47 protein-coding genes and 1 pseudogene (1 of these 48 only partly in view) are annotated in these 57,671 nt (G+C 72.2%); 19 read left to right on the top strand and 29 right to left on the bottom strand.

Annotated features, from left to right (window positions below):
• A protein-coding gene (locus ISP_RS23875) for a thiamine pyrophosphate-binding protein (RefSeq protein WP_013226410.1) crosses the window boundary here: on the bottom strand, window positions 1–312 show its start. 1,425 nt of this gene lie to the left of the window's left edge; 312 of the gene's 1,737 nt are visible here — the first part of the coding sequence; the start codon lies at window positions 310–312; its stop codon lies off the left edge, out of view.
• Between the two features lie 244 nt (window positions 313–556).
• Between ISP_RS23875 and sucC the strand changes: the two genes are divergently transcribed.
• The 3 genes from sucC to ISP_RS23860 are packed head-to-tail and all read left to right on the top strand — an operon-like array spanning window position 557 to window position 3,453.
• Window positions 557–1,699: an ADP-forming succinate--CoA ligase subunit beta gene (sucC, locus tag ISP_RS23870; protein ID WP_013226409.1), complete on the top strand. Its 1,143-nt coding sequence runs from the start codon at window positions 557–559 to the stop codon at window positions 1,697–1,699.
• A 3-nt stretch (window positions 1,700–1,702) separates the two neighbouring features.
• A complete protein-coding gene (sucD, locus tag ISP_RS23865; RefSeq protein WP_013226408.1) occupies window positions 1,703–2,587 on the top strand; it encodes a succinate--CoA ligase subunit alpha in 885 nt (294 codons plus the stop codon).
• Window positions 2,587–3,453, top strand: coding sequence for a LysR family transcriptional regulator (locus ISP_RS23860; protein ID WP_014467135.1), 867 nt, complete (start codon window positions 2,587–2,589; stop codon window positions 3,451–3,453). Before sucD ends, ISP_RS23860 begins: the two co-directional genes overlap by 1 nt.
• Here the strand turns inward: ISP_RS23860 and fdhD are convergent.
• The 3 genes and pseudogenes from fdhD to ISP_RS23845 form a co-directional block, all read right to left on the bottom strand.
• Window positions 3,441–4,274: pseudogene (fdhD, locus tag ISP_RS23855) on the bottom strand (formate dehydrogenase accessory sulfurtransferase FdhD). The gene ISP_RS23860 and the pseudogene fdhD overlap by 13 nt on opposite strands.
• A gap of 1 nt (window position 4,275) precedes the next feature.
• Entirely contained in the window at window positions 4,276–5,574 is a 1,299-nt protein-coding gene (locus ISP_RS23850) for an OFA family MFS transporter (RefSeq protein WP_013226405.1), read from the bottom strand.
• 590 nt (window positions 5,575–6,164) lie between these two features.
• Window positions 6,165–6,575, bottom strand: coding sequence for a histone-like nucleoid-structuring protein Lsr2 (locus tag ISP_RS23845; RefSeq protein WP_013226404.1), 411 nt, complete (start codon window positions 6,573–6,575; stop codon window positions 6,165–6,167).
• 217 nt (window positions 6,576–6,792) lie between these two features.
• Here ISP_RS23845 and ISP_RS23840 point away from each other — a divergent pair, with 217 nt between their 5' ends.
• Window positions 6,793–7,674: a class I SAM-dependent methyltransferase gene (locus ISP_RS23840; RefSeq protein ID WP_071831472.1), complete on the top strand. Its 882-nt coding sequence runs from the start codon at window positions 6,793–6,795 to the stop codon at window positions 7,672–7,674.
• Window positions 7,675–7,683: 9 nt separating this feature from the next.
• On the opposite strand, the gene dinB is transcribed toward ISP_RS23840, so the two are convergent.
• Window positions 7,684–8,874, bottom strand: a complete 1,191-nt coding sequence (dinB, locus tag ISP_RS23835) for a DNA polymerase IV (RefSeq protein ID WP_013226402.1) — start codon at window positions 8,872–8,874, stop codon at window positions 7,684–7,686.
• Window positions 8,875–9,028: 154 nt separating this feature from the next.
• On the opposite strand from dinB, the gene ISP_RS23830 reads away from it, so the two are divergent.
• Both ISP_RS23830 and ISP_RS23825 read left to right on the top strand, forming a co-directional pair.
• Window positions 9,029–9,448 carry a hypothetical protein gene (locus ISP_RS23830; RefSeq protein ID WP_013226401.1) on the top strand — a complete coding sequence of 140 codons (420 nt, stop codon included), beginning with the start codon at window positions 9,029–9,031 and terminating at the stop codon, window positions 9,446–9,448.
• 16 nt (window positions 9,449–9,464) lie between these two features.
• Window positions 9,465–9,977 (top strand): 2'-5' RNA ligase family protein, encoded by a 513-nt coding sequence (locus ISP_RS23825; RefSeq protein WP_230468921.1) that lies wholly within the window; start codon window positions 9,465–9,467, stop codon window positions 9,975–9,977.
• A gap of 55 nt (window positions 9,978–10,032) precedes the next feature.
• Here ISP_RS23825 and ISP_RS23820 read toward each other — a convergent pair whose 3' ends face one another.
• From ISP_RS23820 to ISP_RS23805, 4 genes are all read right to left on the bottom strand, one after another.
• Window positions 10,033–11,115: a hypothetical protein gene (locus ISP_RS23820; protein WP_013226399.1), complete on the bottom strand. Its 1,083-nt coding sequence runs from the start codon at window positions 11,113–11,115 to the stop codon at window positions 10,033–10,035.
• A gap of 9 nt (window positions 11,116–11,124) precedes the next feature.
• The gene (locus tag ISP_RS23815) at window positions 11,125–11,703 is read right to left on the bottom strand and encodes a hypothetical protein (protein ID WP_230468920.1); all 579 of its coding nucleotides are present in this window, start codon (window positions 11,701–11,703) and stop codon (window positions 11,125–11,127) included.
• A 32-nt stretch (window positions 11,704–11,735) separates the two neighbouring features.
• Complete coding sequence (locus ISP_RS23810; protein WP_013226397.1) at window positions 11,736–12,170, bottom strand: hypothetical protein; 435 nt, start codon at window positions 12,168–12,170, stop codon at window positions 11,736–11,738.
• Window positions 12,171–12,393: 223 nt separating this feature from the next.
• Entirely contained in the window at window positions 12,394–13,218 is an 825-nt protein-coding gene (locus ISP_RS23805) for a helix-turn-helix transcriptional regulator (RefSeq protein WP_013226396.1), read from the bottom strand.
• Between the two features lie 88 nt (window positions 13,219–13,306).
• On the opposite strand from ISP_RS23805, the gene ISP_RS23800 reads away from it, so the two are divergent.
• Complete coding sequence (locus ISP_RS23800) at window positions 13,307–13,657, top strand: VOC family protein (RefSeq protein WP_013226395.1); 351 nt, start codon at window positions 13,307–13,309, stop codon at window positions 13,655–13,657.
• Window positions 13,658–13,663: 6 nt separating this feature from the next.
• Here ISP_RS23800 and ISP_RS23795 read toward each other — a convergent pair whose 3' ends face one another.
• Window positions 13,664–15,388 (bottom strand): discoidin domain-containing protein, encoded by a 1,725-nt coding sequence (locus ISP_RS23795; protein ID WP_013226394.1) that lies wholly within the window; start codon window positions 15,386–15,388, stop codon window positions 13,664–13,666.
• A 215-nt stretch (window positions 15,389–15,603) separates the two neighbouring features.
• On the opposite strand from ISP_RS23795, the gene ISP_RS23790 reads away from it, so the two are divergent.
• Window positions 15,604–16,536, top strand: coding sequence for a DUF1996 domain-containing protein (locus ISP_RS23790; protein WP_013226393.1), 933 nt, complete (start codon window positions 15,604–15,606; stop codon window positions 16,534–16,536).
• Complete coding sequence (locus tag ISP_RS23785) at window positions 16,533–17,069, top strand: DUF305 domain-containing protein (RefSeq protein WP_013226392.1); 537 nt, start codon at window positions 16,533–16,535, stop codon at window positions 17,067–17,069. Before ISP_RS23790 ends, ISP_RS23785 begins: the two co-directional genes overlap by 4 nt.
• Window positions 17,070–17,128: 59 nt before the next feature.
• Here ISP_RS23785 and ISP_RS23780 read toward each other — a convergent pair whose 3' ends face one another.
• Window positions 17,129–20,347, bottom strand: coding sequence for a TIM-barrel domain-containing protein (locus ISP_RS23780; RefSeq protein ID WP_013226391.1), 3,219 nt, complete (start codon window positions 20,345–20,347; stop codon window positions 17,129–17,131).
• Between the two features lie 257 nt (window positions 20,348–20,604).
• Window positions 20,605–21,636, bottom strand: a complete 1,032-nt coding sequence (locus ISP_RS23775; protein WP_013226390.1) for a LacI family DNA-binding transcriptional regulator — start codon at window positions 21,634–21,636, stop codon at window positions 20,605–20,607.
• 115 nt (window positions 21,637–21,751) lie between these two features.
• Between ISP_RS23775 and ISP_RS23770 the strand changes: the two genes are divergently transcribed.
• Genes ISP_RS23770 through ISP_RS23760 form a run of 3 tightly spaced genes read left to right on the top strand, consistent with a single transcriptional unit; the run spans window position 21,752 to window position 23,817 of the window.
• The gene (locus ISP_RS23770; protein WP_013226389.1) at window positions 21,752–22,135 is read left to right on the top strand and encodes a hypothetical protein; all 384 of its coding nucleotides are present in this window, start codon (window positions 21,752–21,754) and stop codon (window positions 22,133–22,135) included.
• Between the two features lie 9 nt (window positions 22,136–22,144).
• The gene (locus ISP_RS23765; RefSeq protein WP_230468919.1) at window positions 22,145–23,212 is read left to right on the top strand and encodes a sensor histidine kinase; all 1,068 of its coding nucleotides are present in this window, start codon (window positions 22,145–22,147) and stop codon (window positions 23,210–23,212) included.
• The gene (locus tag ISP_RS23760) at window positions 23,209–23,817 is read left to right on the top strand and encodes a response regulator transcription factor (protein WP_013226387.1); all 609 of its coding nucleotides are present in this window, start codon (window positions 23,209–23,211) and stop codon (window positions 23,815–23,817) included. Before ISP_RS23765 ends, ISP_RS23760 begins: the two co-directional genes overlap by 4 nt.
• A gap of 33 nt (window positions 23,818–23,850) precedes the next feature.
• Here ISP_RS23760 and ISP_RS23755 read toward each other — a convergent pair whose 3' ends face one another.
• The 9 genes from ISP_RS23755 to ISP_RS23715 all read right to left on the bottom strand — a co-directional run bounded on the left by ISP_RS23755 (window position 23,851) and on the right by ISP_RS23715 (window position 34,984).
• Window positions 23,851–25,251 (bottom strand): rhamnulokinase, encoded by a 1,401-nt coding sequence (locus tag ISP_RS23755; protein ID WP_013226386.1) that lies wholly within the window; start codon window positions 25,249–25,251, stop codon window positions 23,851–23,853.
• Between the two features lie 5 nt (window positions 25,252–25,256).
• A complete protein-coding gene (locus ISP_RS23750; protein ID WP_013226385.1) occupies window positions 25,257–26,678 on the bottom strand; it encodes an L-fucose/L-arabinose isomerase family protein in 1,422 nt (473 codons plus the stop codon).
• A 16-nt stretch (window positions 26,679–26,694) separates the two neighbouring features.
• The gene (locus ISP_RS23745) at window positions 26,695–28,713 is read right to left on the bottom strand and encodes a bifunctional rhamnulose-1-phosphate aldolase/short-chain dehydrogenase (RefSeq protein ID WP_014467133.1); all 2,019 of its coding nucleotides are present in this window, start codon (window positions 28,711–28,713) and stop codon (window positions 26,695–26,697) included.
• A gap of 2 nt (window positions 28,714–28,715) precedes the next feature.
• On the bottom strand, window positions 28,716–29,891 hold the full coding sequence (gene rhaI / locus ISP_RS23740) for an L-rhamnose isomerase (protein ID WP_013226383.1): 1,176 nt from the start codon (window positions 29,889–29,891) through the stop codon (window positions 28,716–28,718).
• The gene (locus ISP_RS23735) at window positions 29,888–30,223 is read right to left on the bottom strand and encodes an L-rhamnose mutarotase (protein WP_013226382.1); all 336 of its coding nucleotides are present in this window, start codon (window positions 30,221–30,223) and stop codon (window positions 29,888–29,890) included. The genes rhaI and ISP_RS23735 overlap by 4 nt, the downstream gene beginning before the upstream one ends.
• A 148-nt stretch (window positions 30,224–30,371) precedes the next feature.
• On the bottom strand, window positions 30,372–31,433 hold the full coding sequence (gene rhaS, locus ISP_RS23730) for a rhamnose ABC transporter substrate-binding protein (RefSeq protein ID WP_013226381.1): 1,062 nt from the start codon (window positions 31,431–31,433) through the stop codon (window positions 30,372–30,374).
• A gap of 5 nt (window positions 31,434–31,438) precedes the next feature.
• Window positions 31,439–32,437 carry an ABC transporter permease gene (locus tag ISP_RS23725; RefSeq protein ID WP_013226380.1) on the bottom strand — a complete coding sequence of 333 codons (999 nt, stop codon included), beginning with the start codon at window positions 32,435–32,437 and terminating at the stop codon, window positions 31,439–31,441.
• Window positions 32,430–33,470, bottom strand: coding sequence for an ABC transporter permease (locus tag ISP_RS23720; RefSeq protein WP_013226379.1), 1,041 nt, complete (start codon window positions 33,468–33,470; stop codon window positions 32,430–32,432). Before ISP_RS23720 ends, ISP_RS23725 begins: the two co-directional genes overlap by 8 nt.
• The gene (locus ISP_RS23715) at window positions 33,467–34,984 is read right to left on the bottom strand and encodes a sugar ABC transporter ATP-binding protein (protein ID WP_013226378.1); all 1,518 of its coding nucleotides are present in this window, start codon (window positions 34,982–34,984) and stop codon (window positions 33,467–33,469) included. The genes ISP_RS23720 and ISP_RS23715 overlap by 4 nt, the downstream gene beginning before the upstream one ends.
• 163 nt (window positions 34,985–35,147) lie before the next feature.
• On the opposite strand from ISP_RS23715, the gene ISP_RS23710 reads away from it, so the two are divergent.
• Both ISP_RS23710 and ISP_RS23705 read left to right on the top strand, forming a co-directional pair.
• Window positions 35,148–36,194 (top strand): LacI family DNA-binding transcriptional regulator, encoded by a 1,047-nt coding sequence (locus ISP_RS23710; protein WP_013226377.1) that lies wholly within the window; start codon window positions 35,148–35,150, stop codon window positions 36,192–36,194.
• A gap of 76 nt (window positions 36,195–36,270) precedes the next feature.
• A complete protein-coding gene (locus ISP_RS23705; RefSeq protein ID WP_013226376.1) occupies window positions 36,271–38,607 on the top strand; it encodes a glycoside hydrolase family 2 protein in 2,337 nt (778 codons plus the stop codon).
• Window positions 38,608–38,616: 9 nt separating this feature from the next.
• On the opposite strand, the gene ISP_RS23700 is transcribed toward ISP_RS23705, so the two are convergent.
• On the bottom strand, window positions 38,617–38,979 hold the full coding sequence (locus tag ISP_RS23700) for a DUF488 domain-containing protein (RefSeq protein WP_013226375.1): 363 nt from the start codon (window positions 38,977–38,979) through the stop codon (window positions 38,617–38,619).
• Between the two features lie 223 nt (window positions 38,980–39,202).
• On the opposite strand from ISP_RS23700, the gene ISP_RS23695 reads away from it, so the two are divergent.
• On the top strand, window positions 39,203–41,275 hold the full coding sequence (locus ISP_RS23695; RefSeq protein WP_013226374.1) for a putative Ig domain-containing protein: 2,073 nt from the start codon (window positions 39,203–39,205) through the stop codon (window positions 41,273–41,275).
• Window positions 41,276–41,355: 80 nt separating this feature from the next.
• On the top strand, window positions 41,356–42,219 hold the full coding sequence (locus tag ISP_RS23690; RefSeq protein WP_013226373.1) for a GNAT family N-acetyltransferase: 864 nt from the start codon (window positions 41,356–41,358) through the stop codon (window positions 42,217–42,219).
• On the opposite strand, the gene ISP_RS23685 is transcribed toward ISP_RS23690, so the two are convergent.
• Window positions 42,144–42,500: an MmcQ/YjbR family DNA-binding protein gene (locus tag ISP_RS23685; RefSeq protein WP_014467130.1), complete on the bottom strand. Its 357-nt coding sequence runs from the start codon at window positions 42,498–42,500 to the stop codon at window positions 42,144–42,146. The two genes, ISP_RS23690 and ISP_RS23685, sit on opposite strands and share 76 nt — an antisense overlap.
• A 56-nt stretch (window positions 42,501–42,556) precedes the next feature.
• Here ISP_RS23685 and ISP_RS23680 point away from each other — a divergent pair, with 56 nt between their 5' ends.
• A complete protein-coding gene (locus ISP_RS23680) occupies window positions 42,557–43,333 on the top strand; it encodes a fructosamine kinase family protein (RefSeq protein WP_013226372.1) in 777 nt (258 codons plus the stop codon).
• On the opposite strand, the gene ISP_RS23675 is transcribed toward ISP_RS23680, so the two are convergent.
• The 3 genes from ISP_RS23675 to ISP_RS23665 form a co-directional block, all read right to left on the bottom strand.
• Entirely contained in the window at window positions 43,330–43,995 is a 666-nt protein-coding gene (locus ISP_RS23675; protein ID WP_013226371.1) for an HNH endonuclease family protein, read from the bottom strand. The two genes, ISP_RS23680 and ISP_RS23675, sit on opposite strands and share 4 nt — an antisense overlap.
• A 94-nt stretch (window positions 43,996–44,089) precedes the next feature.
• Complete coding sequence (locus tag ISP_RS23670) at window positions 44,090–45,226, bottom strand: hypothetical protein (protein WP_230468918.1); 1,137 nt, start codon at window positions 45,224–45,226, stop codon at window positions 44,090–44,092.
• Window positions 45,227–45,343: 117 nt separating this feature from the next.
• Window positions 45,344–47,077 (bottom strand): pyruvate dehydrogenase, encoded by a 1,734-nt coding sequence (locus ISP_RS23665; protein ID WP_013226369.1) that lies wholly within the window; start codon window positions 47,075–47,077, stop codon window positions 45,344–45,346.
• Window positions 47,078–47,147: 70 nt separating this feature from the next.
• Between ISP_RS23665 and ISP_RS23660 the strand changes: the two genes are divergently transcribed.
• Both ISP_RS23660 and ISP_RS23655 read left to right on the top strand, forming a co-directional pair.
• Window positions 47,148–48,050 carry a LysR family transcriptional regulator gene (locus tag ISP_RS23660; RefSeq protein WP_013226368.1) on the top strand — a complete coding sequence of 301 codons (903 nt, stop codon included), beginning with the start codon at window positions 47,148–47,150 and terminating at the stop codon, window positions 48,048–48,050.
• A 51-nt stretch (window positions 48,051–48,101) separates the two neighbouring features.
• Window positions 48,102–49,199, top strand: coding sequence for a calcium:cation antiporter (locus tag ISP_RS23655; protein WP_013226367.1), 1,098 nt, complete (start codon window positions 48,102–48,104; stop codon window positions 49,197–49,199).
• A 66-nt stretch (window positions 49,200–49,265) separates the two neighbouring features.
• Here the strand turns inward: ISP_RS23655 and ISP_RS23650 are convergent, their stop codons facing one another.
• The 3 genes from ISP_RS23650 to ISP_RS23640 all read right to left on the bottom strand — a co-directional run bounded on the left by ISP_RS23650 (window position 49,266) and on the right by ISP_RS23640 (window position 57,509).
• Entirely contained in the window at window positions 49,266–51,668 is a 2,403-nt protein-coding gene (locus ISP_RS23650) for a SpoIIE family protein phosphatase (RefSeq protein ID WP_013226366.1), read from the bottom strand.
• Entirely contained in the window at window positions 51,665–56,215 is a 4,551-nt protein-coding gene (locus tag ISP_RS23645) for a HAMP domain-containing protein (RefSeq protein ID WP_013226365.1), read from the bottom strand. The genes ISP_RS23650 and ISP_RS23645 overlap by 4 nt, the downstream gene beginning before the upstream one ends.
• Before the next feature lie 322 nt (window positions 56,216–56,537).
• Window positions 56,538–57,509 (bottom strand): magnesium transporter CorA family protein, encoded by a 972-nt coding sequence (locus tag ISP_RS23640; protein WP_230468917.1) that lies wholly within the window; start codon window positions 57,507–57,509, stop codon window positions 56,538–56,540.
• Window positions 57,510–57,671 lie beyond the last annotated feature (162 nt).

Here is a 57,671-nt window from a genome sequence, read left to right as displayed (position 1 = left end):
GGCGTCGGTGGTACCCGGCCCGGCGGTGACCACCGCGCAGCCGGGCTTGCCGGTGATCCGCGCGTAGCCGTCGGCCGCGTGCGCCGCGACCTGTTCGTGGCGGACGTCGATGACCTCGATGCCTTCGTCGACGCAGCCGTCGTAGATGTCGATGATGTGGCCGCCGCACAGGGTGAAGATCGTGTCGACCCCCTCGGCCTTCAGCGCCTTGGCCACCAGGTGGCCGCCGGATATGCCGGCGGGCGGGGGCTCGGCGCCGTTCGTCGCTGCGGCACTCTCCCCCGCGGTGGTGCCGGTCGTGGTCAGCGCCATGGCTCAACTCCTCTGCTCCGCCGCCGGATCTCTCTTGTCCGGCGGTGCGTGCCGCCTTCTCCGAGGTCAGCGACCCCTTCGCGGCAGACTGTAGATTGCATACCGTATGGGGTAGGCATATAGTCACTCTTCACGCAGCCTCTGTCCAGGGCCATCCGCAGGGTTTTTCCGGACTCGGAACCGGCCCCCGCGGACCACCGCTCCACGCCCTTCGCCCGGCCCCGTCGCGGAAAGGACGCTCCCCATGGACCTGTTCGAACACGAAGCCCGCGAGCTCTTCGAAAAGCACGGCGTACCGGTCCCCCGCGGCCGGGTCGCCGCCGATCCGGCCGCGGCTCGGGCCGCCGCGGTCGCCCTCGGCGCCCCGGTGGTGATCAAGGCCCAGGTGAAGACGGGCGGGCGCGGCAAGGCGGGCGGCGTCCGCGTGGTGCACACGGCCGACGACGCCGAGCAGGCCGCCGACGACATCCTCGGCATGGACATCAAGGGCCACCGCGTGCACCGCGTCCTGGTCACCGAGGCGAGCGAGATCGCGGACGAGTACTACCTCTCCTTCCTGCTCGACCGGGCCGGGCGCACGTTCCTCGCCATGGCGTCGGCCGAAGGCGGGATGGACATCGAGGAAGTCGCGGCGACCCGGCCCGACGCCTTGGTCCGGGTGCCGGTGGATCCGCTGGCCGGGATCGACGCGACGGCTGTCGCGGCCGCGTTCCCCGCCGATGTCCGCGCCGAAGTCGCGGGGGTCGTCGAGAAGCTGTGGGAGGTGTTCGCCGCCGAGGACTGCACGCTCGTCGAGGTCAACCCGCTGGCGCTCACGGCGACCGGAATCGTCGCGCTGGACGGCAAGATCACCCTGGACGACAATGCCGCGTTCCGCCGTTCTTCGGCCTTTGACGACACTTCGGACGGTGATCCGCTGGAGCGCGAGGCCCGGGCGAAGGGCCTCAACTACGTCAAGCTCGACGGCGACATCGGCGTGATCGGCAACGGCGCCGGGCTGGTGATGTCCACTTTGGACGTGGTGGCGGCCGCGGCCGAAGCGGGCGCGCGGGGGCCGGCGAACTTCCTCGACATCGGCGGCGGGGCGTCGGCGCAGGTGATGGTCGACGGGCTGACCGTGATCCTCGGCGACCCGCAGGTGCGCAGCGTGTTCGTCAACGTCTTCGGCGGCATCACCGCGTGCGACGCCGTGGCGACCGGGATCGTGCGGTCAGTGGAGGTCCTGGGTTCGCGGGCCACCAAGCCGCTGGTGGTCCGGCTCGACGGGAACAACGTCACCGAAGGCAGGCGGATCCTCGCCGAAGCCGCCCATCCCCTGGTCACCGTGGTGGCCACCATGGACGATGCCGCCCGCGAGGCGGCGAAGCTCGCGATCGCGGAGGGCTGAGTCGTGGCCATCTTCCTGGACGAGAACAGCCGGATCGTCGTTTCGGGCATCACCGGCTCCGAAGGGGCGAAGCACACCCGGCGGATGCTGGCCGCCGGGACGAACGTCGTCGGCGGCGTCAACCCCCGCAAGGCCGGGCAGCAGGTGGAGCTTTCCGGTCGTTCGCTGCCGGTGTTCGGCAGCGTCGCGGACTCGACGGCGGCCACCGGCGCGGACGTCTGCGTGCTGTTCGTGCCGCCGCCGTTCGTGGCCGACGCCGTGATCGAAGCGGTGGACGCCGGGATCGGGCTCGCGGTGGTGATCGCCGAAGGCGTCCCGGTGCACGACAGCGCGCGGCTGTGGGCGCACGCCGTCGCGGCCGGCGGGCGGACCCGGATCATCGGCCCGAACTGCCCGGGCATCATCTCCCCCGGCCGCTCGAACGCCGGGATCATCCCGGCCGACATCACCGGGCCGGGCCGGATCGGCCTGGTGTCGAAGTCCGGCACGCTGACCTACCAGCTCATGCACGAGCTGCGCGACATCGGGTTCTCGACCTGCGTGGGCATCGGCGGCGACCCGATCATCGGCACCACGCACATCGACGCGGTCGAGGCGTTCGAAAAGGACCCGGAGACCGACCTGATCGTGCTGATCGGCGAGATCGGCGGCGACGCCGAGGAGCGGGCCGCGGAATTCGTGCGCGCCAACGTGTCGAAGCCGGTCGTCGGGTACGTGGCGGGCTTCACGGCCCCGGAAGGCAAGACGATGGGCCACGCGGGCGCGATCGTGTCGGGATCGGCGGGAACGGCCGCGGCGAAGAAGGAAGCGTTGGAGGCAGCGGGAATCCGGGTCGGGCGCACGCCGAGCGAGACGGCGGCGCTGGCGCGCGAGGTCCTCGCCCGGTGATGGAGCTGCGCCAGCTGGCGGTGGTGGTGGCGGTCGCCGAGGAGGGCGGCTTCACGGCGGCCGCGCAGCGCCTGCGGACGGTTCAGTCGACGGTGTCCACGGTGGTCCGGGCGCTGGAGCGGGACCTGGGCACCCCGCTGTTCCACCGCACGACGCACCGGGTGGTCCTGACCCCGGCGGGCGAGGCGTTCGTCCCGGCCGCACGGGCGGCCCTCGATGCGGCCGAGCGAGCCCGCGCGGCGGTGTCCCCGCTGACCGGCCGGGTCCGGCTCGGGGTGTGCCCGGGCTTGCTGGCGGACCTGCACCGGACACTGTCCCGGCTGCGGCACACGCACCCGGGCCTGACGCTGGAGGTCCGCCAGCTGCCGCCGGAGCAGGTGCGCTGCGAGCTGGCCGAGTCCACTGTGGATGTGGCGTTGACGCTGGCTCCCGGCGGCGGCCGCCCCGAGCCTTCGGCCGACGCTGTCCGGGCACGCCACAACTCCGCGCCACCCGCCGAACCGGTTACCACCCGGCTGGCCGCCGACGAGCTGGTCGTCGTCACCGCGCCCGGCGGCTCGAGCTCGGTCCCCGCCGATGTCTCCGGACTGTCCCTGGTGGACTTCCCGGTGGGCTGGGCGATCCGCGACGCCGTCGACCGTGCCTTTCCCCGGCGGCCGGGCTCGCTGGAAGTCGATGATCTCGCCGTGGCCGCCGGGCTCGTGCGGGCCGGGCTCGCCGCCTGCCTCCTGCCCGCCTCCGCCGCCGCGCGGTTTCCCGACCTCACCGTGCGGCGGTTCGAGCGCCCCGTTCCGTGGCAGCTCGCCGCCGTGCACCGGGCCGAGGCCGGCCCCGCCGTCGCGGCCGTCGTGGCTCAGCTCGGCTGAAGACCCAGGCGGTCCGGTCGCGTGTAGACGTTCATCGACGTCCCGCGCAGGAACCCGACGAGCGTCAGGCCCAGCTCGGCGGCCAGGTCCACCGCCAGCGACGATGGCGCCGACACCGCGGCCAGCAGCGGGATCCCGGCCATCGCCGCCTTCTGCACCAGTTCGAACGACGCCCGCCCGCTCACCATCAGCGCGGTCCCGGACAGCGGGAGCGCGCCCTCCCGGGTCGCCGAGCCGACGACCTTGTCCACCGCGTTGTGCCGGCCGACATCCTCGCGCAGGCACCGCAGCTTCCCGTCGGCGTCGAACAAGCCCGCCGCGTGGAGGCCGCCGGTGCGGTCGAAGACCCGTTGCGCCGCACGGAGTTCGTCCGGCAGCCCGGCCAAGGTCGCCGGGTCGGTCGCGAACGGGTCGCCGGCGACCGGCCAGGTGACCGTCGTGCGCACGGCGTCCAGGCTCGCCTTGCCGCACAGGCCGCACGAGGACGTCGTGTAGAAATTGCGCTCCAGCGAGGCGTCCGGCGGGGCGACGCCGTCGGCGAGCACGACGTCGAGGACGTTATAGGTGTTGCCGCCGTCGACCTGGGCGCCGGCGCAGTAGCGGATCGACCGGATGTCGGCCGCCGCGCGGACCACGCCTTCGCCGACCAGGAAGCCGGCGGCGAGGTCGAAGTCGTCGCCGGGCGTCCGCATCGTGATCGTCAGCGGCTTCCCGGCGACCCGGATCTCCAAGGGTTATTCGACGGTCAGCGTGTCCGGCCGCGTGCTGTGCCCGCCGTCGTGGACGCGCAGGACCCGCCGCCTGCTGGTCATCCGCCCCACGTCAGGCCACCGGCAGCAGCGACTTGGGCCGGCCCGGCTGGGTCAGCCGCCCGGACAGCACCGCCGCGGCCAGGCTCAGCACGCCGGCCGCGACGAACCCCTGCTCGGTCACGACGAGCGTGGCCAGTCCGATCCCCACCACGGCACCGACGGCCTTGGCGCTGTAGAGGATCCCGAAGTTCTGCGCCGCGGACTCCTCGCCGAAGTACTCGCGCACCAGGCCGACGAGCAGCGTGTAGCAGCAGCCGTTGCCGAGGCCGGCGAGCGCGACGCCCAGCAGCAGGCCGACGGCGTGCCGGTGGTCACCGGAGTAGAACAGCACGAACTGGGCGACCCCGCCCGCGAGCAGAGCGAACCGCAGGATCCGGTGCCGGCCGAGCCGGTCGGCGAACCGTCCGATGAGGACACGGCCGCTGCCGGTCGCCGCGGCGAGCAACGCCAGCGCGGCCGCGGCAAGCCCGGGCCCGCTGCGCGCGGCGGTGAACGTCGCCAGGTAGGCCAGGTCGAACAGCAGGACGGCGGCCGCGAGCACGACGACGAGGTACAGCGACAGCGTCGTCCCGCACCGGAACAGTTCCGCCGGCCGGTAGTGCCGGACCGCGGGGCGCCGATTGTGCGCCGGGTCGAGCGCCCACGCGCGGGGTTCGGGCGTGCCGGGCCACCAGTGCCGCGGCGGGTACCGCAGCAGCGCGGCGCACCCGCCGATGACGACGAGCACGACGGCGGCGGTGACGTCCAAGAGCGTCTGCCGAGCGGCCGGCAGGGCGGCGGCGAGCACGACGAAGGGAACGCTGCCGAAGGCGAACGCCCCGCTCACGAGGCCGGCGCGGGGGCCGGTGCCGTCCGGGAACCAGGCAAGCACCGCGCCGACGCACGTGGCGTACACCAGACCGGTGCCGAGGCCGCCGAGCACGGAGTAGCCGAGGAACACGGCGGACAGGCTGGTCGCGTGGCCGAGCGTCACGAGCCCGGCGGCGCACAGGACCGCGCCGGCCGCCATCGCCACGCGGGCCGGGAGCAGGCCGCGGTCGCGGAGCCACGCCACCGGGAACGCGGCCCCGGCCTGGCAGACGGCCCACACCGCGAGGGAGAGCGCGATTCCGCCGAACGTCCAGCCGGGGGTCCGGCTCAGCGACGGCACGATCGCGCCGAAGCCGTACTGCTGCACCCCGGCGGCGAGCATGGCCGCCGCGGCGAGCCCGGTGATCCACGCCCGTGGCCGGCCGAGCAGTTCCCGGTCGGTCTCGCCGACGCGGTACCGCCGTCCGTAGACGTCCCGCAGCTCACGCACCTCGGCCACGTCGACCACCTCCTGCCAGACTGACGATTGTATGCAGTATGCAGTAGTCTGAGTGTGCGCGCTTGAGTGGCGGATGTCTAGCGGAGAGTGCGAGCGGGGCCTGGATGGCCGAGCGGGCGACATACCGCGAAACGAGACGGCTCCGACCCAGGGAGACACGGGGCACCGGCCGGGCGAAGCGACTCTCACGCCGCAGGAAGAGCGGCCAGGCGCCCAGGCGGCGCAACCCCTCAGGCCACAACCAGGAGGCGGACCGACAGCCGGCGACACGCTTTCACGCCGCAAAGAGGAGGCGGCCCGGTGGCCATCGAGGGAGGAGGCGACCACCGGACCGGTGCTCCGCCGCGGTACCGGCCGCGCGGAGCACTGACAGTCTGGCCATCGAAGCCGCTTCTCGACAAGCTTTCGCCGCCCACCGGACGGCGGTATGCCCGTTTGGCGGCGCCGGGAACCGGCGTCGCGGTCCACATCGAACCGGGTGCGTGACAGCGAGGCACGAAGGGAACACCGAACGCCACCTGAGCACGCTCAAGCGGCCGGCCGGCGAAGCTGCGCCTACCGGGGCGGCTTCGCCGGCACGGGCACGGCTTTCAAGACTTCTTGCGGGTCGCTCGCTTGCGCGCCGGCTTCGCTTCGGCGGGCTCGGCCGCCGCGGCCTGGTCGGCCTCGAAGCCGGCGATGATCTCGCTGGACAGGCGGCCGCGCTCGGCGACCTCGTAGCCGTTCGCCTGCGCCCACTCGCGGATCTGCCGGTTGCGCTCGCGGTCGGTGCCCGCGCCGGACGGGCCGGACAGCGACTGGCCGGTCGCGAGGCGGACCTTGCGGCCGCCGATGCGCCGCGCAGCGGCGACGTAGCGACCCAGTTCGTCCCGCAGCGCGGACGCGTTCTCCTCGGACAGGTCGATCTCGTACGTCACCCCGTCGAGGCTGAAGGGGACGGTCTGCGAAGCCTCGCTGCCGTCGAGGTCGTCCACCATCTGGACCTGCACCCGTTGCGCCATGATTCGTCGTTCCTCATCTTCTCCAGAACACGGTCGGACTGACCCTAACCTGTCGAATCATGCCCGGCACGCGCGACACCCTGAAGCGTCCACAATGGCCGCTCGGGCGAGCGGCTCGCCCGCGTCCAGAGTGACCGCAACGGAGCCGAAATGCTCGTCGTCTTGTAGAAGATTCAATTTTGTGATATGCTCGAAATCGAATCGGTACCGTGGCGGCATGAAACCCGCCGGTTTTCCCGCTAATGCTCCTCGCGTCAGCCACACCGCCTTCACGGCCGCCGCCGCGCGAGCGGCACATTTGCTGGTCGACACCGAGCCGCTCATCTTCTCCGATACCCTCGCGGCACGCCTGCTCGGCGACCGCGCCGAGGAACTCCTGGCCTACCACCGGCTCCACGGTACCCATCCGATCCTGGCCGGCGCCCGCGCCGAAGCGGTGTGCCGGAGCCGGTTCGCCGAAGCGCGCCTGATGCGCGGCAATTCCGGTATAGACCAGTATGCGATTCTCGGCGCCGGGCTCGATTCGTTCGCGTACCGGACCACGTCGCGACGATTCCGGGTGTTCGAGGTCGACCACCCGGCGACTCAGTCGGCCAAACGGGAACTGCTGGCCGGCGCCGGCATCGCCGAACCGGCTTCGGTCACCTTCGTCCCGGTCGACTTCGAAGCCGAACCGCTGCGGGAACGGCTCGTCCAGAGTGGACTGGACCCGGTTCGCCCCGTGTTCGTCAGCTGGCTCGGTGTCACCGTCTACCTGACGCGCACGGCGATTGCCGCGACATTGCGGGAGCTCGGCGGATTCGCGCCGGGATCGGAAATCGTGGCCGATCACCTGCTGCCGGCGGAACTGCGCGACGCGGCCGGGAACGGGTACGCCGACGCCGTCGGGCCGGTGGCCGCCGGGCAGGGCGAGCCGTGGCGTACGTTCCTCTCCCCCGCGGCGCTGTCCGAGCTCTTGCGCGAAGCGGGTTTCGACGTCGTCGAACAGGCCGGGCAACGGCAGAGCGTCGCCGCGCGGCTGTGGCGCCGCACCGACGCCCTGCGGCCCGCCGCGCTTTCCGCACTGGCGCACGCGCGCATTCCGCGCCGGCCCGGCTGACCGGGAACCTCAGTCGGGCAGCATCGGCACTTCGAGGTCGTCCGGCCGGCCGAGCAGCACCGCGCGGGTGACCGCGGCCTTGCCGAACCGGTCCCGCACGGCGTCCAGCGCGGTGTCGAGCTCGGTCGCCCGCTGCCGTTCGAACGGCAGGGCCGGCTGGAACGGGTTTTCGTCGGCCAGGTTCGACAGCGCCGCACCCAGCAGGGTGATCCCGCGGTCGGCGATCAGCGGCAGCGCGGCGACGAGCAGCTCCCGCGCCGCTTCCAGCAGCACGCCGGTGCCGGCGGTCGGGTCGGTCAGCGTGTGCGAGCGGGTGGCGCGGGAGAAGTCGGCGAAGCGCAGGCGGATCGTCACCGTCCGGCAGACGCGGCGGGCGGCGCGCAGCCGGCGGGCGATCCGGTCGATCAGCGCGACCAGCACGATGTCGAGCTCGGCCGGGGTCCGCCTGCCGCGCCCGAGGGCCCGCTGGGCGCCGATCGAGCGCCGCCGGGTACCGATCTCGACGCGGCGCGGGTCGTCGTTGTGCGCCAGGTCGTGCAGGTGTGAGCCGGCGGCCCGGCCGAGCAGGCCGACGAGGTCCACGTGCTCGGACGCGGCCAGCTGGCCGACGGTCGTGATGCCGCGCGCCCGCAGCTTCTCGGCGGTGACCTTGCCGACGCCCCAGAGCGCCGACACCGGCAGCGGGTGCAGGAACTCCAGCTCGCCGTCGTGCGGGACGACGAGCAGGCCGTCGGGCTTGGCGACGCGGCTGGCCACCTTGGCGAGGAACTTCGTCCGCGCCACCCCGACGGTGATCGGCAGCCCCGCCCGCTCGGCGACGGCGGTGCGCAGCCGTTCGGCGACGTGGCTCGGCCGCCCGCCGATCCTGGCCAGCCCCCCGACGTCCAGGAACGCTTCGTCGATCGAGATGCCTTCCACCCACGGCGTGGTGTCGTGGAAGACCTCGAAGACCGCCCGGCTGGCGGCGAGGTAGGCCGACATCCGGGGGCGCACGACGACCGCGTGCGGGCACAGCCGGCGAGCCTGCGCGCCCCCCATCGCGGTGCGCACGCCGTAGGCCTTGGCCTCGTAACTCGCGGCGAGCACGACCCCGCCGCCGACGATCACCGGGCGCCCCTTCAGCGCCGGGTCGTCGCGCTGTTCGACCGACGCGTAGAACGAGTCGAGGTCGGCGTGCAGGATGGGCCCCTCGGCGGTCATAGAACATATGTTCGCATACCCGTGCGCCGAAGTCCGCTCATCCGCCTACCGCGGGTGACGTGCCGCCGGTCGAAGTGCGCGTTTTTCCGGTTGTCCGCGCGCTGTTGCCCAGCTCACACTCGAACCGACGAACCACCCGACCACTGGGGGCGACATGACCGAGAAGTGCCGATGCGGCGACCACCACGCGTGGGCCGCGCCGAACCCGCAGGACCGGCCGGCGGCACCGCGGCAGCCACTGCTGGCGGCGACGCTGGCGCACGAAGACCGCGTGGAGGACGCCGGCGGCCTGGATCCGACCGACCGCGTGACGTGCCGGACGCACCACCGCTGGCTGCACGACTGCGTGGCGTCACCGGTGCACACGAACCCGGCCATCGGGTACCGGTGGTGCCGCCGCTGTGACCACCAGGCCCTGGTCGCGGTGGACGAACTGGCGGGCGAGGTCACCATCCGGTGCGGGCTGTGCGGAGCGATCCCGCGCAGCCGGGCCAACCAGGAGCTGGTGGAGCTGTGCCGGCGGAGCCTCGCGCTGGCCCGGTCCGGGCGGTTCCCGGAGATCGCCGTCGCCTGACTGCCATGATGCGGGGGTGCCCGCTCCCGGAACCACCGCGTTGCTGATCCTGCTGCCCGCCGCCGAGCCGGCGCTGGCCGCCGCCCGGCGGGTCGATCCCGCTCTGGTCCGGCCAGGCCTGCCTGCCCACGTGACGGCGCTGTACCCGTTCTTGCCGGACGCGTCGCTCACCGACGAGGTCTTGGCCGACGTCCGCGCCTTGGCGGCCACCGTGTCCCCGCCGGAAGTCCGGTTGACGGAGCTGGTGGTGACGCCGGGGTTCGTGGCTCTCGCGGCTCCTGCTCTCCAGGCGATCACCGATGCCGTTTGTGCCCGGTGGCCGGAGGTTCTGCCGTACGGGGGGCGGTTCGGTCCGCGCCCGGCCGCGCACCTGACGGTCGCGATGGGTGGTCCGGACGACGCTCTCGAGCGCGTGGCCGGGGAAGTGCGGCCACTGCTGCCGCTGGCCGATCGTGCGGAGGCGCTGCAGCTGGTGGCACTCACGGACCGCGGCTGGGAGCCGCGGCTGGAGGCCCCGTTCGGCGAGTGACGCGACGGCAATCGCGTGGTCGATGCCTTGGTGAAGTGACCCGCCCCGCTGCCGGTCACCGGCCGGCGACGTCGGGCGCCGGTGTTCCCTCCAGGTTCCGGTAGGCGCGGGCAATCGCGCGCAGCCGGGCCACGTCCGCGGCGAACGGTTCCGTCGCCGCGGTGGGCGGCGGCTCCGTCTCGGCCGGCTCGTCCGGCAGGTCGCGCACCAGCCTCGCCGCCGTAGCCGGCGGCAGGTCCGGGGTCGCGCCCGCCAGGATCAAGCCGTCGTTGGTCTCGCTCATCGCCGTCAGCAGGCGCTCGCGGCGGGACGACCCCGCCGGATCGAGGCGGGTGATCTCCGGGAATCGCCGCGTCAGGTGGACGCGCAGGGGCCGGAGCAGGCGGAGCGTCCGCGCGTCGCGGCGCGCAGCCGCCAGGCCCGGGACCGCCGGGATCGTCAGGCCCAGGACGATCAGCAGCACCGACACCGCCGGGAACCCGACGTCCAGCGCGCACGGCAGCGTCGAGAACGGCCCGCGGCACAACGCCTTGACCGGGTGCTCGGCTTGCAGGGCGCGGATCGTCGCGACCACCTTGCCCCCCAGGTACGCCACCGCGAAGCCCGACGCCAGCAGCAACAACGCGAGACCCGCACGCAGCGCGCCCCCGCTCGCGCGGATCGTCACCGCCGCCACGAAGCCGATGTCGAGCACCGCGAAGCCCAGGTACACCGTGTAGGTGAAGACGTAGACGACCAGCGTCGGGTGCGTGCGGTACAGCTCGTCGAACAGGCCGATGCCGCGCGGCAGCCCCGAGGTGCTGAAGAACGTCACCACCAGCACGGTCAGCGCCACGCCGAGCGCGACCAGCCGGGTGCGGCGGCCGCGGTCGCGGGTGCCGCTGATCTCCGCGACCGTCAGGCCGATGCCGTACGCCGCGACCATCGTCGCCAGGTTCGACAGCAGCCGGCCAAGGCTCGGGTAGAGCTCACTTTCGAACTGCTGCGCCCGGTTCGACAGGAAGCAGAACGCCGCGCCCAGCGCGATCAGCGAGACGGCCAGGCCCGCGCCCGCGCCGGTGCGCCGCGCGCGGGCCACTCTCCAGATTCCGGCGAACAGGGCGAAGAGCCCCACTCCGACGAACAGTATGTCGATCACGGGACGCGACTATCCCAGGAGGGCCGCCAGCCGCCTAGCCTGGTCCGCCGCTCGGCCGGACGCGCCCGGCTGAACGGCGGGCGGCTCGCTCGTCGCCGCGCTCAGCAGCAGGACGGCGATCAGCTCGGCCTCGTACTCGTCGGTCCCGGTCGTGACGCGGGTGAGCAGGTGCGACAACGCCCGCGGCGCCAGGTCCGGGGCGAGTTCGGCGGCCTCGGCCTCCGACATCAGGCAGGTCCCGGTGTGCACGCACAGCATGTGGGCCAGCTCGTGGGCGATGATGTGGTCCTGGTGCAGCGCCGACGTCCGCTCGGTGTAGGCGATCAGGTCGTAGCCCGGGCGAGCCTGCCACGCACCGGACGGCTGACCGGGCCGGTAGGCGATCGGGACGAGGTCGATCTCGCGCCCCCGCCACGCTTCGAGGCCGTCGACCCAGGCGTTCATCGACCACGGCCGCGGGAGCGGGACAGCGGCGAGCACCGTCCGCACGCGCTCACGTGCCCGGTCGCGGAGGGCCGGCAGGCCGCGCTCGTCGATGGGTCCTCCCTGGTGACCGGGCGCCAGCCGGGTGCACCGGGGCGCGAACACGGACGAGGTCATCGTAGCCGAGCCGCCCGGGCTCACTCCGGCTTCCGCCGCCGCCCGGCGCGGCCCCGGGTGTCGTCGTAGCTGCTCAGCTGATCCAGCAGCGCGGTCACGGTTTCGCGGTCGCGCGGCGAGAGCCGCATGGCTCGCTGCGCCAGGTTCCGCGCTTCGCTGTCCCGCCACGCCACAACGTCTTCGACCTGCTGGTCGACCTGCCCGGCGACCTCGTCGTCGAAGAAGTACGTCACCGGGACGCCGAAGAACTGGGCGAGCGCCTGGATGTGCGAGCGCTTCGGGTCCTTGCGCGCACCGACGGCCAGCTGCTGGACGTGGGTCGCCGACATCGTGACCCCGGTCTGCTCGGCGACGCCGTGCGCGATCTCCCGGTAGGAGTACGGCTTGCGGTCCGGCGGGTGCACGGTCGCGATCAGGTGCGCCAGCCGTTCGGCGAAACTGCGCTCTTCGCTCACCACACACCACCCGCAGCCATGAAACGTGACACCCAACAGCGTAGCTGTTCCGAAAACTTGACACATCCCGTGCCGGAAAGACTACGATACTCACGTCCGGTGTTTCGGAAACGTGACACCGGCCCGGGGTGGCGCAGCGGCCCACGGGTGACTCACGTGGCCACTGGGGGTGACCACGCGCCTAGCCCCGCCGTCTGCGCCGCCCCTCCTCGCACCGCTCACCTCACCGCGCCAGCAGGCGCCGCACTGCTCCCGGTGGGACTCCGGCGTGTTCGCGGACCGTTCGGGTCAGGTGAGCTTGGTCGGCGAAGCCGAGGTCCGCCGCCAGCACGGCCAGCTCCCGCTCCCCCGCCTCCAGCCGCTCGAGGGCTCGGCCGACCCGGACGCGGTTGCGGTAGCGCGTCAGCGAAACGCCCAGCTCGCGCGGAAAAGCGCGGCTCAACCGGTACGGCGACACCCCCAGCGCCTCCGCCAGCGGGAACAGCCCGGCCGCGGCCGGGGCGTCCGCCACGATCGCTTCCCGGGCCCGGGCCACCACCGCGCGATCGTCGCCACGACCCGGCGACGCCGGTGTCGGGGCCCGCGCCGCCTGCGTGATCGCGCCGCCCACCAGCGCCAGCAGCTGTTCCGCCAGCGCGTAGTCCGGGTCGGCCGCCGAGGCGACCACGCGCCGGTGGGCGAGTTCGAGTGCGGCGTCGACGTACACCGTCGACGGCCCCGCCCGGTCGCCCGCGAGGCGGCGCCACAATGGCGCGCCGAACTCCACCGACGTGCAGACGTCTCCGCCCGCCGGGTGCGCGAAGCACTCTTCGTCGCCGGGTCCGGCCAGGTAGGCCGCCGTCGGGTCGGCGTCCGCGATCACGCCGCGGACCCGCCTGCGGAACCGGCCCCGGCGCACCAGCACCACCCGGTGGCCGGCCGGCACCTCCGCCGCCGACCAGCCGGTGTGGTCGTCGGCGCACCGGACCACGCTCACCGAATACCCGGGGCGGGCCACGACTTCGAATGCTTCGAGCACGAGCCGGACGGTACGCCGGGGGTCCGACACTTTCCGGCCCGCAAGGATCTTCAAGACCGCACCCGGGAACGGCGGGCAGGCTCCCACCCGACGAAAGCACGACGAAAAGGAGCCATCCGTGCCCGCAGAACTCACCACCGTCGTCCTCGACTGCGCCGACCCGGCCGCGCTCGCCGCCTTCTACGCCAAGGCACTCGGCTGGGAAGTCACCTCCACCGACGACGACACCGTCCAGCTCGGCGGCGGCCCGGTCGGCCTCGGCTTCCAGCGCGTCGCGGGCTACCGCGGCCCCGCCTGGCCGGACGCCGCCAAGCACGCCCACTTCGACCTGCGGGTCGGCGATCTCGCCGGCGCCGTCGAAGAATTCCTGACGCTGGGCGCCATCAAGCCGGACTTCCAGCCGGGCGGCGGCGACTGGACCGTCCTGCAGGATCCCGAAGGGCACCTCTTCTGCCTCGCCGAGGGCTGACGGCCGTCACCGCGTGGCGGTCACGCGCAGCGAGCGCGTCTCGATGCCGACGTTGCCGTGACCGTCACGGGCGTAGAGGTAGAGCTTCCAGACACCCGGCTGCTGCGGCGCGGTGACGGTGAACGTCCCGTTCCCGGTGAACGGGGCCGGGATCAGGCCCGACGCGTTGTTGAGGTACTTGCTGTTGTACCCCATCGTGTAGGTGATCGGATCACCGTCCGGATCGGACACTCCGGCCGTCACCGTGAAGGTGCCGCCGGCCGGGACGCCGGTGGCGCGGCTGAGGTCCATCGACGCGATCACCGGCGGGGTGTTGCCACCCGTCTGTCCACTGTAGAGCCGCCGGACGGCGTACCAGGAGAGCCGCTTCTCGTTGCCCGTGGTGATGTTGAACCAGACCCCGCCGAAGTCGCCCTCGGTGCCGTAGTGGAAGAGCGTCGCGCCGAGGGCCACTCCGGGGTGGGCCAGCACGCAGTTCCAGGCATTGCCGTAACCGTCGCGCTTCTGCTGGTCGGTCGGTTCGGTGGGCACGCCGTTCACGTCGTTCGGCACCTCCCACTCGCCGGCCGGGCCGGTCTCGGTGATGACGTACGGCTTCGTGTAGCCGCCCGCCAGCCAGTCCTGCTTCACCTGGCAGACGTGGGCGTAGGAGTTGACCGCGTAGAGATCGAGGTTCGGTGCGTACGCCTTGTAGTACGGCCACGCGCCGGTCCAGGCGTCGGTCGAGGTGACCGGGTGGTTCGCGTCGATGGCGTGGATCGCCTGCGCCGCTTGATCGACGAAGCGCGTGTAGGCGATCCGGTTCTGCTCCAGCTGCGTGCCGGAGTAGCAGTTCTGCATCCCGAGGATCGACTCGTTGCCCACGTTCCACAGCAGCACGCCGGGGTGTGTTTTGTATGCGGTAACCCATTTTTGGATCTCGGCGAGCATCGTGTTCTTGTATGCGGTATCCGTTGTGTAGTCGACGCAGCCGCCGCTGCCCGGGCCACCCCCGGGCTGCAACCAGAATCCGCTGCTCACCTTGATGCCGTTGGCCGCGGCGGCGTCCAGCAGGGGCTGGGTGGTGCCGTCGGTCCCCCAGGTGCGGACGGTGTTGACGCCGATCGCGTGCAGTTCGGGCATCCGCGCGGCCGCTTCGCCGACCGGCGGGCCCCAGGTGAGTCCCTTGACGGTCCACGGTATCCCGTCGACCGTGAGCTGCCAGTTCCCCTGCGAGCCGGTCACCCGGGTGACGCCGGCGCCGCCCTGCGTCCCCGGCGTTCCGCTCACCTGGAACTCCCACAGCGAGTAGCCGTAGCCGCCGACGCGATGGGTGCCGTAGAGGCGCACATACCGGCCGTGCCCGGTGACGGCGAGGTTTTGGATCCCGCCGGCCGCGGTGGTCGTGCTGTACACAGTCTGCCAACTCGCGGCGTCGGCCGAGACCTGGATTTCGTAGGCCGTCGCGTAGGCGGCTTCCCAGTTCAGCATGACCTGGCTGATGTCGGCGGGAGCGCCGAGATCGACCTGAAGCCACTGCGGGTCGCTCCAGGCGCTCGCCCAGCGGGTGCCGGGGTCACCGTCGACGGCCGCCGACGCCGGCGTGCCCGCGCCCTCGCTGCTCGACGCGGTCGCGGGTCTGCCCTGGGAAAGCAGCGTGGCGGCGTGCGCCGGGAAGGGGGCAGCGAGCAGGCCCAGCACCAGCAGGGCCACCAGCGCCGGGACGGCGCGGAGGAGCGACGGTCGGTCCACGATGACTCCCGTACGACAGGGGAACGGCACTCGGAGAGCGCTCTCCAGCGCGACCGATGGTTCGGCACGCGCCCCCGCCCTGTCAAGGATCGCCGGTAATCCCGACAATGACTGTCCGAGCGGCGAAGGGGTGACTCCTTGACAGGGTCGCACCCAGCTGCGCATGCTGTGGGAGAGCGCTCTCCCATCCTTGGCACCCTCACCGTGGAGGACCCTTGGCAACGAAAGCCGCGCTCCTCGCCTGCACCGCCGCCACCGTGCTGGCAGGCGCCTTCCTGACCGCGGCCACCTGGTCGCCCGCCGGGGCCGACGATCTGGTGACCCACCACGAGTTCCAGGTCAACTGCTCCCCGAGTCACCACCAGCCGGACGACCCGATCGTCTTCCCCGGGCTGCCCGGCGCCTCGCACGACCACACCTTCCTCGGCAACAAGACCACCAACGCCGCTACCACCCTGCAATCCTTGCAGGGCGCGGGCGTCGGCAACACGACCTGCCTGGCGCCGGACGACCTGTCCGCGTACTGGTTCCCGACGGTGTACAACGGGAACCAGGTGGTGCTGCCGAACTTCGCGCAGGTCGTCTACTACAAGTCCGGCATCCTCGACTACACGAAGGTGGTGCCGTTCCCGCCCGGCCTGCGGTACGTCGCCGGGAGCGTCACGGCGACGCAGGACGACTTCCAGCACGCGCCCGGGGCGATCGAGGGCTGGGAGTGCGGGGACAGCTTCCACAACTGGGACATCCCGGTGCACTGCGTCGACGGCAGCCAGCTCAACATCCGCTACCAGGCGCCGAGCTGCTGGGACGGCGTCCACCTGGACTCGGCCGACCACAAGAGCCACCTGGCGTACCCGGACCGGGCGACGCTGACGTGCCCGGCCGACCACCCGGTGGCCGTGCCGATGCTGGAGTTCAAGATGGCGTTCCCGGTCAGTGGCGACATGTCCGGCGTCCACCTGGCCAGCGGGCGCGGGTACTCGTGGCACTACGACTTCTTCAACGCGTGGGACCCCGAGACGCTCGCGGCGCTGGTGAAGCACTGCATCAACGGCGGCCTGCAGTGCGACCCGCGCGGGTTCGACCTCTACAAGCCCGATCGCGGCGGGGTGCTCGGGCCGAACTACCGGCTGCCCGGCCGTCCGTGAGACGGCTGGTCCTGGGGGCGGCGGTGGTGGCGCTGATCATGGGCGGTTGCGCCACCACCACCGCCCCGGCCCCCACCACCACCCCGCAGGCCTTCAACCCGACCGACGTGGCCTGGCTGCAGCTGGTGGTGCCGATGACGGAGAACGCCCTGACCGCGGCCCGGCTGGCGCCGGAGCACACGGCGAGCGCGGCCGTCCGCTCGGCGGCCGAAGCCTGCTCTGGACCTCAGGACCGGTTGCTGACCCGCCTGCGAGCCGTCCGCGACCGGGCGGGGCTGCCGGCCGGCGATGTCCACAGTGGACATCGGATGCCCGGTATGGTCACCGCGGCCGACCTGGTGGCGCTGCGGACCGAACAGGGCTCCGGGTTCGACCGGCGGCTGGTCGCGCTGCTGCGGGCGCACGCCGCCCAGCTCGTCGTGCTGGCCCGGGGTGAACAGGCATCCGGGGCGGACGCGGAGACTCGCGAGCTGGCCCGGGAGGTCGGCGCCGAGGGGACGCGGGAAAGCGAGGTGCTCCCGAAGACCGCGTGAGACGAGCCGTCGAGGCCACGGGATCCGTGGCCTCGACGGCAGTTCCGGCTCCGGAAGGCTCAGTACGTGACCGTCACCGGGCCCGGGTGGGCCGGCGCGGTCACGGTCAGCGTCTTCGTCGCCGCGTCCCACTTCCACGCCGTCGACGGCGCCCAGCCGGTTCCCACCTTCACCCGGCTCGGGGCCGCGGCCACGCCGAGGAACTTCACCGTCCACTCGCGGGGCGCCGCCCGGAACGAGCCCTGCGCGGGCGACACCGTCACCGTGTGCGCCCCGGAGCACTCGCTGTAGGTGATCTTCGTCGACGACGAACGCGACGACGACACGCCGTTGTCCTCATACAGCGAGAACGTCCCGGATCCGCCCGGCGCCACCGTCACCGTCGCCCGGTCCAGCGGGTTCTGGACGTCGTTGGCGACGTCGGCCGTCCGCGTGGCCGTGATGCCGCCCGCGCGGAGGAACACCGGCATCGTGCCCAGGTCGGACGTCACCTGCTGGGTCGTCCCGCCCGCGTAGGTCTTGCCGGTGAAGTAGTCCGTCCACTGCCCCGGCGGGAACCACACCGACGTCGTCGCCGAAGTGCCCGGGGACGTCACCGGTGCCACCAGCATGTCCGGCCCGTAGAAGTACTCGCTCTGGGCCGCCGCGTACGCGCCCGGCTCGTCCGGGTACTCCAGGTACGTCGGGCGGACCACCGGAACGCCCGTCGTCGCCGCTTGCTGGGCCAGCGTGTAGGTGGTGGGAACCAGGTTCTCCCGCAGGTTCAGGAACTTCGTCGCCGACGCCTTGGCCGCGTCGCCGTACTGCCAGGGCAGCCGGTCGCTGTGGTTGCTGTGCAGGCGGTCGATCGGCTGGAACGTGCCGAGCTGCACCCACCGCGCGTACATGTCGTCCGGCAGCTTGGCCGTCTGGTGCTGCTGCCCGCCGGAAGTGTAGGTCTCGCTGCCGCGCAGGCCCGTCGTGTCGTTGTGGCCGCCGATGTCGTGGCTGATCGCCGACATGCCGGTCGCCGCCGACTCCGCCGGCGTGATGCCGACCTCCATCCGCAGCGTTCCCCACGTCGAGGACGTGTCGCCGGTGAAGTGCAGCGTGCTGCGCTTGTCCGCCCACGGCCCCGTCGCCAGCCCCGTCGGACCGCCGTAGCCGCCCGCCTGCAGCGAGCCGTACGCCCGCGAGATGACGAACCCGCGGCCGGTCGCGGGAGCCGCGAGATCGGCGTACTGCTGGTTGATCCACGCGTCCGGGGTCACGCCGGGCAGGCTCGAGCGCGAGGCGTCACAGCACCAGTCGAGCCACCAGAAGTCGTTGCCCTGCTTCATCATGCCCGCGTGCAGGTCGAGGTAGGCCTTGAGCTGGTCCGGGTCGCCCCAGTCGAAGACGTAGCAGTCGGTGCCGCAGTTCGACTTGGCCAGCTTGCCCTTCGCCGTCGCCTGGGCGCGGGCGAACTGCGGGTCCGACCCCATGATGCTGGGGTGGATGTTCAGGTTGTTGTGCAGGCCCTGGGCCTTCGACCAGGCGAAGAAACCGGCCGGGTCGGGGAACTTCGCGGTGTCGAACTGCCAGCCGTTCCACGTGTCCGGCGCCTTGAAGTCGGTGTCGGTCACCAGGACGTCCAGCGGGACGCCTTCGCTGCGGAACCGCGGCAGGATGCGATCGCGGTAGTCGGCCGCGGTGCGGTCGATGTACTCGGAGTACCAGACGCCGTAGGCCCAGCGCGGCAGCAGCTGCGGCGGCCCGGTCAGGGTCGCGAGATCACGCAGCCCGGCCTTGTAGTCGTGGCCGAACGCGAAGAGGTACCCGTCCTGGTAGGGGTTTCCGCCGTGCGACGGCCGCTGCGTCACGGCGCGGGTCTGCGGGTCGTACAGCGCGGAGATGGTGTCGTCGAGCAGGTACCAGCCGTCCTGGTGCAGGAGGCCTTCGGTGGTCGACGGCGTGCCGTTGTCGCCGTTGACGCCGTCGAGGCCGCGCCGGTAGCCGCCGAGCGCGAGGTGCGGCGGCGGCGCCGTGCCCCCGGCCGGGGTGACGGCGACGGTGTCGACGTTGACGTGGCAGCTGGTGTCCTCGGGACAGCCGAGGACGACGTCGTTCGTGCCCGCCTTCAGGTCCACCGGCACGGACGCGCTCTTCCAGGCGTCCCAGCCGTCGGTGATCGGCAGCGTCAGCGTGCGGGTGACGCCGTTCGCGGTGACAGCCGCGGTGCGCATTTCGTGACGGCCGTCGCCTCCGGTGCCGTTGGCGTAGCGGACGTGCAGCAGGTAGGTGCCGTCGGCCGGGACGTCCGAGACGCGGTGGGTCAGCGTCGAGCCGCGGTTGAGCTCGGCGACGAACCCGCGCCCGGCGTACCCGGTGTGGTCGGTCGCCACGACGGCGGACCCCGAGCGCAGCCCGGCCTCGGCCTCGCAGCTCGTCCCGGCCGGGCAGCCGGTGAACGCGCGCGCCGAGGCCGGCGGGAAGGCGGCACCGGCGGTCAGCACGGCCAGGCCGTCGAGGTTGACGTCGCCGGAATCGGCCGCGGTCCGCTCGAGGCGGACGCTGTGGTGCCCGGCGGCGAGGGTGACCGGCACCGAGGCCAAGGCCCAGGCGTTCCAGTCGGCCGTCACGGGCAGGGTGAGCTTCTGCGCCGCGCCGCCGTCGACCGAAACGCTCAGGGTGCGCGTGACGTACTGGCCGTCGCCGCCCTGGCCGTTGGCGTAGCGCGCGGTCACCGAGTACGTCCCCGCGGTGGGTGCGAGGACGTCCGCCGTCACCGAGTTCCCGGTGCTCTCGAACCCGGCGAGGAAGCCTTCGCCGGTGTAGCCGGAGTGGTCGGTCGCGATGCCGAGCCCGTCGGTGGTGAGGTCTTCGGCCTCGCACCGGGCACCGGCGGCGCAGGTCAGGTGGTGCCAGGGGGCCGCGAGCACCGGGGTCGCGCCCGCGCTCGTGCGGATCTCGAGGTTGCCGCCGTCGAACGGGCCGGAGTTCAGCCGGTAGGTCAGCGTCGCCGCGCTCGTCTTGATCGTGAGGACGCCGCCCGAAACCGTGCTGGTGTACGACGTCGGCGTGAAGGCGCCACGGCCGACGGCGTTGAAGGTGGCGGCGTCGGTGAAGCGGCCGTCGCCCGCGTACTCGGCGCGGATCACGGTCGGGGACAGCACCTGGAAGCGGGCGTTCCCGGCGGCGACGGTCTGGCGCGCAGGCCCGGCCACGGCGGGCGTCGCGACGGTCACCGCCGCGACGGCGCTCCCGGCGGCGACGAGCGCGAAGGCCCGCCGGATGGTTCTCGCTGTTCTGGTCCGCACGGCGGAACTCCGTTCCGGTGAAGGGGACTCGGCGGCGTTACAACGTTGGAAAGCTGAGCACAGCAAATCGCCCGATGTCCAGACCATTGTCCGGAACTTGTCCCGGACAGATCAGCGGCCGGTCACGCCGGTGCCGGCGTCGATGCAGTGAATGACTCATTCCTGGCGTCGGACGCCAGGAATGAGTCATTCACTGCATCGGACCAGCCGCCGTCAGGAGAGCTGTCAACGAACCTCGGACACGCGGACACCAGCGGTCAGGCCGAGTCCCGGACCACCAGTTCCGGGTCGAAGATCACCGACTCCGCGCGCAGGGCCGGGTCGGCCATGCGGTCGAGCACCATCCGGGCCATCGTCGCGCCCATCTCCTCGACCGGCTGGCGGACCGTGGTGAGCCGGGGGCGGCAGCTGAGCGCGACCCGGCTGTCGTCGAAGCCGACCACCGCCACGTCGTCCGGGACTCGCTTGCCGGCCTCGCGCAGCACCGTCAGCGCGCCGTACGCCATCAGGTCGTTGGCCACGAAGAGGCCGTCCAGCTCGGGGTCCTCGGCGAGCAGGCGCTCCATCGCCCGTTCGCCGCCCCGTTCGGTGAAGTCGCCCTCGGCGACCGCGACGTACGCGTGACCGTGGCGGGCCATCGCGTCGCGGAACCCGGCCAGCCTGTCCTGCCCGGCCGGGGTGCCCGCCGGGCCCGCGATCGTGGCGACGCGGCGGCAGCCGCGCGAGACGAGCCGGCCGGCCGCGAGCCGGGCGCCGTCCCGGTGGGCGACGTCGACGTAGCAGACCGGTGCGGGGCGGCCCGGCCGCGCGAACAACGCCGTCGGGACGCCCGCGCCGGTCAGCATGCGCGGGAGCGGGTCTTCCGCCGGGTGCAGCGAGATCAGCAGCACGCCGCTCACCTGCTCCTGACGCAGCTTCGGCACCAGCTTCTCGCGCTCCTCGTCGCTGTCGACGAGCATCAGCAGCGGGTGCAGGCCCCGCGGGCGCAGGTGCGCGAGCACGCCTTCGACGACCCGGCCGAAGAACGGGTCGCCGAACACGCCGCCGGTGAACGCCTCGACGTGCCGCTCCGGTTCGGACACGACCAGCGCGATCCCGCCGGTGCGCCGGGTGACCAGCGAGCGAGCCGCGCGATTCGGGACGTACCCGGTGTCGGCGATGGCGCGCTCGACCGTCTCGCGCAGCTTCGGGTCGACGTTGCGCACGCTGTTCACCACGCGGGACACCGTGGCGCGCGAGACGCCGGCGACCCGCGCGACGTCCTCCAGGGTGGGCGGCTGCGTCGTCACCAGTCCTTTCTAGCACGCTGTGAGAGCGCTCTCCCGGTACCGCTGACAAATGTCACGGGTGGCCGGTGCGGGACGGCACTGCCTTGCCGCTGCCCGCGCGACGAGCATTTCCGCCATGACCAGAACCGAAACCGCCGGCTTCCGGCCGGTGCTGCTGCTGACCGGCGCGTACGTCGCGCTCTCCGTCCTGACGTTCGTCGTGATCGTCCTGTTCCGCGACCACCCCGCGATGGTGACCGACGCGGTCTGGGTGCGCGCCACCATCGTCGTCGCCAGTTCACTGCTGACGTTCGCCTTCGCCCGCAGCGCCGCCCGGGGCTCGCGCAAGGGGCTCCTGCGGCTGCGGATCGTCTCCGCGGTGATGCTGGTGGCGATCGTCGTCATCGTCGTGTTGCCCGGGCTGTTCCCGCTGTGGCTGCGGATCGAGCAGGCCGCCTGCGGGGTGCTCCTGCTCGGGGTCACCCTGCTGGTCAACGGCCGAGCGTTGCGGGCGCGGTAGCGTGCCGTGGTGGACGGGACGAGCGACGTGCAGCGCTGGGTGCGCGGCTGGCGGCTGCGGCTGCTCGACGCCGGCCTGCTCGTCTACCCGGGCGTGACCGTGGCGGGCGTGCTGCAGCATTCCGCGGGCACCGCCGCCTTCGTGGGCTGCCTGGTCGTGGCCGCGTTCGCCGTCGGGTACCTGCTCGCCGCGGCCGCGGCGGCCCGCCGGGCGGCCAGGCCGTTCTGGCTGCTGACCGGTGGGTGCGCCGTGCTGTTCGCCGTCGCGATCCCGTTCGCGCACGCCGACGCCTTCTTCCTCGCCGCCGTCGTCCTTTCGCTGGCCGTACCGCGGCTCCCCCGCCGCGTCGCGTTCGGGCTGGTGGCGGCGGCCGCGCTCGCTGCCGTCCTCGGGCCGTGGCCGGGCGGGCCCGGGTGGACGCAGGCGGTCGCGCTCGTGTTCACCGTGCTCATGGTCTCGGCGTTCGCCGAGGCGATCCGGGCGAACACCGCCCTCGTCGAGGCCCGCGCCGAGGTCGCGCGGCTGGCCTCCGAGGCGGAACGGACCCGGATCGCCCGGGACCTGCACGACCTGCTCGGCCACTCGCTCACCGCGATCACGGTGAAGAGCACCCTGGCCCGCCGGCTGGTCACGGCCGAGGCGGCCCGCGCGGGCGAGGAGATGGCCGCGGTCGAGACGCTGGCGCGGCAGGCGTTGACCGACGTGCGCGCGGCGGTGTCGGGCTACCGGGAGGTCACGTTGGCCGGCGAGCTCGCCCGCGGCCGCGAGCTGCTGCGCGCGTGCGGGGTCGCCGCGGACCTGCCGACGGCCACCGACGTGGTCGGCTCGGCCCACCAGGAACTCTTCGGGTGGGTGGTGCGGGAAGGCCTCACCAACGTGGCCCGGCACGCGCGGGCGACGCGGTGTTCGGTGACGCTCTCGGCGTCCACAGTGGAGGTCGTCGACGACGGCGTGGGCGGGGCCGCGAGCGGGGGTTCCGGGCTCGACGGGCTGCGCGAGCGCGTCCTCGCGGCCGGCGGCGGCTTTTCGGCGGGGCCGCTGCACCCGCGCGGGTGGCGGCTGCGGGTGACGGTATGACCATCCGGTTGCTGCTGGCCGACGACCAGGCGCTGGTCCGGGAGGCGTTGTGCGCCCTGCTCGCCCTCGAGGACGACTTCGAGGTGGTCGCCTCGGTGGGCCGCGGCGACGAGGTCGTCGCGGCGGCGCGCGAGCACCGGCCCGACGTCGCCCTGCTCGACATCGAGATGCCCGGCCTGGACGGGCTGGCGGCCGCGGCGGTGCTGGCGGCGCAGGTGCCGGACTGCCGGATCGTCATGCTGACGACGTTCGGCCGCGCCGGCTACCTCAGGCGCGCGATCGAGGCGGGCGCGGCCGGGTTCGTGGTGAAGGACGCCCCGGCCGACGTGCTCGCCGACGCGATCCGCCGGGTCCGAAGGGGAGAGCGGGTGGTGGACCCGGCCCTGGCGGTGGCCACGCTGGCGGCGGGCGAGTCGCCCCTGACGGCCCGCGAGCGCGATGTCCTCATCACGGCGCGAAGCGGGGCGACGATCGCGGAGATCGCCTCGCGGCTGTACCTGTCCGAGGGAACCGTGCGCAATTACGTGTCGGCGGCGATTGCCAAGACGGGGGCGCGGAACCGGGTGGAAGCCGTGCGAATGGCGGACGAGCGCGGCTGGCTGTAGCAAGCAGGACGCCCGACCGAGCGGCAAGCCGCCTCAGCGGTGCAGCCGAGCCTCCGCCGCCGCCCAGTCCGCGGTGCCCGATGGCTCGTAACGGCGGATCTCCTGCGTCTCGCGCACCAAAGCCCGCATCGCCGCCAGATCCGGCAGGTCCTCTCCCAAGGCTCGGGCCTGGACCAGCACGTTCCCCAGCGCCGCCGCCTCGACCGGGCCCGCCAGCACCGGCACTCCGCACGCGTCCGCCGTCGACTGGCACAGCAGCTCGTTGCGGGCCCCGCCGCCCACCAGGTGGATCACGTCGACCGGACGGCCGGAAACGCGGGCCGCGGCGCGGATCGCCCGGCGGTGGGCCAGGGCCAGGCTGTCCACGATGCAGCGGACCACGGCCGCCCGGCCGGATGGCAGGCGCTGGCCCGTCGTGCGGCAGGCCGCCGAAAGCCGCGATGGCATGTCGCCCGGAGGCAGGAACGCCGGGTCGTCGATGTCCACCACCGCCGCCAACGCGGGTGACGCAGCCGCGGCGGTCAGCAGCGCCGGGAGGTCCTCCGGGCACGACCACGTGCGCAGTGTCTCCGAGAGCACCCACAGGCCCATCACGTTGCGCAGGAACCGGATGGTGCCGTCGACCCCACCCTCGTTCGTGAAGTTCGCCGCCAGCGCCGCGTCGCTCAGCTCCGGCGCCGGCAGCTCCAGCCCGGCCAGCGACCACGTGCCCGACGAGATGTAGGCGAAGTTCGTCCCCGGGGCCGCCGGGACCGCGACCACCGCCGACGCCGTGTCGTGCGAGCCCACCGCCACCACCGGCAGGCCGGACAGCTCGGCCGCCGTGCCCACCACCGTCCCCGGGTCGCGCAACGGGGGCAGCAGCCGCGGCGGGATACCGACGCGCGAGGCCAGCGAAGCCGCCCAGGTTCGCGCGCGGACGTCGTACAGCTGCGTGGTCGACGCGTTCGTGCGCTCGGCGCCGATCGAGCCCGTGAGCCAGTAGTTCAGCAGGTCGGGGATCAGCAGCAGCGTCGACGCCGCCTCGAGCCGGGCGCCTTCGGACACCAGCTGGTACAGCGTGTTGAACGGCAGCTGCTGCAGCCCCGTCACGTCGTAGAGCTCGCGCGCGGCCACCTTCGACGCGACCCGGGAAGGCACGCCCTCGGTGCGCGAGTCGCGGTAGTGGACCGGGTTGCCGAGCAGCGCGCCGCGGTCGTCCAGGAGCCCGTAGTCGACCGCCCAGGAATCGATGCCGACGCCGTCCAGGCGCCCGGCTTCGCGGATCCCGGCCAGGGTCTCGCGGTACAGGCCCAGGATGTCCCAGTACAGCGCCGGCCCGGCGCGGACGCCGCTGTTCGGGAAACGCCGCACCTCCTCGACCGTCAGCTGTGACGGGCCGGCCGTCCCGGCCATCACGCGCCCGCTGGACGCGCCGAGGTCGACGGCCGCCACTCTCTTCACGGGCGGACCACCGTCAGCTCCAGGCCGAGGAGGTCCGCGACGGCCGTCAGCTCGGCGACGCGGTGGCCGGTGCCGAGCGCCCAGTGGTGCGCGATGCCGCCGGCGGACCAGGCATCGGTCCACTCACCCGGGTCGCAGCCGAAGTCGACGCGGGAAGTCGTGTTGCCGATTCGCAGCAGCGGTCCCGGAACGACCGTGCCCTCGGACGCGATGAGCGTGAACTTCCCGTCGCGGCGCTGGCCGAGCCCGCACAGCGTCACCGGCCCGTGCTTGACGTCGAACTCCACCGACACGCCCCAGCCGCGCTTGCCGTGGTAGACGCCGAGGCCGCGCAGCAGCGGCTTGCGGGCGCTGATCCCGAGGTGCGCCGGGCCGTCGTGGCCCATCTCGACCACGCCGTCGCGGAAGTTCAGCGCCTGCAGCTCGGTGAACGAGCCGCCGGCGCCGAGGCGGTCCATGACCAGCATGGCCAGGGAGGTCCGCAGTTCGTATTCGCCGACCGCCGGGATGCCGCGCGCGGTGAGCAGGGACGCGCCGAGGATGAACCCGGCGCCGACGCGCTCGTGGGTCTCGCCGTCGAGGCCGCGGTGGTAGTAGGCCAGCGAGTCGAGCGAGAAGTCCTCGACCAGCCGGTCGAGGGCCACCGAAACTCGCGCGCCCCAGGCGAAGTCTTCGTCCACAACGGACTCGTCCACAGTGAACACTTCGCGGGCCAGCGCGACGCGCGCGGCGGTCTCGTCGTCGGTGACCTTCTCCACGCGCACCCGCAGGTCGTCGACCTCCAGGATCTCGACGTGCCCGCCGAGCTGGGCCGAGACCAGCGTCGGGTCGGTGGAGACGTCCATCATGCCCGGGTAGAGGTGCCCGAGCAGGCCGTGCCGGCCGTGCCGCAGCGCCGCCCGGACCCCGGCCGCCTTGATCCAGCGGGAAATCCGCGTCCACGCGCGTTCGTCGTCGAGGTACCCGGACACCGAGCGGAACTCGACACCCAGGCGCCGGAAACTGTTGGCCATCTCCGGCAGCGGGCAGGCGCCGCAGTAGGCCAGCCACGCGCCGGTGTCGAAGGACTCGTGGTCCATCGCCTCGGTGGGCTGCAGGTTCAGCAGCAGCACCGGCGCCCCCGACCGCTGCGCGACCGGCGCCAGCATGCTGGAGGTCAGGTACGTCGTGAGGAAGCCGACGATCAGGTCGCAGCCGGCCACCCGCAGCTTCTCCGCCGCAGCCGCGCCTTCGCCGGCGTCCGAGACGAACCCGGCGTCGATCACCTCGCAGTCCAGTTCGGACAGTCGCGAAGAGACTCGCCGCGCGGACGCCTCCAGCTGGGGCAGCAGCGCGGGGAACTGCGGCCAGTACGCCCCGAGCCCGCCGGAGACGAGGCCGACGCGGGTCTTGCGCGGCGTGATGCGATCCAGGGTCATCGGTCTCCTCCGGGAGTCAGCGCAGGAACGCGGCGGCCACCCCGGCGTCCACCGGCACGTGCAGGCCGGTGGTGTGGGTGAGGTCGCCGCCGGTGAGGGCGAACACCGCCGCCGCGACGTGCTCGGGCAGCACCTCGCGCTTGAGGATGGTCCGCTGGGCGTAGAACTCGCCCAGCTTCTCCTCCGGCACGCCGTAGACGGCGGCGCGCTGGGCACCCCAGCCCCCGGCGAAGATGCCCGAACCCTGGACGACGCCGTCGGGGTTGACGCCGTTGACCCGGATGCCGTGGGCGCCGAGCTCGGCCGCCAGCAGCCGCACCTGGTGGGCCTGATCGGCCTTCGCAGCGCCGTAAGCGACGTTGTTCGGGCCCGCGAACACCGAGTTCTTGGACGAGATGTAGACGATGTCCCCGCCGATGCCCTGGTCGATCATGGCCTTCGCCGCGGCCTGCGCGACGAGGAACGAGCCCTTCGCCATCACGTCGTGCTGCAGGTCCCAATCGCGTTCGGTGGTCTCCAGCAGCGGCTTCGAGATGGACAGCCCGGCGTTGTTGACCACCAGGTCGATGCCCCCGAACGCCAGCACGGTCGTGTTCACCGCGGCCTGGACCGCCGCCGCGTCGGTGACGTCGGCGGTGACCGCCGTCCCGCCGATCTCCGCGGCGACCTCCGCGGCCGCGTCCCCGTTCAGGTCGGCGATGGCCACGCAGGCGCCTTCGGCCGCGAGCCGCTGCGCGATGGCCTTGCCGATCCCCGACCCGGCCCCGGTGACCAGGGCGATCCGCCCGGCGAGCGGCTTGGGCTTCGGCAGCCGCTGCAGCTTCGCCTCTTCGAGGGCCCAGTACTCGATCCGGAACTTTTCGCTCTCCGGGATCGGGGCGTAGGTCGAGACGGCCTCGGCGCCGCGCATGACGTTGATCGCGTTGACGTAGAACTCCCCCGCCACCCGCGCGGTCTGCTTGTCCTTGCCGAAGGAGAACATCCCGACACCGGGCACCAGCACAATGGCCGGGTCGGCACCGCGCATCGCGGGCGAATCGGCGTCGGCGTGCCGCTCGTAGTAGGAGCGGTAGGCGTCGCGGTACTCCGCGTGCAGCTCCTTCAGCCGCGTGACGACGTCCTCCAGCGGCGCGATCGCCGGAAGGTCCACGACCAGGGGCCGGACCTTGGTGCGCAGGAAGTGGTCCGGGCACGACGTGCCCAGCGCGGCGAGCGGCTGGAGCTTCTCGCGGGAGAGGAACTCGAGCACGACGTCGCTGTCGGTGTAGTGGCCGACAACGCGCTGGTCCGTCGACGCCAGCCCGCGGATCACCGGCGCCAACGCGGCCGCTCGGGCGTGCCGCTCATCCGAAGGCAGCGCTTCGAACCCGGGGACAACGGGCCCGAACGGCTCCGGAGCACCCCGGGACGTGAGGAACTCTTCAGCCGTCCGGATGATCTCCAGCGAGTTTCGCTGACACTCTTCCGAAGTGGCGCCCCACGCCGTGATGCCGTGGCCGCCGAGGATCACGCCGATGGCCTGCGGGTTGGCCGCCTTGACCGCGGCGATGTCCAGGCCGAGCTGGAATCCCGGCCGTCGCCAGTCCACCCAGGCGACGCGGTCGCCGAAGCACTCCTTGGTCAGCGCCGGGCCGTCGGCCGCCGTGGCCAGCGCGATCCCCGAGTCGGGGTGCAGGTGGTCGACGTGCGGGGCCTCCACGAGACCGTGCATCGCCGTGTCGATCGACGGCGCCGCGCCGCCCCGGCCGTGCAGGCAGTAGTCGAACGCGGCGACCATCTCGTCCTCGCGCTCGACGCCCGGATAGACGTCCACCAGGGCGCGCAGCCGGTCCAGCCGCAGCACCGCCAGCCCGGCCTCGGTCAGCGTGCCGAGGTCGCCGCCGGAGCCCTTGACCCACAGGACGTCGGTGGGCGAACCGGTGACCGGGTCGGTCACCGCACCCTTGGCGGAGGTGTTACCGCCGGCGTAGTTGGTGTTGCGCGGGTCGGCCCCCAGCGCGTTGCTGCGCGCGATGAGCTGCTCCGGCACGGTCATCCTCATGCTCCCCATCCGGCCTGCGTGCCGCCGGCGCGCTCGGCCACGATCTTCTCCTGGTACCCGCTGCGGTGGTAGGCCGCGATCGGGTCCGGGTCGAGCCCGGCGTCCGCCCGCACCTCGGCCAGCAGCGGCCGGACGTCGGTGTTGTAGGCGTCCATCAGCACGGCGTTCGCGGCGAGCACGTCACCCGCCTGCTGGGCGGCACGCAACGCGGAGCGGTCCACGAGCAGCGCCTTCGCGGTCGCTTCCTGGACGTTCATCACCGACCGGATGATCGCCGGGATCTTCGCCTCGATGTTGTGGCACTGGTCGAGCATGAACGCGATCCCGTACGCCGGGTCCAAGGCGTCCGCCCGCACGATCTCGTACATGATCCGGAACAGCTGGAACGGGTCCGCGGCCCCGACCATCAGGTCGTCGTCGGCGTAGAAGCGCGAGTTGAAGTCGAACGCGCCGAGCTTCCCGGCCCGCAGCAGGAACGCGACGATGAACTCGATGTTCGTCCCGGGCGCGTGGTGACCGGTGTCGATGCACACCGTGGCCCGCTCCCCCAGTTCGATGCAGTGGGCGTAGGACGTGCCCCAGTCCGGGACGTCGGTGGCGTAGAAGGCGGGTTCGAACAGCTTGTACTCCAGCAGCATCCGCTGGTGGTCCCCGAGCCGCTCGTACGTCTCGCGAAGCGCCGCCGCGAGCCGGTCCTGCCGGTCGCGGATGTCGTCCTGGCCGGGGTAGTTGATGCCGTCGGAGAACCACAGCTTCAGGTCGCGCGAGCCCGTCGCGTCCATGATGTCGATGGCTTCCAGGAGGTGGTCGGTCGCCTTGCGGCGGATGCCCGGGTCGGGGTTGGTCACCGAGCCGAGTTTGTAGTCCTCGTCCTGGAAGACGTTGGTGTTGATCGCACCGATCTCGACGCCGAGGTCCCGCGCGTACGCGGTCAGGGCGCCGTAGTCGCCGACCTTGTCCCACGGGATGTGCAGCGCCACGCTCGGCGCCACCCCGGTGAACTTGTGCACCACCGCGGCGTCGGCGATCTTCTCCTCCGGCGTCCGCGGGACACCGGGCTGCGGGAACACCTTGAACCGGGTGCCCGAGTTCGCGTACGCCCACGACGGCGTCTCGATGCGCTGGGCCCGCAAGGCCTGCTTCACGGCCGTCAAGTCGCCCACGGCGATCACTGTCCTTCCCGGACGTCGAGGTGGAAGACCTCTTCGAGCAGCTGGAACCCTTCGTCGGGCGCGCTGCCGTCGAGGCCGGTGAAGAACTCCGCCATCTCCGCCTGCCAGCGCGTGTTGACCTCGGTCTTGGCCATGGCGGCCTGCGCGGCGGCGAGGTCGTCGGTCTCGACGTAGCCGATCAGCAGGCCGTCCTCGCGCAGGAAGAGCGAGTAGTTGCGCCAGCCGGTGTCGTGCAGGGCCTGCCGCATCTCCGGCCAGACGGCGCGGTGGCGCTCGGCGTACTCGGCCTTCCGGTCGGGCTTGACCTGCAGGCAGAAGCAGTATCGGGGCACAGTCCGTCCTTGGTGGAACCCGGCCGGGCCGCCCGTCGCGACCCGGCCGGGAGTGAGAACCTTATTCAGCCGTCGGCCGCCGCATGACTTTCGCGGTAATCAGCAGTACGCGCGCGGGGCGCGGCGGCCTGACCAGAATAAGGTTCTCTCAGAAGTTGAACTTGTCGATGTTGTTCGCGTCGAACGTCGTCGGCGGGCCGAGAACGATCTCGCCGTTCTCGCCGATCGTGTAGTCGCCGAGCTTGCCCGCCTTGAACTTCTCGCCCTGCTTGCCGGTGATCTGGCCGGACTTGAGCGCCACGCCGGCGTAGGCGGCGAGGTAGCCGATGTCGGCCGGGTTCCACAGCGCGAACTGCTTCACCGTGCCGTCCTTGACGAAGGCGCGCATCTGGTTCGGCGTGCCCAGCCCGGTCACCGCGACCTTGCCCTTGTAGCTCGACGAGCTGACGTACCGCGCGGCGGCCGCGATGCCGACGGTCGTCGGCGCGACGATCACCTTGAGGTTCGGGAACGACTGCAGCAGGCCCTGGGCCTCCTGGAACGACTTCTGGTCGTCGTCGTTGCCGTAGGCGACCTTGTCCAGCTTCAGGGTCGAGTACTCCGGCTTGGCCAGTTCCTTCTTCAGGACGTCGATCCAGGCGTTCTGGTTCGTCGCGTTCGGCGTCGCGGACAGCACCGCGATCTCGCCGGAGCCGCCGGAGAGGTCCTTGGCCTGCTTGGCCAGCGCCTCGCCGATGCCCTGGGTGGTGGCCTGGTTGATGAAGGCGTCGCGGCAGTCCTTGGCGGCGTCGGAGTCGAACGCGACGACCTTGATGCCGGCGCTGCGGGCCTGGTTGAGCGACGGGCACACCGCGTTCGGGTCGTTCGCGGCGATGCCGATGACGTCCTGCTGCTGCTGGATCAGCGTGTTGATGTAGCTGACCTGCGACGACGCGCTGGCGTCGTTCGGCCCGACCAGCTTGTACTCGCCCTTCAGCTCGCCGAGGGCCGCCTTGCCGCCGCTGACCTCGATGTCGCTGTAGGGGTTGTTGAGCTGCTTGGGCAGGAACGCCATCTTGACGCCCTCCTTCGCCGCGGCGTTCGGGTTCGCCGCGGCGGTGGACTCACTCGCGCCGGAGGCGGCGTTGTCGTTCTTGGTCGTACCGCTGCACGCGGCCAGGACCAGCACCAGCCCGGCCGACACTGCGCCGGTGAGGAACCGTCGGGACATCTTCGTCACCTTTCGGGGGTTGCCAATTGCCGACGGCGACGCACTGCCGTGCGGGCCGAAGTCACGATGTTGGGGAGCAGGACCGACACGATGAGCAGCACGCCGGTCACGATGTTGAGCGCCTCGTTCGAAACGTCCTGCAGCCGCAGGGCGTTCTGCAGCGTGGCGAGCAGGACCACTCCGGCGAGCACGCCGGGGAGCGTGCCCTTGCCGCCGAAGATGGACACGCCGCCGAGCAGCACGGCGGCCACGACGGCCAGTTCGAGACCGAACCCGTTGTCGGCGCGGGCACTGGAGTACCGCAGCGTCCACAGGACCCCGGCGAGACCGGCGACCGCGCCGCTCACGACGTAGAGCCAGAACTTGAGCCGCCCGGTGCGGATGCCGGCGAACCGGGCCGCCTGCTCGCCCGCGCCGGCGGCGAAGACCCCGCGGCCGATCGGCGTCGCGTGCAGCACGACACCGAAGATCAAGGCGGCGACGATCAGCGGGATCAGCACGTTCGGGATGGGGCCGTCGCCGATCGTCCCGGTGACCCAGCTCGTGTAGACCCGCGGGAAGTCGGCGACCGCGCTGTCGCCCAGCACGACGAACGCCAGGCCGCGGTAGAGCGCCAACGTACCGATCGTGACGGCGAGGGACGGCAGCTTCAGCACGGTGACGAAGAAGCCGTTCAACGCGCCGAGGACCGCGCCCAGCGCGATGCAGAGCGGGATGATCGTCTCGATCGGCAGGCCGGCGTTCCACAACGACCCCATCACCGCGGACGTCAGGCCGAGCGTGCTCGCCACCGAGAGGTCGATCTCGCCGGTGACGATGATGAACGTCATCGGCAGCGCGACCAGCGCGATCGGGAGCAGGTCGAGCAGCAGGAAGGTGAAGTTGCGGCTGGTGCCGAAGTTCTCGACGGCGCCCGAGGCGACGATCAGGACGAGCACCGTCACGAGCACGACCGCGGCGTCCCAGCTGAGCAGCCGGCCGAGCCGGTTCCCTCGGTCAGACATGGGAATCCCTCTTCTTCAGAGCTTTCGCGACCCGCACGGCCACGAGCCGGTCGGCGCCGATGGCCAGCAGGATCAACGCACCGACGATCGCCTGCTGCCAGAACTGGTTGATGTCGAGCACGGCCAAGGCGCTGCCGATCACCGTCAACAGCAGCGCCCCGAGGCCCGCGCCCCAGACCGAGCCACTGCCGCCGAACACCGCCACCCCGCCGACGACGGCCGCGGCGACGACGTTCAGCTCGTAGCCGGTGCCGGCGGCCGCGTCCACGGTGCCGAACCGGGCGGCGAACAGCACTCCGGCCAGGCCGGCGAGCGCGCCGCTGACCAGGAACGCCGCGCTCGTGTTGCGGCCGACCCGGATGCCGGCCAGCTGCGCGGCCTGCGGGCTCGAGCCCATCGCGTACAGCTCGCGGCCGGCGCGGTAGCTGCGCAGCACGATCCCGGCGACGACCAGGACCAGCAGCGCGATCAGGACCAGCCACGGCAGACCGAGCACCGACGCCGTCCCGAAGTCCAAAAAGGACGCGGGCAGCTTGTCGGCGTTGATCTGCTGGCCGCCGGCCCAGAAGTAGCTGACCCCGCGGTAGGCGTAGAGCGTGCCGAGCGTGACGACCAGCGCGGGCACCTGACCGAAACGCACCAGGGCGCCGTTGACCAGCCCGCACACCGCCCCGAAGACGAGCCCCACCAGGACGGCGGCGATCACCGGCAGGCCCGGGTGGTCCTTCATCAGCGTGCCCACGGCGAACGCCGACAAGCCGAGCACCGAACCGACCGAGAGGTCGATGTTGCGGGTGATCATCACGATCGCCTGCCCGACGGCGAGCACCGCCAGGATCGCCGTACCCAGCAGGATGTCGCGGATGCTCTGCCCGGACAGGAACCGGGAATTCTGCGTCGCGGTGAACGCGACCAGCACGATCAGGGCGAGCACGATGCCGGATTCACGGGCCTTCAGCACGTTCGCGGTCCACGATCGTCCGGAGTGGACGGTCGGCTGCGAAGTCACGGCGGCCTCCTTCGTCACGGTCATGCGGCGGCCCCCTGCCCCATCGCGGCGAACATCACCGAGTCCTCGGTCGCCTCGGCGCGCGGGAGCTCGGCCACGATCCGGCCCTCGCGCATCACCAGCACGCGGTCGGCCATGCCCAGCACCTCCGGCAGCTCCGAGGACACCATCACGATCGCGACGCCTTCGGCGGCCAGCGCCGACATCAGCCGGTGCACCTCGGCCTTCGTGCCGACGTCGATGCCGCGCGTCGGCTCGTCGACGATCAGCACCTTCGGCGCCATCGCCAGCCACTTGGCCAGCACGACCTTCTGCTGGTTCCCGCCCGAGAGCGTGCCGACGGGGTCGCCGAGCCGGCGGTACTTGGTGCGCAGCCGCTCGGTCCAGTGCCGGGCCTCCTGGCGCTCGCTCGCGCCGGTCAGGAAGCCGAACTTCGAGAGCGCGCGCGAGCGTGGGAGCGTCACGTTCCGCTCGATCGAGAGGTCCATGATCAGGCCCTGCTGGCGCCGGTCCTCCGGCACGAGCGCCATCCCGGCGGCCATCGCGGCCCGCGACGAGTGCGGCTTGAGCTTCTTGCCGCTCACCTTGACGACACCGGCGTCCCGCTCGTCGACGCCGAAGACGGCTTGGACGACCTCCGAGCGGCCCGACCCGACCAGTCCGGCGAATGCGACGATTTCCCCGGCGCGCACGGAGAAGGAGATGTCGCGGAACACGCCTTCGCGGGCGAGGCCCTCGACCTCCAGCACGACCGCGCCGGGTTCGACGTCCTGTTTGGGGAACAGCGCGTCCAGGTCGCGGCCGACCATGCGCTTCACCATCTCGTCGACGGTGACCTCGTCGACGGCGTCGGTGGAGACGGGCTTTCCGTCGCGCATGATCGTCACGCGCTGGCAGAGCTCGGTGATCTCCTCGAAGCGGTGGGAGATGAACATGATCGCCGCGCCTTCCTCGCGCAGCGTCCTGGCGACGGAGAAGAGCCGCTCGACCTCGATCCGGGTCAGCGCGGCGGTCGGCTCGTCCATCACCAGCACCCGGGCGTCGGCGCTGAGCGCTTTCGCGATCTCGACGATCTGCTGGTCGGCGATGGACAGCCCGCGGGCCGGGCGGGCCGGGTCGATCCGGACGCCGAGGCGGGCGAACAGGCGCTCGGCCTCGGCGCGGATCGCCGCCCGGTCGATGCGGCCGAGGCTCTTGCGCGGGTGACGGCCCATCACGATGTTCTCCGCGACGCTCAGGTCGGGGAACAGCGTGGGTTCCTGGTAGATGACCGCGATGCCGGCGGCCTTCGCGTCGGCGGGCGAGCCGAACTCCCGCGCCTCGCCGTCCAGCAGCAGCGTGCCGTCGTCGGGCTTGTGCACCCCGGCCAGCATCTTCACGATCGTGGACTTGCCGGCGCCGTTCTCCCCGACCAGCGCGTGGGCCTCCCCCGCGTGCAGCCCGAAGCTCACGCCGGCGACGGCCGCGACCGCGCCGAACGACTTCGTCACGCCGCGCACCTCCAGCAGAGGGGCCCGGCCCGGGTCCTGCCGCGTCATCGCGACCTCCGGATTGAAAGGTTTCACAAATCTGGTGCGGTGAAGCTACTATGCGGCGGAACGAGAAGTCAATGCATCGGCCCAGCCGTGGCCGAATGGCATCTTCACCAGCTCGTTCGCGGTGATGTTACGTTTCAACACTGCTGAGCAAAGAGGGGGCCGGATGGTGGTCAGGGAGCCTGGTGCCGAGCCGCGCGCGGCGGGCATCAAGGAGGTCGCGGCGGCCGCCGGCGTCTCCCTCGGCACGGTGTCCAACGTGCTCAACCGGCCCGATCGGGTCAGCCCGGCGACCCGGGCCAAGGTCGAAGCCGCGATGGCCGAACTCCGCTTCGTGCGCAACGAATCCGCGCGGCAACTGCGGGCCGGGCGCAGCCGGGTGCTGGCCTACGTCATGCTCGACGGCAGCAACCCGTTCTTCACCGACGTCGCGGCCGGCATGGAAGACGCCGCGGACGCCGCCGGCGAGGGCGGCCTTTCCCTCTTCCTCTGCAACAGCGCGCACCAGCCGTCGCGGGAGGCGGCCTACCTCGGGCGGCTCGAGCAGCAGCGCGTCCAGGGCGTCCTCATCACGCCGGTCGACCCGGACGCCCCGCTGCTGGGCGAGATCGCCCGCCGCGGCACGCCGGTGGTCGTCGTCGACCGCACACCGGAAGGCACCTCGCACTGCTCGGTCGCGGTCGACGACGTCCACGGCGGTGAGATCGCCGTGCGGCACCTGGTGGAACAGGGCCACGAGCGGATCGCCTTCGTCGGCAACCACACGACGGTCGGCCAGGTCCGCGACCGGCGGCTCGGTGCGCTGCGGGCCCTGGCCGCCGCCGGGCTCGGCCCGGACCAGCTCGTCGACCTGACCACGACGGCGCTGACGGTGGCCGACGGCCGCGGCGCGGGCGAGCGGCTGGCGGGACTGCCGGCGCCGGTGCGCCCGACCGCCGCGTTCTGCGCCAACGACCTGGTCGCCCTCGGCCTGCTGCAGACGTGCGCCAACCTGCGCATGAGCGTCCCGGACGACCTGGCGATCGTCGGCTACGACGACATCGAGTTCGCCGCGGCGGCCGCGGTCCCGCTGACGTCGGTCCGCCAGCCACGGCGGCGGCTGGGCCGCACGGCCGTGGAACTGCTGCTGGCGGAGGTGTCCGAAACCGGCCACGAACACCGGAAAGTCGTGTTCACCCCGGAACTGGTGGTGCGCGCCTCGACCCTGCGCTGAGCAACCCGCTGATCGTTTGTGACGTCTTACCGGTTACAAGCGATACCCCAGGGGAGCCCGAGCACGGAGGTCGTGGATGGCCGACTCGCACAGCAGCCCGGGCCTGTCCCGGCGCGGGTTCCTGGCCGCGGGCGGGGCCGCGCTGCTCGGCGTCGTCGCCGGGTCGGCCGGGCACACCGCGCCCGGCGCGGAAACCGTCCACCTGGGCGATTTCTGGCTGTTCGGGCGGTACGACGACGGCTGCACCGAGCTGGGCTTCGACGAGATCGACCTCGCGCCGGTGCAGCTGCCCCACTGCGTCACGCCGCTTTCGTGGACCGGGTGGGACCCGGCGTCCTGGCAGGACCGGTGGATCTACCGCAAGCACTTCACCGCGACGACGACCGAACGCCACACCGCCCGCTTCGACGGGGTCATGACGAACGCCGAGGTGCACCTCAACGGCCGGCTCGTCGCCACCCACGAAGGCGGCTACCTGCCCTTCGAGGTGGCGCTGCCGGACGTCGTGGCGGGCGACAACGTGCTCGCCGTGGTCGTCGACGGGCGGTGGGCGCTGGACGTGCCGCCCAACCTGCCGCGCGACGAGGGGCCGTCGGTGATCGACTTCTACCAGCCGGCCGGGATCTACCGCCCCGCCACGGTCGGCGCGGTGCCCCGGGTCCGGCTGGCCGACGTCTTCGCGCGGCCCGTCGACGTCCTCTCCCCCGGCCGCTCGCTGCACGTGACGTGCACGCTCGACGTGCCCGTCGTGGGGCAGGTGACCGCGTCGGTGCTCCAAGCGGGTCGCGAACTCGCCCACGGCGGCGCGCCGGTGCGTGGCACGACGGTCGAATTCGACGTCGGCGGGCTCGGCGCGGTGCGCCTCTGGGACGTCGACGACCCCGCGCTCTGCGAAGTCGTGGTGACGGTCCAGTCCGGCAAGCACACGCTCGACCAGCGGGTGGTGCGGACCGGGTTCCGCGACGCGCGGTTCACCACCGAGGGCTTCTTCCTCAACGGACGGCGGCTCAAGCTGTTCGGGCTCAACCGCCACCAGTGGTACCCGTTCGCCGGCGGGGCGATGCCGGACCGCGTGCAGCGGCGCGATGCGGAAATCCTGCGCCGCGAGCTGAACTGCACCATGGTCCGCTGCTCGCACTACCCGCAGTCGAGCGCCTTCCTCGACGCCTGCGACGAGCTGGGCCTGCTGGTGTGGGAGGAGATCCCGGGCTGGGGCCACGTCGGGGACGACGCCTGGCAGCGGCGGAACCTGGCGGACGTCGAGGGGATGGTGGTGCGCGACCGCAACCACCCGAGCATCGTCGTCTGGGGCACGCGGGTGAACGAGGCCAACGGCACGACGGCGATGTACCAGCGGACCGGGCAGCTGGCCCGGCAGCTCGACCCGTCCCGGCCGACCAGCGGCGCGCTGGCCAGCCCCACGCTCGGGCGGTTCGCCGGCAGCGACGTCGAGGTCCTGGCCTACAACGACTACACCGCCCGGCGCGGGGTGCCCTTCCGGCTGCGCCCGCCGCGGCCGGGGGTGCCGTACCTGGTGACCGAGACGATCGGCACGCTCGCCGGGGCCCGCGCTTACCGCCGGACCGACACCCCCGGCGTCCGGCAACAACAGGCGGAACTGCACGCCAAGGCCCACGACCTGGCCGCCGCCGACGACCGCTACTGCGGGCTGCTCGCCTGGTGCGCGTTCGACTACCCGTCCGGCTGGCAGCGGGCGGTCGGCGGGTCCAAGTACGCCGGGGTGTCGGACATCTTCCGGATCCCCAAGCCCGCCGCGGCCTTCTACGCCTCGCAGGCCGACCCGCGGGCGCGGGCGGTCGTCGAGCCCGGCTTCGCCTGGGATTTCACCGCCCAGCCGGCCGGGCCCGGACCGGGGGCGACGATCTGGTCCAACTGCGACCGCCTGCTGCTGTTCCTCGACGACCGGCCGGCGGGGGAGGCCCGCAGCCGGCGCGCGGACTTCCCGCACCTGCGGTACCCGCCGTTCGCGGCGGACCTGGTCGTGCCGAAGGGGCGGCGGCCGGAGCTGCGCATCGACGGTTACGTGGGCGAGCGGCTGGTCGTCAGCCGTCGCTTCAGCGGCGACCGGGCTTTCGACGTGCTCAGCTGCGTGCCCGACGACCCGGAACTGCGCGCGGACGGCAGCGACGCAACCCGGGTGGTGGTGGCGGCGGTGGACCGCTTCGGGACGCTCCGCGCGGGGACGGCAGGCGAGGTGCGGCTGACGCTGACCGGACCGGGCGAGCTGATCGGGGATCCGGCACTGGACTTCGGGGCGACCGGTGGCGCGGCCGGGGTGTGGCTGCGGCCGTTCGCGGGGTCGCCGTCGACCCTCACGCTGACGGCCCGGCACCCGACGCTCGGCTCGGCCACGGCCTCGGTCCGGGTGACGGCGAACGCGCCTCGCTCCTGAGCGGCGGCCTCACTCCCCCGTGAGCACCGCCGCCAGCACGGCCGCCTGGCTGATCGCAGGAGATCCGCTCGCCGTCAGCAGGGTCACCGGGCCGTCTCCGGCCAGCTCGCGCAGCCGGGCCAGCGCCGCCGCACGATCCGGCTCGCGCAGCTCCGCTCGATAACGCTCGGCGAACTCCGCGAACCGCTCGGGATCGTGGCCGTACCAGGTGCGCAGGTCGTCGGACGGGGCCAAGCCGCGGTACCAGCCGTCGAGGACCACCGCCGTCCGGGCGGTGCCGCGCGGCCAGAGCCGTTCGACGAGCACGCGGACGCCGTCGGCGGGCCCGGCCGGGTCGGACAGGCGCGCCACCCGGACGACCGTCGGCTGCATGCGCGCATTCTGCGTGGCGCCGGGTCGGGCCGCCACCGGAGCACGGCGGCGGTCACGTTCGGTGACTACCGCGCGCTGGAGGATGGGGCGCGCACCCGGCGAGCTCGGCCTCCAGCTCACGGAACCCGACTCATGGCGGGTTCCGCGCATCCGGGCCGCAGAGGACGCTTCTCCTGGCTCCCACGGGCGGAGCCGGGAAAGGACGACCTCCATGAGATCGAGGGTGCTTTCTGCTGCGCTCGGCGTGGCCATCGGCCTGCTGGGCACAGTCGCCGTCGCCGCGCCGGCCGAGGCCGCCGCGGTCTGCGGTGACCAGATCGTCGGCAACGGCGGGTTCGAAAGCGGCACCACGCCGTGGACCCAGACCAGCGGGGTCATCTCCGCCGCCACCACGGCGGAACCCGCGCACGGCGGGACGATGATCGCCTGGCTGGACGGCACCGGCAGCACGCACACCGACACCCTGTCCCAATCGCTGACGCTCCCCGCCGGCTGCGCGTCGGCGACCCTCTCGTGGTTCTCGCACATCGACACCCAGGAGACGACGACCAGCACGAAGTACGACAAGCTGGTGGTCCAGGCGGGCACCGACACCCTGGCGAGCTACTCGAACCTCGACAAGAACACCGGATACGTCCAGCGCACCGTGGACGTTTCCCGCTACCTCGGCCAGACCGTGACGCTGAAGCTCACCGGCACCGAGGATTCCAGCCTGGCCACCGACTTCGTCCTCGACGACTTCTCCCTGACCACGACCGGGACGAGCAACCCGCAGTCGCCGGTCGTCACCTCGCCGGGCGCCCAGACCGGCGCCGTCGGCCAGGCCGCGTCGCTGCAGATCCAGGCGAGCGACCCGCAGGGCGACGCGCTCACCTACAGCGCCACCGGCCTGCCCGCGGGCCTCACGATCGGCGCGAGCACGGGCAAGATCACCGGCACGCCGACGACCGCCGGCACTTCGTCGGTGACCGTGACGGCGAAGGACCCGGCCGGCAACAGCGGCAGCGCCACGTTCACGTGGACGATCTCGGCCGCCCCCGCCGACTCGACGCGCACGCCGATCAACCCGGCCTACACGGTGAACCTGACGTCGAACACCGCGGGCGACACCTGGACCGGGCACCAGAGCGTCAGCTTCACCAACGGCTCGGCCACCGCGCTGCCCGAGGTGTACCTGCGGCTCTGGGACAACTACCACGGCAGCTGCCCGAGCACGCCGATCACCGTCACGAACGTCACCGGCGGCACGCCGTCCGCGCTGAGTGTCAACTGCACGGCCATGAAGATCACGCTGCCCGCGCCCCTGGCCCAGGGCCAGTCCGCGACCATCGGGTTCGACCTGAAGATCGTCGTGCCCAGCGGTGCCGACCGGTTCGGCCACGACGGCGCGTTCAACATGATCGGCAACGCGCTGCCGGTGCTCGCCGTCCGCGACGGCGCGGGCTGGCACCTCGACCCGTACACGAACAACGGCGAGTCGTTCTACACGGTGATCAGCGACTTCGACGTCACGCTCGTGCACCCGGCGTCGCTGCTGACCCCGGCCACCGGCACCTCGACCGAGACGACCAGCGGCAGCACGACCACCACGCACGCCGTGGCTCCCAAGGTGCGGGACTTCGCCTGGGGCGCCGGCCCGTTCGCGAAGATCAGCACGACGTCCGGCAAGGGCGTGCGCGTCAACGTCTACTCGGTCAGCGGGATCTCCACCAGCAGCGCCAACCAGATGCTCACGCTGGCCGCCGACGCCATCGACGTCCACTCGGGCCGCTTCGGCGACTACCCGTACGGCGAGGTGGACGTGGTGCTGGACAACAACTTCTGGTTCGGCGGCATGGAGTACCCGGGCTTCGTGATGGACCTCGTGTCCACCACGGCACTCCCGCACGAGCTGGCGCACCAGTGGTTCTACGGGATCGTCGGCGACGACGAGTACAACTCGCCGTGGCTCGACGAGAGCTTCACCGACTACGCCACCGACCTCTACCGCGGGATCACCGGCAGCGGCTGCGGCATCACGTGGCAGTCGAGCGCGGAGAAGCTGACCAACTCGATGGCCTACTGGGACGCGCATTCGTCCCGGTATTCCACCGTGGTCTACAACTACGGCAAGTGCACCCTGCACGACCTGCGTCGGCTCATCGGCGACACGGCGATGGCGAACCTGCTGAAGTCGTACGCGCAATCGCACTGGTACGGCGTGTCCACGACGGCCGAGTTCAAGGCCGCGGCGCAGGCGGCCGCCGGGTCGACCGACCTGACCTCGTTCTGGGCTTCGCACCGCGTGGAGGGCTGAGCAGCCCCCGTTTTCCACGCTATCGGAGGGCACCGACAAAATCGGTTCCGTTCCCCGTCCGCTTCCGCCACTGTGGGGAAGTGGACGGGGAACGGCTTTTTTGCGACACCGCGCTGGCGGCCAGGATCGAACACGCGGAAGCGCGGTTCGTCGCGGCGTGCAGTGCTGCCGCCCGGGTGCGGCTCGGGGATGACCTCGGCTTCGCGCGTCCGCTCGCCGGAGGGGTCGCGACCTTCGCCGAGGCGGGCTCACCGTTCGACAAGGTGGCCGGGCTCGGGTTCGCCGGGTTGCCGGACCCCGCGGAACTCGACGAGGTGGAAGCGGCCTTCGCCGAGCTCGGTGCGCCGGTGCAGGTCGAACTTTCCCAGCTCGCCGACGCGGCGGTCGGGGCGTTGCTGACCACGCGCGGCTACCGCCTGGAGTCGTACGAGAACGTGCTCGGACGGCGGATCGGTGACAGCGACTTCCCCGCCGACGTCCGCGCCTGCCGGGACGACGAGCTGGAAACCTGGCTCTCCGCCGTGGCCGAAGCGTCCCTGGTGGCCGACGAGCAGGGACTGCCCTCGCACGAGGACTTCCCGCGCGAGCTGCTCGTGAACGCCCTGCGGGACATGGCCGGCGTCCGGCGGTACCTCGCCGAACGCGACGGCGAGTTCGCCGGCGGCGCGAGCTTCCGGATCACCGACGGGATCGCGCAGTTCAGCGGCGCGGCGACGCTGCCCGCGCACCGGCGGCGCGGCGTCCAGACCGCGCTGCTGCGGGCCCGGCTCGCGGCGGCCGCCGAGGCCGGGTGCGACCTCGCCGTCGTCACCACGCAGCCCGGGTCGAAGTCGCACCAGAACGTGCAGCGGCAGGGCTTCGATCTGCTCTACGCCCGGGCGATCCTGGTGAAGGGCACCTCGGCGACCAGTTCCTCCGGCGCCGACAGCCGCCAGGCTTCGTAGAGGAGCTCGGCGAGTTCGTCGGCGTCGACGCCGTCGAGGTACACGACCACCCAGCCGAAGCCGCCGGCGGTGAACTGCACCTCGAACACGTCCGGCCGTTCCGAAACCAGCGCCAGCTGCTCGGACACGGTCTGCTTGAGACCGACGGTCCGCGTCCGCGGCCAGAAGTAGCCGAACCGCGTGCCGCGCACGCTGAACGACGAGTAGTCGCGCGCCTCCGAACGCTGGACCTCCGCCAGCCGGCCGAGCAGCTGTTCGAGTTCCCGGACCTGGACCGTCACCGTCGTCCCCTTTGTTCTCCGGCGACCACCGTAGCGCGCCGGTACGGTGGTCGGACATGAGCGACTCCGGAGACGTCCGCGAAGCGGTCCTCGACGACGGCCGCGAGGTGGTGGTCAAGCGCGGGCACGCCCCCGGCGCCACCGCCGCCGAGGCCGCGGGGCTGCGCTGGCTGGCCGCGGCGGGCACGGTCCCGATACCCACCGTGCACAGCCACGACCGGGACCGGCTGGTGATCGACCGCGTCCCCGCCGGTCGCCCGTCGGCGGCCGCGGCGGAACGGTTCGGCCGCGGGCTGGCCGGGTTGCACAGCGCGGGCGCCCCGGCGTTCGGTGCACCGCCGCCGGACGGACCGGCGGCGGCGTGGATCGGCCGGGCACCGATGGCCAACGTGCCGGCGGACGACTGGGCGTCCTGGTACGCGGCCGACCGCGTGCTGCCCTACGTTCGGCTGGCGAGGGACGCGGGCACGTTCGGCCCGTCCGAAGCGGCGTTGTTCGAGCGGGCCTGCACGCGGATCCCGGCCTCGGCCGAGCCGCCCGCGCGGCTGCACGGCGACCTCTGGAACGGCAACGTCCTGTGGGACGGGCGCGAGGCGTGGCTGATCGACCCGGCCGCCCACGGCGGGCACCGCGAGACGGACCTGGCCATGATGCACCTGTTCGGCTGCCCGCACCTGGACCGCATCCTCGGCGCCTACCGGGCAGATGCCCCGCTGGCGGACGGTTGGGAGGAGCGGATCGGGCTGCACCAGCTGTTCCCGCTGCTGGTGCACACCGTCCTGTTCGGACAGTCCTACGCCGGCCAGGCGCTGGCGGCGGCCCGCTCGTTCTAACAGTGATCGAGCATGCCGGCGAGGGCGTTCTTCTCCGGCACCGTGATCGTCAGGCCGTAGTCGTGCTTCACGACGATCCAGTCGGTGGCGTAGGCGCACCAGTACGACACGAGCGGCGGCTTCCACGCGTCCGGCGCCTTGTCGCTCTTCTGCTCGTTGAGGTTGTCGGTGACCGCCTTCAGCTGCGGGCGGACGAGGTCGTTCGCGAACTGCTCGCGGCGTTCCCGCGTCCAGCTCTTGGCGCCGCTGATCCAGGCCTGACCCAGCGGCACCATGTGGTCGATGTCCACATCGGACGCCTTGTGCCAGGTCTCGCCGTCGTAGGGGCTGACCCAGGTGCCCGACTTCGGGGCGCACTGCGCATCGGTCTGGACGTTCTGGCCATCGCGCTTGAGCACCTGCTCCCGGACGTCACAGTTCGCGTCGACCTTGTCCCAGTGCGGGAACTCGTCGCGACTGTAGCCGTCCATGGTGCCGCGCACGGCGATCTGCAGCGCTCCGAGCTCGTTGCGCGCCTCGGCGGGCGCGATCGGCGGGGCGGCGACCGTCCCGGGCGCTTGGGTCAGGGAGCCGCCGGAAGCGAGTCCGTCGGCGAGCTTGCAGCCGGTGACCGACGAACCCACGAGGACGGCGAGAAGGACAAGCGCTCGGGTGCGCGGCATCGTGAACCCCTTTCACGTCTACCGGGAGGTGCCCAGCCGACGCGCCGGGGAAACGGTGCAGATGGCGTAGCTGACGCGAAATAAACGTGGCAGTTCAGGAGCCGTGAAAGATCTGGTTGACGAACACGGCGGCCACCACCCCGGCGGCGACGAGCACGGTGAGCACGAAGACCAGGCCCCAGGGGATCTGCCGGATCGGCCGCTGCCGCGGGAAAACCTGGCCGCGCCCCGGCGGACTCCACGGGACGGGAGCGTCCTCGGCCATCACCGGCGCCGCCAGCGGCGGTTCCGGGAGCAACGGGACGACGGCGGGCAGCTGCGGCAGCCGGTCGAGCATCGGCAGCCGCGCCGGGAACCCGTCGGCGATGAGGGCCGCCCGGGGCGGGGCGAGGTGCGCGAGGGAAAGCGCATAGCAGGCGTCGAGGACCTCATCGGCCGACCAGACGGTCCGCCACCGGTTGTGCTGGGCGATGATCCGCCGCAGCCCACGCCGCTCGGCGAGGACGACGGCCACACCGGGCACCGGCTGCGGATCGGGCCAGCGCACCGCGGGCGGGCCGGCTTGGAGAGGTTGCTGCGGGCGGATTGCTTCGGCCGACGCCCGCTCGCCCCCGGCGCCATTTCGCCACGGGCCCGGCGCCGGTTCGCGCACCTGCCAGGCCGTCTCCGAGTCGCTTGCGGGTGGGACCGGAACCGACCCACCACCGCCCTGGGAGCCCTCCGCCGGTGCCGCCTCCGTCAAACTCCCCGAACCATCCGCCCGCCCGGCATCCCCCGCGTGCTCGACCACCTCCGGCCCGCTCCCCTGCGACACCGCCACCCGCACAGCGTCCGCCGACCCACTCGGCGCCGTCCCGTTGTTCCGGGACCCCGCCGGCGGGACCACCGCGACCAGGCCGGTCACGTGCCGGCCGCCTTCGTGGCCGGCCAGCGCGCCCCTGGCCGCCGCCACCACTGCTCCCGTTCGGTCGCCCGGGCCCGGCCACTCCACCGGGCCCGGCTCGTGGGCCGCGATCACCACCACTCCGCACCTCGTGAACACCAGCGCGTCCACGAACCGGGGACCGAGGCGGCTCGGCAGCGTGATGCCCGCCAGCGCCAGTCCGGTCAGGTGCTCCGGGCCCGGCCCCCACGAGCGCAGCAACGCCACCACATGCTCCGCCGCCGGCGGGAGCGGCCGGTCTTCACCGGTTCGCTGGAGGGCCACGAGCACGCCGGTCACACCTCCCACGACGACACCGCGAGCAGTCCCTCGACGGTAGGAGGAAAACCGGTCACCACCCCAGCAGCCGAACGAGTGGTCGATCACCACCGTGTGTAGTCACGCGCTCCCGAAGCGCTGCCCCAGCTACGGCCGCGGGGTGTTGCGCAGGTTGGCCCGCGCCAGGTCGACCATCTTGCCGACACCGCCGTTGAGCACCGTCTTCGTCGCCCCCAACGCGAACCCGCGCACCATTTCCCCGGTGATCCGCGGCGGGATCGACAGCGCGTTCGGGTCGGTCACCACCTCGACCACCGCCGGGCCGGGGTGGGCGAACGCCTTCTCCAGCGCGCCGCGCACGTCGCCGGGATCCTCGACGCGCTCGGAGAACACGCCGCAGGCCGCCGCGATCGCCGCGAAGTTCACCGGGGCGTGGTCGGTGCCGAAGTCGGGGAGGCCGTCCACCAGCATCTCCAGCTTCACCATGCCGAGCGTGGCGTTGTTGAACACCACCACCTTCACCGGGACGTCGTACGCCGGCAGCGTCAGCAGGTCGCCCATCAGCATCGCGAGCCCGCCGTCGCCCGACAGCGACACGACCTGGCGGCCCGGCTGGGACAGCTGGGCGCCGATCGCGTGCGGCAGCGCGTTCGCCATGCTGCCGTGCCGGAAGGACCCCAGCACCCGGCGGCGGCCGTTCGGTGTCAGGTACCGCGCGGCCCAGACGTTGCCCATGCCCGTGTCGACGGTGAACACCGCGTCGTCGGCGGCGACCTCGTCGAGCACCGAAGCGACGTACTCCGGGTGGATCGGGCGGCGGTGCTCGATCTTCGTCGTGTACGCGCCGACGACCTTCTCCAGCTTCCGCACGTGCTCGCGCAGCATCCGGTCGAGGAACGCCCGGTCGGTGCGGGGCCGCAGCAGCGGGAGCAGCGCGCGCAGTGTCTCGCGCACGTCGCCGTGCACCGCCAGGTCCAGCGGCGTGCGCCGGCCGAGGCGCGAGGTGTCGTGGTCGAGCTGGATCGTCCGGGCCTGCGGGAGGAAGTTGTCGTACGGGAAGTCCGTGCCCAGCAGCACGATCCGGTCGGCTTCGTGCATCGCGTCGTAGCAGGCGCCGTAGCCGAGCAGGCCGCTCATGCCGACGTCGAACGGGTTGTCGTACTGGATCCATTCCTTGCCGCCGAGCGAGTGCCCGACCGGCGCGGCGAGCTTTTCCGCCAGCGCCATGACCTCCTCGTGCGCGCCGCGCACGCCCGCGCCGGCGAACAGCATCACCTTCTCGCCGGAATTCAGCAGGTCGGCGAGTTCCCGGACGGTCTCCGGAGAAGGCACGGCGGGCGACGGCGTCACCAGCGGGAGGCGCTCGGTGAGCGGGCCGGCGGCCTTGCGGTCGGCGAGGTCGCCCGGGACGGTCAGCACCGCGACGCCACCCTTGCCGACGGCGGCCTGCGTGGCGATCCGCAGCAGCCGCGGCAGCTGGGCCGGGTCCGCCACGACCTCGCTGAAGTGGCTGCACTCGGCGAAGAGCCGGTCCGGGTGGGTCTCCTGGAAGAACCCGGTGCCGATCTGGTTCGACGGGATGTGCGACGCGATCGCCAGCACCGGCGCGCCAGACCGGTGGGCGTCGAACAGGCCGTTGATCAGGTGCAGGTTGCCCGGCCCGCAGCTGCCCGCGCAGACGGCGAGCTTGCCGGTGACCTGCGCCTCGGCCGCCGCGGCGAAGGCGGCCGTCTCCTCGTGGCGGACGTGCACCCACTCGATGCCGTCGGTGCGGCGGACCGCGTCGACGATCGGGTTCAGGCTGTCCCCGACGATGCCGTAGATGCGCTCGACCCCGGCGTCGCGCAGGGTCCTGACCAGTTGTTCTGCCACGGTAGCCATGCCTCCAGCGTGGGCCAGGATGATCGATGCGTCCAATGCCTGATTGGCTGAAAATCCATACACTGACGACATGGACGTCCAGACGCTGCGGCTCTTCCGCGAAGTCGCGGCCGGCGCCACCGTCACGGAGACCGCCGTGCGGGCGCACCTCACCCAGCCCGCGCTGTCGCGAGCCCTCCGGCGGCTCGAGCACGACGCCGGTGCCCAGCTCTTCCGCCGGTCCGGCCGGGTGCTGCGGCTGACGCCGGCCGGGCACGCCTTCAAGCGGCACGTCGACCTCGCGCTCGACCAGCTCGACCAGGGCCTGCGCGAGGTCGGCGAGATCGTCGCGCCGGACACCGGGGTCGTTCCGCTGGCATTCCTGCACACGTTCGGGACCTGGCTCGTCCCCGCCGTGCTGCGCGGCTTCCTGCGCGAGCACCCCGGGACCCGGTTCGAACTGCGGCAGCACGGCGAGGCCGGGCTCGAGGCGGAGCTGCTCGACGGCACCGCGGACCTCGTCATCACCAGCGGCGACCCCGGGCACCTCCAGCTGCACTGGTCCCGGCTGCTCGTCGAGCCGCTGCGGCTGGCCGTGCCGCCGCACCACCGGCTCGCCGGGCGCGCGCGGGTCCGCCTCGCCGACGTCGCGGCCGAGACGTTCATCCTCCTGCGGCCCGGTTATGCCCTGCGTGAGACGACCGAGCAGCTGTGCGCCGAAGCCGGGTTCGCCCCGCGCATCGGGTTCGAAGGCGACGAAGTCGAGACCCTGCGCGGGCTCGTCACCGCCGGGCTCGGCGTGTCCGTGCTTCCGTTGCCGCACACGGCGGCCTTCCCCGCGCCGCACCTGGAACTGACCGATGTGGACGCTGCGCGCGACATCGGGCTCGCCTGGGCGGCCGGGCGGAATCTCCCGCCGCCCAGCGAAACCTTCCGCCGGCACGTCCTCGCCACCGTGCCCCCGCAATTCGACCGTCCACAAGGGACGATGTGAGAAGTGCCGTGCCGGCCCGCGAAACCACCGCCGGTGTGCCAGGGTGGAGGTATGGTCGCCGCGTTGAGATCCGCCCTGCTGTCCTGGACCTCCGTCACCCCGGTGCTCGGCGTGCTCGTGCTGGCGCTCGCCTGGGGCCGCGACCTCGGCCCGGTCTTCGTGGCCGTCGTGGCCGTCGCGCTGGGGGCGACCGTGCTGGCCGCGGTGCACCACGCCGAGGTCGTCGCCCACCGCGTCGGGGAACCGTTCGGCTCGCTGGTACTCGCGGTGGCGGTCACCGTCATCGAGGTCGCGCTGATCGTCACGATGATGGTCTCCGGCGGGCCGGAGGCGGGTTCGCTCGCGCGGGACACGGTGTTCGCCGCCGTCATGATCACCACCAACGGCATCGTCGGCATCTCGCTGCTGGTCGGCGCCCGCCGCTACGGCTCGACGCTGTTCAACTCCGAAGGCAGCGGCGCCGCGCTGGCCACGGTCACGACGCTGGCCACGCTGAGCCTGGTGCTCCCGGCGTTCACCACCAGCACACCCGGACCGGCCTTCTCCCCCACCCAGCTGACGTTCGCGGCACTGGCGTCCCTGGTGCTGTACGGGACGTTCGTGCTGACGCAGACGGTGCGCCACCGCGACTTCTTCCTCCCGGTGGCGGCCGACGGCGCGGTCAAGGAGGACGACCACGCCGACCCGCCGTCGAACCGGGCGGCGCTGGGCAGCCTGGCGCTGCTGCTGGTGGCTTTGGTCGCGGTGGTCGGGCTGGCGAAGGTGGAGTCGCCGGCGATCGAGGCCGGGGTGCGCGCCGCCGGGTTCCCGCAGTCGTTCGTCGGCGTGGTGATCGCGCTGCTGGTGCTGTTACCGGAGACCCTCGCCGCGACGCGCGCGGCCCAGCGCGACCGGATGCAGATCAGCCTCAACCTCGCGTACGGCTCGGCGATCGCGAGCATCGGCCTGACGATCCCGGCGATCGCGCTGGCGTCGGTGTGGCTGCCGGGCCGGCTCCTGCTCGGCCTGGGCTCGACGCAGATCGTGCTGCTCGCGCTCACGGTGGTGGTGAGCGTCCTGACGGTGGTCCCCGGCCGCGCGACCCGCCTCCAGGGCGGCGTGCACCTGGTGCTGCTGGCGGGCTTCCTGGTGCTGGCCATCAACCCCTGACCCGTGATGCCCCGCCGAACGCAGTGAATGACTCATTCCTGACGTCGGACGTCAGGAATGAGTCATTCACTGCGTTCGGGCCGGCTCGGAGGTCGTGGTGACCTCGATGCCGACGACGCACGTGTCGTCGTCCGTGTCCGCCGTGCTGTAGGTCAGCAGCCGGTCCAGCTGGTGCTCGAGGCCGCCGTCGTGGCCGTCGACCAGCGTCACCAGGCGGGACACCGAATCCTGGACCGGGCGGTCGCGGCGCTCGATCAGGCCGTCGGTGTAGATCAGCAGGATGTCGCCCTCGGCGAGCTGCAGCTCGTCCTCCTCGTACTCCACCTCGCGGACCGCGCCGAGGAGTGAGCCGCGGATCAGGGGCAGCGTCGTCGCCGTACCGTCGCGGTGGCGGACGATCGGGGGCAGGTGCCCGGCCCGCGCCCAGCGCAGCTTCCGGTGCGCCGGGTCGTAGACCGCCGCGACCGCCGTGGCCGTGACGTGGTCCGTCAGGTGGTAGGCCACCAGGTTCAGCCACGTCAGCAGCTGGGCCGGCCCGGCGCCGGTCGCCGCGAGGCCGCGCAGGGCGTTGCGCAGGCTCACCATGCCCGTCGCCGCGTCGATGCCGTGGCCGGCGACGTCGCCGACGCACAGCAGGACCTCGCCGGTCGGCAACGCGACCGCGTCGTACCAGTCGCCGCCGACCAGGTGCTCCTTCTCCGCCGGCCGGTAGCGGACCGCCGCGCGCAGGCCCGGCATGTCGATCGGGCCCTTGGCCGGCGGCATGATCGCGTGCTGCAGCTGCAGCGCGAGCCGGTTGCGCTCGATCGCCTCCTGCTCGGTCTCGGCCAGCCTGTCCCGCGTCGCGGCCAGCGCCACCTCGGTCCAGTGCTGCGACGAGACGTCCTGGTAGGCGCCGCGGACCGCGACCAGCTCGCCGCGGGCGTCGACGACCGGCTCGGCGACCACCCGGATGTGCCGGGCGACGCCGTCGGAGCGCTGCAGCCGGAACGCCGTCGACGACGGCCGCTTGTGGTGCAGCACCGCACGCAGGAACCGGCCGATCGCCTGGCCGTCGTCGGGGTGCGCGTGCGCGGCCAGTTCGTGCAGTGACAGCGGCGTCGCGTTCGGCGGCAGGCCGTACAGCGCGAAGAGCTCGGTGTTCCAGGTGATCACCCCGGTGACCACGTTCTCCTCGAAGCCGCCGATGCGCCCGAGCCGCTGCGCGTGCTGCAGCAGCACCGCGAGCTTCGCCGCGTCGTCCTGGATGCGCAGGATCAGCAGCACGTTCCCGGCGAAGCGCGTCACGCTGACGTCGGTGAGCACGGTCAACGGCACCTGGTCGACCAGGGTGGTGATCGCCATGCTGTCGGCCCGGAACGGCTCGCCGGTGGCGTAGACGCGCTGGATCTTGTCGAGCAGCCCGCTTTCCTCGGCCGCCAGCGGGTACGCCTCCAGCAGCCGGGTGCCGACGATCCGGCTGCGCGGCCGCCCACCCGGGTCCGCGAACCGGACGTTCGCGTGGTGGATGCGGAAGTCGCTGAGCCGGTCGCCGCCGTCGACGCACGGCGACAGCAGCACCGCCGGGTCGTGCAGGCCGTCGATGAAGTCGACCAGCTCGCCGAGGAAGTCGCCGGCGCCACCGGCGGCCACCACGCCGTCCCAGGTGTCGAGAGTGTGCGCGCACAGCTCGGCCAAAGCCTCCAGCTGACGTCGCTGGCGGCCGGGCTCCGCGGGCAGCGGCTCCGGCCAGCACATCTCGACGACGCCGATGATCCGCCCGCCGGTGCCGGTCGGCACCGCCACCCGGCCGCCTCCGGACAGCGTGTGCTGCCCGATCGACGGCAGCCCACCGCCCGCGAGCGTCGGGAACCAGACGGTGTCACGCTCGATCAGCGCGCTGCGGGCGGGCGTCGCCACGCCGGGCGGGACGTAGCACCAGCGCGCCGCTTCCTCGGCGGAGAAGCCGGCCGAACCGGCCAGCGTCAGCGACCCGTCCGGCCCGGCGAGCCACACCGCGACGGCGGTCGCGCCGAGCGGCCGCAGCGCGTGCTCCAAAATGGACTCCGCGACGCGCTGGGTGTCCCCCGCCGCGAGCGCCCCGCTCTCGGCGGTCCGCAGCCGCACCGCGACGGACTCTTCCCCATCGGCTCGGGCCAGGAACTCCTGCGTCACCTCGCTGATGCGGTCCTCGGCCGCCTCGCCGACGACGTCCGCGGCGAACTCCAGCGGCGTCACCCCGGACCGCTCGGCCAGCGACTCGAGCTGCTTCGCCGCGTCCGACGGCGTGCAGTGCAGGCGTTCCATCAGCACGCCCTTGGCCAGCTCGATCAGCCCGCGGCCGTCCGCGACGGCGTGCGCGTGGTCGACCTCGCCGCGCAGCCGGGCGACGGTGTCGGCCAGCCGGGCGAGGTTGGCCGACACCTCGGCCGGTGAGGGCAGCACGGGGATCGCCTGGTCTTCGGCGGGCAACCGCTCGTCCCCGATCACGCCGTCACGTGCCGCTTGATGCGGGCGATCAGGTCGTCCGCATCGACCGGTTTCGTGACGTAGTCGGTCGCTCCCGAGGCGAGACTCTTCTCCCGGTCGCCCGGCATCGCCTTGGCCGTCACCGCGACGATCGGGATCCCGGCGTGCTCGGGCATCGCCCGGATCTTCGCCGTCGCGGTGTAGCCGTCCATCTCCGGCATCATCACGTCCATCAGGATCAGGTCGATGCCGGGGTGCGACGCGACCGTTTCGACGCCCTTGCGGCCGTCCTCCGCGTGCAGCACGTGCATCCCGTGCAGTTCCAGGATCCCGGTCAGCGCGTAGACGTTGCGCGGGTCGTCGTCGACGATCAGCACCGTCCGGCCGGCCAGCGTGGTGTCGACGTCGGCCGGGCGCACCGGCGCCGCCGGTTCGTCCGGGCGGACCAGCGGCAGCACCGCGCCCGGCTCCTCCGCCGACAGGTGCAGCGCGATCCGCTCGCGCAGCTCGTCCAGCCCGGACAGCACCTCGAGCGACGGCACGTCCGCGCGGGACTGCACCAGCTGTTCGAGCTCGCCGTCGAGCCGGCGGCTGTTGTGCGCCAGCACGGGAACCAGCCGCAGCGCGCTGTCGCCCTGCATCGCGTCGAGGAAGGTGAACGCGGTCCGCTCCGGCAGGTCCAGGTCGAGCACCACGCAGTGGTAGGCGTCGGTGGCGAGCGCGGCGGCCGCTTCCTGCGTCCCGACCGCCGTCACGACTTCGACGTCGGCGGGCGACAGGCCGATGTCCCGGCTGTCGGCCAGGTCCGCCGCCGCGCTTTCGGCGACGAGCGTCAGCAGCCCGTGCTGGCGCTCCTCGACGACCAGCAGCCGCCGGTAGGCCCGCGGCCCCGACACCGGGAGGGCGGTACCCGAATCGGTCGTCGTGAGCTCGGTGCCGGGGTGCTCGCCCGCGGGCAGCGGCGCGAAGTCCGGACGGGCCACCGGGAGCGCGAAGACGAACGTGCTGCCCTCGCCCAGCGTGCTTTGGGCGGTGATGACGCCGCCGAGCAGCTGCGCGATCTCGCGGCTGATCGACAGGCCGAGCCCGGTGCCGCCGTACTTGCGGCTGGTCGTGCCGTCGGCCTGCTGGAACGCGCCGAAGATCGATTCGAGCTGGTGCTCGGCGATCCCGATGCCGGTGTCGGTGACCCGGAACGCGACGGCGGGGCCGTGCACGCGCAGCGGCCGGGGCAGCCGCTCGGGGTCCACCGGCTCGATGTGCAGCTCGATCCCGCCGACCTCGGTGAACTTGACCGCGTTGGACAGCAGGTTGCGCAGCACCTGCCGCAGCCGCGAGTCGTCGGTGAGCAGCTCGATGGGCGAACCGGGCGCCACGGTGATCCGGAAGTCCAGGTTGCGCTGCGAGGTCATCGGCCGGAACGTCGCCTCGACGTAGTCGATGAGCTGGCGCAGCGACACCTGCTCCGGGGTGACGTCCATCTTCCCCGCCTCGACCTTGGACAGGTCGAGGATGTCGTTGATCAGCTGGAGCAGGTCCGAACCCGCGGAGTGGATGATGCCCGCGTACTCGACCTGCTTGGCGGTCAGGTTGCGGGTGGGGTTCTGCGCGAGCAGCTGGGCGAGGATCAGCAGGCTGTTGAGCGGGGTGCGCAGCTCGTGGCTCATGTTGGCCAGGAACTCGGACTTGTACTTCGACGCCAGCGTCAGCTGCTGGGCGCGGGCCTCCAGCTCCTGGCGGGCCTGCTCGATCTCCAGGTTCTTCGTCTCGATGTCGCGGTTCTGCGTGACCAGCAGCGCCGCCTTTTCCTCCAGCTCGGCGTTGGACGACTGGAGTTCCTCCTGGCGCGCCTGCAGCTCCTCCGAGCGGGCCTGCAGTTCCGCGGTCAGCCGCTGCGACTCGCCGAGCAGCTCGTCGGTGCGGGCGTTGGCGACGATGCTGTTGACGTTGACGCCGATCTGCTCCATCAACAGCTCGAGGAACGCCCGGTGCACCAGCGTGAAGCCGTGCACCGACGCCAGCTCGATCACGCCGAGCACCTGGTCCTCGACCACGATCGGCAGCACGATCAGGCTGGCCGGCGTGGTGCTGCCGAGGCCGGAGGAGATGGTGGCGTAACCGGGCGGCACGTCGTCGACGGCGATCGCGCGGCGGCTGCGGGCGGCCTGGCCGACCAGCGACTGGCCGACCCGGAACCGGACCGCCGGGCCGTCCCCGTCGTCCGGGTGGCCGTACGCGCCGACCAGCCGCAGCTCAGGGACCTCGGCGGTGTCGTCGGCCAGGTAGAACGCGCCGTACTGGGCGTTGACCAGCGGGACGAGCTCGTCCATCACCGCGGCCGCGACGACGGCGAGGTCGCGGCGGCCCTGCATCAGCCCGGTGATCGTGGCCAGGTTGGACTTCAGCCAGTCCTGCTCCTGGTTCGCCCGCGTCGTCTCGCGCAGCGACTCCACCATCGAGTTGATGTTGTCCTTCAGCTCGGCGACCTCGCCGGAGGCGTCGACGGTGATCGAGCGGGTCAGGTCGCCCTCGGCGACCGCGCTGGTCACCTCGGCGATCGCGCGCACCTGGCGGGTGAGGTTCCCGGCCAGCTCGTTGACGTTCTCCGTCAGCCGCTTCCACGTCCCGGACACGCCTTCGACCTCGGCCTGGCCGCCGAGGCGGCCTTCGCTGCCGACCTCGCGGGCCACGCGTGTGACCTCCGCGGCGAACGCCGAGAGCTGGTCGACCATCGTGTTGATCGTGGTCTTGAGCTCGAGGATCTCGCCGCGGGCGTCGACGTCGATCTTGCGGGTCAGATCGCCCTGGGCGACGGCGGTGGTCACCTGGGCGATGTTGCGGACCTGCCCGGTGAGGTTGTTCGCCATCGAGTTGACGTTGTCGGTGAGGTCCTTCCACGTGCCGGCCACGTTCGGCACCCGCGCCTGGCCGCCGAGCATGCCCTCGGTGCCGACCTCGCGGGCCACCCGGGTGACCTCGTCCGCGAACGCGGACAGCGTGTCGACCATCGTGTTGATCACGTCGGCCAGGGCCGCGACCTCGCCCTTGGCCTCGACGGTGATCTTGCCCGACAGGTCGCCGCGGGCGACGGCCGTGGCGACTTGGGCGATCGAGCGGACCTGGCCGGTCAGGTTGGACGCCATGACGTTGACGTTGTCGGTGAGGTTCTTCCACGTCCCGGACACGCCGCGGACGGTGGCCTGGCCGCCGAGGTTGCCCTCGGTGCCGACCTCGCGCGCCACCCGGGTGACCTCGTCCGCGAACGCGGACAGCTGATCCACCATCGTGTTGATGGTGTCCTTCAGCTCGAGGATCTCGCCGCGGGCGTCGACGCGGATCTTCTGGGACAGGTCGCCGCGGGCGACCGCGGTGGTGACCTGGGCGATCGAGCGGACCTGCGCGGTGAGGTTGTCGGCCATGACGTTGACCGACTCGGTGAGGTCCTTCCAGGTGCCCGAGACGCCCTTGACGTCCGCCTGGCCGCCCAGCCGGCCCTCGGTGCCCACCTCGCGCGCCACCCGGGTGACCTCGTCCGCGAACGCGGACAGCTGATCCACCATCGTGTTCAGCGTGTCCTTGAGCTCCAGGACCTCGCCGCGGGCGGTGACGTTGATCTTCTGCGACAGATCGCCGCTCGCCACCGCGGTGGCGACCTGGGCGATGTTGCGGACCTGGTCGGTCAGGTTGCCGGCCATGAAGTTCACCGAGTCGGTGAGGTCGCGCCAGGTGCCCGAGACGCCCTTGACGTCGGCTTGGCCGCCCAGCCGGCCTTCGGTGCCGACTTCTCGGGCGACGCGGGTGACCTCGTCCGCGAAGGACGACAGCTGGTCGACCATCGTGTTGATGGTGTTCTTGAGTTCGAGGATTTCACCGCGGGCGTCGACGGTGATCTTCTGCGAGAGATCGCCCTTCGCGACCGCCGTCGTCACCTGGGCGATGTTGCGGACCTGGTCGGTCAGGTTGCCCGCCATGAAGTTCACCGAGTCGGTGAGGTCGCGCCAGACGCCGCCGACGCCGGGCACCTGCGCCTGGCCGCCCAGGCGGCCTTCGCTGCCCACCTCGCGCGCCACCCGGGTGACCTCGTCCGCGAACGACGACAGCTGGTCCACCATCGTGTTGACGGTGTCCTTCAGCTCGAGGATCTCGCCGCGGGCGTCGACGTCGATCTTCTGCGACAGGTCACCCTTCGCGACCGCGGTCGCCACCTGGGCGATGTCGCGGACCTGGGTGGTCAGGTTGCCGGCCATGGCGTTCACCGAATCGGTGAGGTCCTTCCACGTGCCGGACACGCCGGGGACCTTCGCCTGCCCGCCCAGCTGCCCCTCGCTGCCGACCTCGCGGGCGACGCGGGTGACCTCGGAGGTGAACAGCGAGAGCTGGTCGGCCATGCCGTTGAACACCGTGGCGATCTCGCCGAGCAGGCCGTCGGCCCCGCCCGGCAGCCGGATGCCGAAGTCGCCGTCGCGGACGGCGGTCAGGCCGGCCAGCAGGCGGCGCAGCTCCTGCTCCCCGGCCTCGCCCACGCCCGAGGCATCCGCCCCCGCCCCCGGGCGCACACCGTCGACCATTGCCCCACTCATCCGCCACCTGTTTCTTCGTTTGTCGCCCACCGCGGCGCCGTCCCGCTGCGTGCACACCGGATGGCTCAGCATAGTGCAGCTGCACTAGAGTGGACGGCAACGGTTGAGCAACCAGCCACGCCCGTGTCCACGCGTGCTCCCCTGGCGGTGCTCGAGAGCCTTTCCTTCTCTCCCAGGCCATCCGGCCGCATTGACCCGTTCGGCTGAATGGCGGTACGGGCGACGTCGACGCGTGCTCCACAGTGTCGCGAGGCTTCGTCGCGCCCTCTGCCGGAGTCCGGAGTGGACACTCCACTGTGGAGCTTCGGCGTCAGAGCCAGTCCTTTTTCTTGAACAACGCGTACAGCCCCACCGAAAGCACCACCAAGATGACCGTCGAAGTCCAGAACCCGCTCGGCGCGCCGTTTCCCGGGTACGGCACGTTCTGGCCGTAGAACCCGGTCACCGCGGTGGGCACCGCGATCACCGCGGCCCAGCCGGTGACCTTCTTCATGATCAGGTTCAGCCGGTTGCCCTGCAGGTTCAGCTGGGTTTCCCGGACCGTCGCGATCAGCTCCCGCAGCGCCTCGGTCTGCTCGGCCGCCTGGCGGGCGTGGTCGTGGACGTCCTCGAAGTACGGGCGGGTCAGCTCGTCGGCCACCTGCAGGTCCGGCCGCATCAGGGAGCTGATCACCTCGCGCATCGGCAGCACCACGCGGCGCAGCGCGGTCAGGCTCTGGCGCAGCCGGAACGACCGGCGCTGCAGCTCCGAGGAGTCCGGCCGGTCGGCGAAGAGCAGATCCTCCAGGGCTTCGACCTCGTCGTCGAGCGCCTGCACGGCTTCGTACTGCCCGTCGACGACGTGGTCGAGCAGGCCGTGCAGCAGGAAGGGCACGCCGGACTTCGCCAGTTCCGTCGCCCGGTCCCAGCGGCGCAGGACCGGCTCGATGTCGAAGCCGTCGTCCTTGCGCACGGTCACCAGCGCCCGCGGCGTGACGAAGGCCCCGAGCTCGGCGGTGGTGAGGCGGCCGGTGCCCGCGTCGAACCGCACAGCGTAGGCGGACAGGAAGGCGTGGCCGTCGTAGCGGTCCAGCTTGGGCCGCTGGTGTTCGGAGACCGCGTCTTCGACGGCGAGCCGGTGGAGGCCCAGTTCTTCGGCGAGCCGGGCCAGATCCGCTTCGGTCGGCTCGCAGAGGTCGACCCACACCGCGGTGCCCGGCTCGGCCAGGAACTCCGACACGTCCTCGACGGGGAAGTCTTCCTTCTGCAGCGCGCCGTCGCGGTACACCCGGGTTCTGGTCATACCGCGGGATGCCCGGACGGGCCGGGCTTCACACCCCTCCGGCCGCCGGGCGAACCCACCGTGGCTCCACCCGCCGATCCCGAGCTTAGACCACATCTCATTTGGGGTTGTTGTGGGTGAGCAGGTCCAGTTTGATGGCTCGGCGGTAGCAGATCACCGCGC

Source organism: Amycolatopsis mediterranei (assembly GCF_026017845.1).
GTDB classification, from domain to species: Bacteria; Actinomycetota; Actinomycetes; order Mycobacteriales; family Pseudonocardiaceae; genus Amycolatopsis; species Amycolatopsis mediterranei.
Note: the sequence above shows the minus strand (reverse complement) of the source record. Positions and strands in the feature narration are given on the sequence as shown.

Excerpts from the sequence above, each read along its gene's own strand:
- sucC (WP_013226409.1), top strand. The coding sequence starts at position 557 with ATGGACCTGTTCGAACACGAAGCCCGCGAGCTCTTCGAAAAGCACGGC.
- ISP_RS23860 (WP_014467135.1), top strand. The coding sequence starts at position 2,587 with ATGGAGCTGCGCCAGCTGGCGGTGGTGGTGGCGGTCGCCGAGGAGGGC.
- ISP_RS23845 (WP_013226404.1), bottom strand. The coding sequence starts at position 6,575 with ATGGCGCAACGGGTGCAGGTCCAGATGGTGGACGACCTCGACGGCAGC.
- ISP_RS23840 (WP_071831472.1), top strand. The coding sequence starts at position 6,793 with ATGAAACCCGCCGGTTTTCCCGCTAATGCTCCTCGCGTCAGCCACACC.
- dinB (WP_013226402.1), bottom strand. The coding sequence starts at position 8,874 with ATGACCGCCGAGGGGCCCATCCTGCACGCCGACCTCGACTCGTTCTAC.
- ISP_RS23830 (WP_013226401.1), top strand. The coding sequence starts at position 9,029 with ATGACCGAGAAGTGCCGATGCGGCGACCACCACGCGTGGGCCGCGCCG.
- ISP_RS23770 (WP_013226389.1), top strand. The coding sequence starts at position 21,752 with ATGACCAGAACCGAAACCGCCGGCTTCCGGCCGGTGCTGCTGCTGACC.
- ISP_RS23760 (WP_013226387.1), top strand. The coding sequence starts at position 23,209 with ATGACCATCCGGTTGCTGCTGGCCGACGACCAGGCGCTGGTCCGGGAG.
- ISP_RS23750 (WP_013226385.1), bottom strand. The coding sequence starts at position 26,678 with ATGACCCTGGATCGCATCACGCCGCGCAAGACCCGCGTCGGCCTCGTC.
- ISP_RS23745 (WP_014467133.1), bottom strand. The coding sequence starts at position 28,713 with ATGACCGTGCCGGAGCAGCTCATCGCGCGCAGCAACGCGCTGGGGGCC.
- rhaS (WP_013226381.1), bottom strand. The coding sequence starts at position 31,433 with ATGTCCCGACGGTTCCTCACCGGCGCAGTGTCGGCCGGGCTGGTGCTG.
- ISP_RS23725 (WP_013226380.1), bottom strand. The coding sequence starts at position 32,437 with ATGTCTGACCGAGGGAACCGGCTCGGCCGGCTGCTCAGCTGGGACGCC.
- ISP_RS23720 (WP_013226379.1), bottom strand. The coding sequence starts at position 33,470 with ATGACCGTGACGAAGGAGGCCGCCGTGACTTCGCAGCCGACCGTCCAC.
- ISP_RS23715 (WP_013226378.1), bottom strand. The coding sequence starts at position 34,984 with ATGACGCGGCAGGACCCGGGCCGGGCCCCTCTGCTGGAGGTGCGCGGC.
- ISP_RS23710 (WP_013226377.1), top strand. The coding sequence starts at position 35,148 with ATGGTGGTCAGGGAGCCTGGTGCCGAGCCGCGCGCGGCGGGCATCAAG.
- ISP_RS23705 (WP_013226376.1), top strand. The coding sequence starts at position 36,271 with ATGGCCGACTCGCACAGCAGCCCGGGCCTGTCCCGGCGCGGGTTCCTG.
- ISP_RS23700 (WP_013226375.1), bottom strand. The coding sequence starts at position 38,979 with ATGCAGCCGACGGTCGTCCGGGTGGCGCGCCTGTCCGACCCGGCCGGG.
- ISP_RS23680 (WP_013226372.1), top strand. The coding sequence starts at position 42,557 with ATGAGCGACTCCGGAGACGTCCGCGAAGCGGTCCTCGACGACGGCCGC.
- ISP_RS23675 (WP_013226371.1), bottom strand. The coding sequence starts at position 43,995 with ATGCCGCGCACCCGAGCGCTTGTCCTTCTCGCCGTCCTCGTGGGTTCG.
- ISP_RS23665 (WP_013226369.1), bottom strand. The coding sequence starts at position 47,077 with ATGGCTACCGTGGCAGAACAACTGGTCAGGACCCTGCGCGACGCCGGG.
- ISP_RS23660 (WP_013226368.1), top strand. The coding sequence starts at position 47,148 with ATGGACGTCCAGACGCTGCGGCTCTTCCGCGAAGTCGCGGCCGGCGCC.
- ISP_RS23655 (WP_013226367.1), top strand. The coding sequence starts at position 48,102 with ATGGTCGCCGCGTTGAGATCCGCCCTGCTGTCCTGGACCTCCGTCACC.
- ISP_RS23645 (WP_013226365.1), bottom strand. The coding sequence starts at position 56,215 with ATGGTCGACGGTGTGCGCCCGGGGGCGGGGGCGGATGCCTCGGGCGTG.
- ISP_RS23640 (WP_230468917.1), bottom strand. The coding sequence starts at position 57,509 with ATGACCAGAACCCGGGTGTACCGCGACGGCGCGCTGCAGAAGGAAGAC.